This is a genomic window from Tateyamaria sp. (assembly GCF_039945315.1).
In the GTDB taxonomy this organism is placed as follows: Bacteria; Pseudomonadota; Alphaproteobacteria; order Rhodobacterales; family Rhodobacteraceae; genus Tateyamaria.
Genome location: NZ_JBDUXB010000028.1, coordinates 1 through 52619, shown reverse-complemented (window position 1 = coordinate 52619; position 52619 = coordinate 1). Strand labels below are relative to the sequence as shown.

Genomic DNA, 52619 nt, shown 5'->3' with positions numbered 1-52619 from the left:
CCTTCGAACCGCTCTTGGCTGTCCACAGGTTCGATCTGAGCAATGACATTTCTTACGTGGTCCTTGGCTGCCGCATAGTCGACCTGCGGGACCACATTGGCCACGCCATAGACATCGCTATGGCTTTGCCCATACGCCGCCTTGCCGCTCGCAATAAGCGCTTTGGAGGGCACACAGCCGTAGTTGAGGCAATCGCCACCCGTCTTGTGCCCTTCGAGCAGGACAACATCCGCGCCCATCTGGCTGGCACCAGCGGCAACCGACAGGCCGCCCGATCCGGCGCCGATCACGAGAACATCTGTCTTGATCTGTTTCATGGGCTTCAGATCCCTTGTTTGCCGCGTGTGGCCTTGAGCAGGATGGGTAGAGCAGCAAGAGCGCATAGCCCAAGTATGGGCAGCAAGATCGCCGGTTCAAAGATAATGCCCAGATCCGGCGTCTCACCGCGATCGAATACTTCGCCCAACCCCGCACCAACAGACGTGTAAACAACCGCACCCGGAATAATCCCCAGGAATGTTGAAATCACGTAGCGGCCGAGCGCCACCCCGACAAGCGCAGGCACCAGATTGGCAACAAAGAACGGGACCGCAGGCACCAGACGGATCAGGAACAGCATGGACCACTGATTGTCATCGATCCCAGCCTTGATCTTTTTTATTAACCCATCGCTGGTGTCCATCTTCTCGGCCAGCCGTTCTCCCAGCCCCCAACGGGCGGCAAGGAAAATCGCTATGGCCCCAAGCGTGGCCCCCGTCATGTTAAAGAGCGCACCGGGAAACGTTGCGAACAAAAAACCACCCGTCAGTGTCATGACCGCAGCACCGGGCAGCGAAAACCCGACGATCAGAGCGTAGGCCCCCATAAACACCAGCGCCGTCAGCACATAGTGCTTGTCACGCACGGCCAACAGCGCCTCGCGGTTGTCCGCCAGCGTTTGAAAGTTGAGGTAGTCTTTCAGCGTGAAGGCACCGATCGCAGCCACAAAAAGGATGATGATCAAGGGCAGTTTACGCATCAAACCACTGCTTCTGGGCTGGCTGGTGTCGGACACTGTATCTTCCTTTTTGTCGTCGCGCATCATTTAGCCCCGGCTGTTGGGGCTGTTGTGACTTGAAACTGGGCGTGCCACACCCCAGAAAACAGGTCCTTCACGCGGCGTTGAACGGAAGTGCAGGTTTCAGGCCCAAAGTGAAACAATTAGAGCGCCTTGCCGCCAGATTTGTTGCAAGAGCATGACATTTTTGGTCTGCAAGGGTTTGACTTGCCTGCGGGCGCCCTTTAGAGGACGGGCTTCGAATACTGCCTGACCCCGAATCCGCGGGACATAGGCCAATAGATCCGGAGCCAAAGCGATGAAACGCACCTTTCAACCTTCCAACCTCGTGCGCAAGCGGCGTCACGGTTTCCGTGCGCGCATGGCAACCAAAGCCGGCCGCAAAATCCTGAACGCCCGCCGCGCCCGCGGCCGGAAGTCGCTCAGCGCATAAACGCGCGCCACCACAGGTTTCCAAATGAACCCGCCCGAGGCCCCTTTGTCCAACGACGTCGTTGGACAGGGAACGCCCCCGGCGGTTCATTTGCGTTTTGAGATCCTCAAGGCGCGCGCTGACTTTTTGCGGGCCGCGCGGGCCAAGCGGGTGGTGACCCCCGGTTTCGTCTTGCAGTACCGGCCCCGCGATGAAGGTGACGTGATCCGCGTCGGTTTCACGTGTTCGAAAAAAGTGGGCAACGCAGTGGCCCGCAACCGGGCCAAACGGCGCCTGCGCGAAATCGCGCGCCTCGTTTTACCAGAACACGGCAGCGCCGACATGGATTACGTGTTGATTGGACGGGCCGAGGTGACAGCAAACCGCCCTTTCGATGTGATGCTGGATGATCTGCGTCAAGCGCTAAGCCGCGCAACGTGACCCCGCTGGCCTTCTTCCTCTCGCTGCCGGTGCGCGCCTATCGTCTGATGTTTTCGCCGTGGGTCGGATTCAATTGCCGCTACCAGCCCACCTGCAGCGCATACGCGATGGACGCTTTGAAAAAGCACGGCGGAATCAAAGGAACGTGGATGACCCTGCGCCGGATCGGCCGATGCCATCCATGGGGAGGGACAGGGTATGACCCAGTGCCTGACCGGGACGATCCGTAATTATTGTTTTTCGAATGTGATGATCACGTCACCGATGTCGATGCCCGCGCGCTTCATATAAGCGCGGTTCAGCAGACGATCTTCGCTTAGCAGCCACATCCAGTCATCAAAGGTCACGCGCAGGGTGCCGTCAGGCACGGGCAGGTCAATCTGGTATTGCCAGTTGAACGTGTCCCCACGCTCTTCACCGGTCGCCTCGCCAATCACACCGGGGGCAGTGCCGCTCCAGGTGTCTTCGCCCGTTTTAACCAAGGTCCAGACACGCTGTTCGGTGCTGGCATCTTCGTAGATAAAATCTTCAACCAGTGTCAGTGTCTGCCCATCCCACGTGCCGTTGATCTCTACGTCAAATCGGCGGCGCACGGTGCCAAACACATCCTGAAACTGACCGTAGGCAAGCACTTGTCCGTCAAAAAACTCTTCCAGGTTCAGCTTGCGCTCAGACAGTTGCGCATCCTCAAGCTGTGGTTTGCCAGTACACGCAGCCACAAGGCCGATGGCCAGCAAAAGAAAGATACGCAACATCATGAAATCCCTTCAACGTTGTGAAGGATACGCGCCTCTGCCCCTTTTGGTTCACCCGTCCCGTGATATAGAGCGGACATGCCCAGCAACAGGTGCCCCCATGTTAGATGACAGCGACGATATCCATCCTCTTTTCGCAGGCGCGCCCAGCACGACCGAATTCAAAAAGCTGCGCAAACGCATTGTGCGCAACACGCGTGAGGCGATTGAGCAATATGGGATGGTCGATGCAAACGCACCGCGCCAGAAATGGCTGGTCTGTTTGTCCGGGGGCAAAGACAGCTACACGTTGCTGGCCGTGCTTTATGAACTGCAATGGCGCGGGCTTTTGCCCGTCGATATTCTGGCCTGCAATCTGGATCAGGGGCAGCCGGGGTTTCCGGCAACTGTCCTACCCGAGTTTCTTGAGCGCATGGGCGTTCCGCATCGGATCGAGTATCAGGACACCTATTCCATCGTAATCGACAAAGTGCCCGAGGGGCGTACGTTTTGCGCACTCTGCTCGCGGCTGCGGCGCGGCAACCTTTACCGGGTTGCGCGCGAAGAAGGGTGTTCGGCCGTCGTACTGGGCCATCACCGCGATGACATTCTTGAGACGTTTTTTATGAACCTCTTTCACGGCGGACGTCTGGCCACGATGCCACCCAAACTGGTGAACGAAGAGGGTAATTTGTTCCTTTATCGCCCGCTCGCCCACGTGGCAGAGGCCGATTGCGACAAGTTTGCCCGTGCTATGAACTACCCGATTATTCCGTGTGATCTGTGCGGCAGTCAGGACGGTTTGCAGCGTCAACAGGTCAAACAGATCCTTGATGGATGGGAGGCCAACAGCCCGGGGCGCCGTCAGGTAATGTTCCGCGCATTGATGAATGCGCGCCCCTCGCATCTGCTTGATCCGAAGCTCTTTGATTTTCAGGGGCTTGCCCTGCAATCAGGACCAATTGATGAAAATTCGAAGGACATTCCGGACTTGGGTTAAACACCGGCTTACGAAGGCGGCGTAGCAAAGGTTGGCGTCAAAAGCTGACGCGTTGCACGCAAGAGGACTGAAAATGCGCCTTCGCCCACCCACTACCTTGGCTGAAATTCGCGATAGAGTCGTGTCGTCGTTGTCGGGCACGCAAATGCTGGCATTCCTCCCCGCACTTTGTCTGGCTGCCTATTGGATTGGTGGAGAGGTGATCCTTGTCGCGGTTGCGTTGCTCATCCCGACGGGCTGGATGATGTTGGGCGGTTTGGACAATTTGGTCAAAAATCGTGTCGCACGCATGCCTGTTTCCGGATTGGTGGAACCCAACACTTTTTGTGAACGGGTGCAGGCGGTGCGAGAAGATGTCACTGGCACCGAACGCCATAGTGCCCTTCTTGCAATTGAACTGGATGATTTTTCGACGTTGAAAGGGCGCTTTGAACCCGGCGCCGTTGATCGTGTGCTCAAGGCGGTCGGGCAACGCCTCAACACCGTTTCCCGTGATAACGATGTGATCAGCAAGATCGGAGACAGCCGGTTTGCGATCTGCCTTGCCCCGGTCACGCATCTGGATCTGGATCTGGATCTGGATCTGGAAAGCTGTATACAGATGAGCGGCCGCATTCAACAAGCCGTCGAAGAACCAATCGCCTTGGACGGGGCAACCGTTTATATCACCGCGAGTGTAGGATTTTGCCTGCAGGCCCGCGCGCCAGATACCAACAGCCAAGACTGGATCAACGCGGCCCTCGCCGCTCTGAACGAGGCTCAAAGGCGCGGCCCCACATCTGTGCGCGCCTATTCGGTGGAACTCCATTCGCGCCTGAAAAGCCGCTCAGACCTTCGCGGCGAAGTGGCTGCGGCACTGGAACAAGGCCAAATTCAACCCTGGTTCCAACCACAGATTTCTACAGATACAGGCCGGGTCACCGGATTCGAAGCGCTTGCGCGCTGGATACATCCAGTACGCGGTGCAATTTCTCCGGTCGAATTCCTGCCCGCGATTGAAGAAGCGGCTCTGCTCGAACGCTTGGCCGAGGTGATGATGTATCACACCTTCACCGCGCTCAAAGCATGGGATGCTGCTGGCGTGAATGTGCCCCAGGTCGGTGTGAATTTCAGCGGTTCGGAGCTTAACAATCCCCGTCTGGTCGAAAAAATCAGTTGGGAACTGGATCGCTTTGACCTCGCCCCTGAAAGGCTGGCAGTTGAAATCCTCGAAACCGTTGTGACGGATACACTGGATGACACAATCACATTGAACATCAACGCATTGCATGACCTCGGGTGTCAGATTGACCTAGATGACTTTGGCACCGGACATGCCTCACTCTCTGCAATCCGGCGCTTTGGCGTAGGTCGGATCAAGATTGACCAGTCCTTTGTGATGAAAGCGGATCGTGATCCCGAACAACAACGTATGATCAGCGCCGTTCTGACCATGGCCGAACTGCTGGGCATCGAAACCCTCGCAGAGGGGGTCGAAACTGTTGGCGAACATGCGCTGCTTGCACAATTGGGATGCGATTATGTGCAGGGCTTTGGCATCGCGCGGCCCATGCCGTTTGAAAAGACCCTGGACTGGATTCGATCCCATGTCGCAAAGGTGCAAGAACTGCCCGTCATACCACTACGTCGCTCAAATTGATTACCGTTGATTGGCCAGACCACGGTACAAAAGCGTCTCGGCGCCGCATTCTGCATCCTATTACCTTACAGCGCGCCCCATACAACGTTCGAATAGCACGGACGAACGCCTTTGTGTCTCGCCTCCGGAGGGAAAAACAGGCCGAATCCGCTTGACCTTTGTCCCTGCACTCTGTTGAACCCGACCAACGTTTCAGACAGCAGGTGGCAGTCCCCTATGGACGATCAGAACAAGAACCTCATTCTTGCAACAGCACTCAGTTTCCTTGTGATCTTGGTCTGGTTTGTCCTGTTCCCACCGCCGGAACCGGACATTCCTCTGGATGCCACAGCACCCGCCGCTTCAACCGCCGACAACGGCGACAACGCTGTACCAGCCGCGCCGCCGGTCTCGGGTGAGGCCACGACAGCACCGGCCACGCAAACCGCCGCCGCAGACTCAACCGCAGACGCACCAAGGGTTGCGATCGACACCGCCCGCCTCAGCGGTTCGATCTCACTTGCTGGCGGCCGGCTGGATGATTTGCGTCTCAAAGACTACCGCGAAACGCTAGAGCCAGACGCCGATATCGTCACCATGCTGTCCCCGGTTGGAACAGCAGGAGCATATTATGCGCTGCACGGTTGGGCACCGGGCAGTGGTCTGGAAGCGAACGCGGTCCCGGACCCGAACACCCTCTGGACCGTTGTTGAAGGCGACATACTGACCCCATCAACCCCTGTCGCACTGGAGTGGGACAACGGGATCGGCCAAGTGTTCCGCCGCGACATCAGTGTCGACGAAGACTACATGTTTAGCGTCACCCAATCTGTCACCAACTCGGCAGACACAGCTGTGCGTGCCGCGCCCTATGGCATGATCACACGGCACGGTATCCCAACGGACATCCGCAACTTCTTCATTCTGCACGAAGGCGCGGTGGCCATGGCCAACGGAGAATTGTCGGAAACCAACTGGGATGACATTCCGGACGCCGACGTTGATCCGAATTGGGGCCGCCCAGCCATCGTGACACCAGACGTTGCCGAAGGTTGGATCGGGTTCACCGACCACTTCTGGCAATCTATCCTGATCCCAACGGGTGTTCCAAGTTTTGAACAGGCACTGACATATGCGCCCCGTACCGATGTGTTCCGCGCAGTCACCCGCCTGCCCACGCAGGACATTGCACCGGGGGCCACCGTCAGCGTCACCACGCAACTGTTTGCCGGAGCCAAAGAATGGGATGCCATCCGCGATTACCAGCAGGCCGGGGTCGAAGGGTTCGTCGACAGCATCGACTGGGGCTGGTTCTTTTTCCTGACCAAACCCATCTTCTGGCTGTTGCATGAAATGAACCTGATCATTGGGAACATGGGTTGGTCCATCATCGGCCTGACCCTCGTGATCAAGGCAATCCTGTTCCCGCTGGCCTACAAATCCTACGTTTCCATGGCGAAGATGAAGGAATTACAGCCTCAGATGGAGGCGCTCAAAGAAAGCGCCGGCGACGACAAGCAAAAGCTGCAACAGGGCATGATGGAGCTTTATAAAAAGGAAAAGGTGAACCCGGCCGCGGGCTGCTTACCGATCCTGCTTCAAATCCCTATCTTCTTTTCGCTCTACAAGGTGATCTTTGTCACAATCGAATTGCGGCACGCGCCGTTCTTTGGCCCATTCCAAGACCTCAGCGCGCCTGATCCGACTTCGATCATCAATCTGTTTGGGCTGTTGCCCAACGCCTCGCCCGAACCAACGTCAATAATGGCGCTGATCTTCATCGGCATCTTGCCCATCCTTCTGGGCATCTCGATGTGGCTGCAACAGAAACTGAACCCGGCGCCCACAGACCCGACGCAACAGATGATCTTTGCGTGGATGCCATGGGTGTTCATGTTCATGCTCGGCGGCTTTGCCAGTGGCCTCGTGGTCTACTGGATCGCCAACAACACGATAACATTCACTCAGCAGTACCTGATCATGCGCAGCCAGGGATACAAACCTGACCTCATGGGCAATATCAAAGGCAGCTTCAAGAAGACCGCCAAGGCCGATGCTGCCAACTCGACCAAAGCACCGAGCAAAAAGGGCGGGAAGTAGCGATGCGCGTCGCCTCGCTCCACCGCTACCCGATCAAGAGCCATGGGCGTGAGCAGATAGATGCGGTGACCCTGACCGAAGGGCAGACCATGCCCTGGGATCGGGTATGGGCAGTGACCCATGAAGCGACGAAATTCGACGTGCAATCCCCAGCTTGGGTGTCTTGCCGCAATTTTATGATTGGCTCTCGCACACCCGGTCTGGCCGGTATCTGGGCCAGTTTGAACGAGAAAACACGCCAAATCTCTTTGCGCCACGCGGACCTTGACGACATCACATTTTGCCCGGATGACGCCAATGATGTCGCGCGGTTCTTGTCTTGGGTTGCCCCACTTTGCCCCCCCGAACGTGACGCGCCTTCCGGGGTCGTCAGTGCACCGGACCGGGGCATGACGGACAGCCCTTTGGCCGCTGTGTCGATCATGAATACGGCGAGCCATGCCGATGTAGCTTCCAAGTTGGACACCCCAGTCGAGTTGGAACGCTGGCGTGGAAACATCTTTCTGAATGACACGCCAGCCTGGGCGGAAATGGAATGGTTGGGTCGGGACATACGCGTCGGCGATGCAGTCTTGCGCGTGCGTGAACGGATCAAACGCTGCTCCGTGACCAACACCAACCCGGTTACGGGTTTACGTGACACCGATACGCTGGATGCTCTCAACACCCATTTCGGACATCAGGATTTCGGCGTTTATGCCGAAGTCGTCACGTCTGGCGACATCAGCATTGGCGCAAAGGCGGAACTCCTCTGATGCAACTCCCCTTCCCCATCGCCGAGACGCCTGATCCGCAAACCGAAGAACGCGGTCGCTTGCTGTTTGCAGGCGAGACCGAGTTTGTGAAGGGCGTGGTTGCCATGTCCGGCCTGCCCCCCGCTGATCGGCTTGAGGTCTGCTTTGCCGGCCGCTCGAACGTGGGCAAGTCTTCTTTGATCAACGCGCTGACCGGTCGCAAGGGACTGGCGCGGGCCTCAAACACACCCGGCCGGACACAAGAGATCAACTATTTCACCGCTCAGGACAGCCATTATCTGGTCGACCTGCCCGGCTATGGCTACGCCAATGCACCGCTGCCCATCGTCGAAAAATGGCAAAATCTGCTGAAACAGTACCTGTCGGGCCGCCAAACCCTGCGCCGCGCCTTTGTGTTAATCGACGCGCGCCACGGCGTGAAAAAAGTGGATGAGGAAATCCTGTCCCTACTCGACAGTGCCGCCGTCACATTCCAATGCGTGCTGACCAAGGCGGACAAGGTCAAGGCGGCCGACCGAGAACGCGTGCTGGACCAAACCCGAACCGCCCTGTCCAAACACCCCGCTGCGTTCCCAGAGATTGTGCTGACCTCGAGCGAAAAAGGTGACGGTATCCCCACTTTGCGCGCCATTATCGCCACGCTTGTGTGATGCGAACCGCAGCCAGGTGCGAAAAATCTTGGCCCACCCGCGACGCTCGGGCAAGACAGGGCGCAACCCGAAATCAGTGATCAACAGATGAAACCCCAAGACATGAACCGAGACTGGATCGCCACCGCCCGCACGCTCAGCCAAGCCTTGCCCTATTTGCAGCGCTATGCCGGCGCGACCGTCGTGATCAAGCTGGGCGGTCACGCCATGGGCAGCGACGAGGCCATGGAGAGCTTTGCCAGCGACGTTGTGCTTATGCGTCAGGTGGGTGTGAACCCTGTTGTCGTGCATGGTGGCGGGCCGATGATCAATGACATGCTCACCCGCCTCGACATCCAGTCCGAGTTTGTGAACGGGAAACGTGTCACCGACGACGCCACAATGAACGTGGTGGAAATGGTGCTGTCAGGCGTTGTGAACAAGCGCATCGTTCAAGCCATCAACCGCGCCGGTGGACGCGCCGTGGGTCTGTCGGGCAAGGACGCCAATCTGATGATCTGTGATCAGACGGACCCGCAACTGGGTTTGGTCGGCACCCCGGCACAAATGGATCCCTCGATCCTGAACAACCTGTTTGAAAAGGCGATGATCCCTGTCATCGCCCCGCTTGGCGCGGGTCGCAATGGCGAGACGTTCAATATCAATGGCGACACAGCGGCAGGCGCAATTGCCGGTGCGCTCAAGGCGGATCGGCTGTTGCTGCTCACAGACGTCTCAGGCGTCAAGAACGCAGACGGAGAAGTCGTCACCGACCTTACGGCCGATCAGATCCGTACGTTGACCCAAGAGGGCGTGATCGCGGGCGGCATGATCCCCAAGACCGAAACTGCTCTGGATGCAATCGCAAGCGGTGTACGCGCCGTCGTCATTCTGGACGGGCGTGCGCCAAACGCCTGTTTGCTCGAACTTTTCACCAATCACGGGGCCGGGTCCATCATCCGCCCGCGGTGACGCAAACGTGTCTATTGGCCACATTGCGCTGGTCAGCGCGCTCTATACATTCGCTACATGGAAAACGAAGCAACCATTCGTCTGGTGATCTTCCTCGGCCTGTTTGCCGCTCTGGCTGCTGCTGAAACGCTGGCGCCACGCCGCGAGCGCAGTCAGAAGCGAAGCAAGCGCTGGGTGACGAACTGGGGCATCACAATTGCCAACACAGTGCTGTTGCGGCTGATGGCCGTGGCGCTGCCGTTGCTGGCCGTGGGTGCTGCTGTCGACGCGCAGGTACAGGGCTGGGGTCTCTTTAACGCGCTCACCCTGCCCGGCTGGTTCGAAGTGATTGCCGCTATCCTGATCCTTGATTTCGTGATCTGGGGACAACACCTGATCACGCACAAGGTTCCGTTGCTTTGGCGCTTACACCGGGTCCATCACGCCGATGTAGACATGGATGTGACAACCGCAATCCGCTTCCACCCGATTGAAATTGCCTTGTCCATGATCCTCAAGATCGGCGTTGTATACCTGCTTGGGCCCGCCGCGTTGGCCGTGATCCTGTTTGAAATCATGCTGAACGGCACGGCCATGTTCAACCACGCTAATATCCGGTTGCCGCTTCGGCTTGATGCGATAGTGCGCCGCGTGCTGGTCACGCCAGATATGCACCGGGTCCACCATTCGATGCACCGGGATGAACATGACAGCAACTACGGCTTTGCCCTGTCGATCTGGGACCAGATGTTTGGCACCTACATCGCGCAACCCCGTGGCGGACATGACGACATGACGGTCGGGCTGGAATGGCAAGATGACCGCCCCGCCCGTCTGGGCTGGTCCCTCAGTTTGCCGTTTGCACGGAAATGACCCTCGATCAGATTGAACAGGCGGTCTCGCCACATGGCCTTATGGTGATGGGAAGCGATGGAACACGTGTTCTGATCGGAACTGATGCTGGGTGGTGGGACGTGTTTCGGGCCAGCCCTGAATATCATGACAACGCTAGGGATCCTGTAGATCGCTGGTCCAAACGCATCTTAGGCGCTCTGGCGATACAGATCGGGGCTGAGGCGCAGTTCCCCTCCGATGGCCCGCCCTATGCCCCTTTCATCGCATGGGCTTTGGCGACCGGGCGGTTCTGGCAAAGCCCGACAGGCATGATGGTCCACGACACCGCCGGGCTTATGATCTCCATCCGTGGCGCGTTAGAACTGCCCGGCCCAATATCTGCCGCACCGGCAGGGCAAAGCCCATGCGACACCTGCTCTGATCGCCCATGCGTCACAGCATGCCCGGTGGATGCGCTGAGTGCGACAGCGGCCTATGACGTGCCCGCCTGCAAGGCTTACCTTGAAACGCCCAACGGGAAGGACTGTATGACCAAGGGCTGCCATGTGCGGCGCATCTGCCCAGTCAGCCAACGCTTTGCCCGCCCGGACGAACAAAGCGCATTTCATATGAAAGCATTTCGCGGATGACCTTGACGCTGATCCTTATGCGCCACGCCAAATCGGCGTGGGATGACCCAATTCTCGCGGACCATGACCGCCCATTGAACGACCGAGGCAAGGCTTCGGCCCAAGCGATGGGAGACTGGTTACGCGCGCAAGGCCACCTGCCTGACACGGCTATCAGCTCCAGCAGCACCCGGACTGGTCAGACTTTTGCAGAATTGCGATTGGACATCCCTGTCAGTTTCACACGCACGCTTTATCACGCCGGGCCAGAGGTCATGATGGAAGTCCTGCGCGACGAGACAGCTCCAACTGTATTGATGCTCGGCCACAATCCCGGGATCGCAGACTTTGCCGACAGGCTGGTCGAACAGCCACCGCGCCACCCACGTTTTTCCGACTACCCGACATGTGCAACAGCGGTGATCACGTTCGATGCCAAAGGCTGGAACGACATCGGCTGGCGCGAAGGCCAGCCGATTAGTTTCGCGATCCCGCGAGAGGTTATGGAGTAAGGCGGATCAACGCCCGCCTTACGTGTCTCAGTGCCCGAGGATCTGGCTCAGGAACAATTGCGTTCGGGGGCTTTTGGGATTGTTAAAGAACTCTTCGGGTTCGTTCTGCTCAACAATCTGACCTTCATCCATAAAGATCACACGGTTGGCGACCTGACGGGCAAAACCCATCTCGTGAGTCACACACAGCATGGTCATGCCTTCTTCGGCCAGTTCGACCATTGTATCCAGCACTTCCTTGATCATCTCAGGGTCAAGAGCCGAGGTCGGTTCGTCAAAGAGCATGATCCGCGGACGCATGCAAAGCGAGCGGGCAATCGCCACACGCTGTTGCTGACCACCCGAAAGCTGACCGGGGTACTTGTCAGCCTGATCGGGGATTTTCACCTTCTCGAGAAAGTGCATCGCGATCTCTTCGGCTTCCTTCTTGGGTGTTTTGCGCACCCAGATCGGGGCCAGCGTGCAGTTTTCAAGAATTGACAGGTGCGGGAACAGGTTGAAGTGCTGAAAGCACATGCCAACCTCCGATCGGATCTTGTCAATATTCTTGAGGTCCGAAGACAACACAGTCCCGTCCACGGTGATCTTGCCTTGCTGGTGTTCCTCCAGCGCGTTGATGCAGCGGATCAGTGTGGATTTGCCGGACCCAGAGGGCCCCGCAATTACGATCCGTTCGCCACGATAGACCGTCAGGTCAATGTCGCGCAGCACATGGAAGGTGCCGTACCATTTGTTCATGGACTCGATGGAAACGGCGACTTCGTCGGACACGTTCATTTCAACAGCTTGTTCAGTCATGTCATCCACTCCTTAGCGGTGATCGGTCGCAAGTTGACGTTCCAGCCACTGCGAATATTGAGAAATGCCGTAACACACGACGAAGAAGAGAAGCGCTGCAAAGCCCAGAAGCTCCCAGTAGACCCCGTTCCACTCGGTAGAGGCAAGGATCGGACCCCGGATCATACCCAGCAGGTCAAACATCGAGATAACCGAGACCAGCGTTGTGTCCTTGAACAGACCCACAGCCACGTTGACGATACCCGGGATCGAGATCTTCAACGCTTGCGGCAGAATGATCAGCCGCATCGCTTGGGCATAGTCGAGCCCAAGGCTGTCCGCCGCCTCATATTGGCCGCGTGGAAGGGCCGCAAGGCCACCCCGGATCACCTCGGCGATGTAGGCCGCCGAGAACATCGTGATCATGATCACAACCCGCAAGAACAGGTCAGTCGTCGTACCGGGTGGGAAGAAGTAGGCAAGCATAACGCTTGCCACGAACAGCAAGGTGATCAGTGGCACACCACGGATGAATTCAATGAAGATCACGCAGATCCACTTGATCAACGGCATGTCTGACTGCCGACCCAGTGCCAGTGCGATACCCAAAGGCACCGACAGCGACACACAGGTCACGCCCAGCATCATGTTCAACATGAAGCCGCCCAAGTCACGGCTCGGCACGGCGGACAGCCATGCGCCTTCATTCGCATTATCCGGAATGATCCAACCGCCAATCGTCCAAACCACAAACGCCGCAGCAATCCCGCCAAAGAAACCAGCAGCAAAGCTCCCGGCTACAAGACGGCTATAAACCACATATCCTGCAACGACCCCGGCCAGCGCAAGGATCGGCGTCAAGATCGTGCCGCCCCAGATCAGGTAGTAGGCAACAAATGGGAACAGCGCTGTGATGATCAGCAATTTGCGCGGCAGTTTGTAAAACAGAACAGGGGCAACGGCCGCGAAAAAGACGAGGAACGCCAATGATGGACGCCAATACTGGTCAGCCGGGTACTTGAACCCAAAGATCAGCTGGTTCCACCGCTCTGTCAGAACCGAGAAACAGGCAGCGGAAACGCCGTCCAGCACTTCGCGGCATTCAGCAAGGCTGGACGTGGTCCAGACACCTGACAGGATCCAAGGCAATGTGCTCGAAAGGATCAGATAGATAAAATAGGCCGCAATGATGGTCAGCACCGAATAAAACGGGGTCGAGAACAAGTTGTCCTTGGCCCATTTTACTGGCCCCGTCGCCGAAGACGGCGGTGGCGATTGTGGTACTGTTTCGGTGCGCACGAAGGCGACGGAGTTGGCAGATGTGTCTGACATGGCTCAGCGCTCCTTCAGTTTAACAGAGTTGTTGTAGACGTTCATGATCGCCGAAATGCACAGCGAAATCGTCAGATAGAACAGCATCAGCAGAAGAACGCACTCGATGGCCCGACCCGTCTGGTTCAGCGTGATACCCCCGAGCGTCGCGGTGATGTCAGCATAACCGACAGCGATGGCCAGCGACGAGTTCTTGGTGATGTTAAGGTACTGCGAGATGAGCGGTGGGATGATGACGCGCAAGGCCTGCGGCAGCACCACAAGGTTCATGATCCGACCCGAACGCAGACCTAGCGCACCAGCGGCTTCGGTCTGACCTTTGGAAATCGCCTGAATACCAGCTCGTACGTTTTCGGCGATGAAAGCACCGGTATAGATCGAAAGGGCAAACCAGAGCGCGATCAATGGGCCGCCGATCTTGATACCACCGGAAAAGTTAAAGCCCTTGAGTTCTGGATATTCTAGTCCGATGGGGCGCCCCATGATGAAAAACATCAGCAGCGTGGGCACAAACAGGATGGCAAGGCTTGGCCAGCCCATAGGCAGCAGACGGCCCGTATCATAGAGCAGCTTAGTCGCATATCGACGGTAGGCAAACACACCGATGATCGACAGGATAAAGACGGCCACAACGATCAAAGATCCCGGTCCCCAGACCGGCGCCGGGATGTAGACACCGCGGTTAGTGAAAGCAAAGGCGTTCATCACCATGGACGCTGTTGCATCGTCACCCCTGAATGCACGTGGGGCAGGCATCACCGCAGTCATGATCGTGAAGATAATGATGATCCAGATCAGAACCGGAATGTTGCGGAAGATTTCCACGTAAAAGGACATCAACTTGGAAACGAGCCAGTTGTTTGACAAGCGCAGCACACCGGCGATCACGCCAAAAATGGTGGCTGTGATACAAGCCAGAAAGGCCACAAGCAGCGTGTTCAGGATGCCGACAAGGGCGGCGCGCGCATTGGTGGACTGGCTGGTGTATTCCACCAGCGCCTGGTTGATGTCGTATCCGGCGGGCGAGCCGAGGAATTGGTAAGAGATGTTCAGACCGGCAGCCGCCAGGTTGCTGAACAGGTTTGATCCAAGGAACGCAAATGATGCGATCAGCACAATCAGCGCGATGAACTGGAACGTGTAGGATCGGTATCGGGTATCGTTCAGCAACATCGACGGGCGGAATGCGCCCTGTGGTGGGTCGGTGATCGTGGACATACAGTTGTTCCCCGTAGATCCGGCCTTGATTAAGGTGCGTCTGAAGCGCGGGGCCGGGTTTTCAGATTTGGCTGTTGGCTTTGGACATCTCGCCGCTGTTTTCAGCGATCCCGTGCCCGGATGTGCAAGGGGCGCAGGAATTACCCTGCGCCCCTTGGCTATTCAATTTAGCGGAATGGAGGCGAATACAGCAGGCCGCCTTCTGTCCACTGAGCGTTCAGGCCGCGGGCCAGACCGATTGGTGTGCTTTCGCCGATTGTGGCTTCAAAGATCTCACCGTAGTTCCCGGAGACGGAAAGTGCTTTCATTGCCCAATCAGCGTCCAGACCCAGCATCTCGCCCAAGGTACCTTCGGTACCCAGCAGACGGTTGATTTCTGGGTTGTTGGTGCCGCTGGCCATCTCGCCGATGTTGGCGGATGTGACACCCAGCTCTTCCGCTGTGATCAGCGCGTTCAGAGTCCAGCGAACAACATCGCCCCACTCGTTGTCACCGTGACGGACCAGCGGGCCCAGCGGCTCTTTCGAGATGATTTCTGGCAGCAGAACGTGATCACCAGGTGCTTCGAATGTCGCGCGTGTCGCGGCCAGACCAGATGCGTCTGTAGTGAAGACGTCACATGCACCGGCAAGGTACTGCTGCTGTGCTTCGGCATTGGTTTCGATTGGCACTGGCTCGTAGCTGATGTTGTTGGCACGGAAGTAGTCCGCTAGGTTCAGCTCGGTTGTTGTACCCGTCTGGATGCACACAGTCGCGCCGTCCAGTTCAGTCGCCGAGGACACGCCCAGCTCTTTTGGAACCATGAAGCCTTGGCCGTCATAGTAGTTCACCCCGACGAATGTGAACTTGAGGTCCACGTCACGGCTGAACGTCCACGTTGTGTTACGCGCCAGCATGTCGATTTCGCCGGATGCGAGTGCGGTGAAGCGCGTCTTGCCCGTTGTTGGGACGAATTCAACGGCTGTTGGATCACCCAGAACCGCCGCTGCGACAGCGCGGCAGACCGCGACGTCAAAACCGTTCCATTCGCCGTTTGCGTCTGGTGCCGCAAAGCCAACCAGACCGGTCGTCACGCCACAGTTAAGTGTGCCGCGTGCTTTTACGTCGTCAAGCGTGCCAGCAGCCGCAACGCCGGCAGCAACGCCAGCGACGGAGAGCGCGCCAAGAAATACAGATTTTTTCATTCTTACCTCTTCCTGATACACCGCCATATTTTGGCGGTTTGACCGACGCACATTGAGTGTTCCTGCACGCCGGACGGACTCCCAGAGGGGTTCATCCCCACCTAGTGGGCAAGACCTTGGTCGGATTCCGGCTTAAACGTCAAGGGGAGTGACGCCAAAAGCGGCGCAATCTGATGAATTCTTGGGCGGCTATTTCGGCACATATCCACAGGGCCGCTAAATACCTTCAGGCAGCGTCAAAGAAGGATTTTGCATGAAAAAAAGAGGTTTTCTTGATTTCAGCAACGGTTTCCGCCTCTTCATCGGCGCCCCATTGTTCCTGTTGCCAGATTTCGTCGACCCGACTAGCTGCCCAAACGTTAAGCAAGGGGTTCAGGTCTTGGGCGGCTGCAAAACCAAGGATCAGCGACCCCGAAAGGCTTACAAGGTCATGAAACGCCGCTAATTGGAATTCGCTGAGTGCGTGTACTCGGTCTGACAGCCGTTTTAGGCTATCGGCATCTTGTGATTCGTGAATGACGCCTGTGCGCGGATGCAGACGTGCCCCGAGGTGCTGCGCCGCCCAAGCCAAGTATGGATCCCAAGATGCGCTTTGACGCTCAACAAGTTCTGCGGGCGCTTCTGCGCGATAGCACAGCAAATCAGCATCCCCATAAGCCGCCAACATGTCGGCCACCTCGGCCTTTTGAATGGCCACTTTGTCGATCGCGGCATTGGCCGAGCGGGTGAATGGCATCGATGTCGGGTCAACCACGCCTTCCTGAGCGTCCCATTCGGCCGCAATGGCATCGGCCATAGTCTGCGTGGGTAGGATCAAACCGGCTTTCGCTGGTGTCTTCACCGATCGCCCGTCCAGATGGATGGCCCAGCCATCGCTCCCTTCAACGGCAGCCACTTCTTTCCAGAACCGTTTCTGCTTCCACTCACTCATGCGGACGCCTCCAAAACTTCGTCAATCGCCGCGGGCAATTCAGCAAAACCATCGATAACTTGGCGTGCTGCGCCCAATTCGGTGCGCGGATGATACCCCCATGCAACGCCAATAGCGGCGACACCTGCGTTGGTCGCCATCTCCATGTCGAAGCGTGTGTCACCCACCATCACTGCATCACCGGCCTCGATCCCTGTCTCATTCAGTGCGGCGTGGATCATCGACGGGTGCGGTTTTGAGGGGTGAAAATCAGCGACCTGCCGGGTAACGAACATCCCCTCCAGCCCGTGGGCCGCTATCAAACTGTCGAGGCCGCGCTTGGATTTCCCGGTTGCGACCCCCAACAACACGTCATCGCGCCCGGCAAAGTGATCAAGGGCTGCGCGCGCGCCGGGATACAGAGGGGACGATGCCGCACCCTTGGTGGCCCGCAAGTGCGCGTAAGTGTCCTTATACGTTCGCACCATGCGTTCCGTATTCGCCTCCGGAGCCAATCGCGCCATGGCCACATCGAGCGAAAGCCCAACGATCCCAAGGATGTCTGCGCGTGCAGGCGTGACCAGCCCAACCTCAGCGAAAGCGGCTGTCATGCTGGCAACGATATCACCCTGACTGTCCACCAAAGTGCCATCGACATCAAATATCACCAGACGCATCAGATATCCTCGAACGGGTCTTCTGCAGCGAGGTCTTCAGTCCAACCAAACGTCTCCCATGTCGCGGCCATGTGGTCGGGCAGATGGGCCGTGATCGTGACAGGTTTGCGGGTATGGGGATGCTCGAACCGCATCATGCGGGCATGCAGATGGAGCTTTTTGCTGATCACGCCGCCGATTTGTGCCCCCCAGCCATCACCCATGTTGTCCTGACCCGAGCCACCGTATTTGCCGTCGCCCGCAATCGGATGACCAATCTCAGCCATATGCGCACGCAACTGATGGGTGCGGCCTGTGATGGGCTCCATCGCCACCCATGCGGCACGCGATGCAACACGGTAAAGGGTCGCGTAAAGGGTGCTTGCCCGTTTTGCACTGGGCGTGTTCTCGACCTCGCGCGGGTGTACGGCGATCATCTTTTCCCCTTCGCCGCCCTTGCCGCGCCCGGGCGCCTTGACCAACCCATACTTGATCTCGCCCAGATAGGGTGTCGGTACACCGGCCACCAAGGCCCAGTAAATCTTGCGCGTCTCGCGGTGGCGCATGGCTGCCGTCAACGCCTTGGCCGCCAACCGGGTGCGGGCCAGCAGCAATACGCCAGAGGTGTCTTTGTCCAGACGATGCACAAGGCGCGGCTTGTCCTCAAACCCAAAGCGCAGTGCTTCTGCCATCCCGTCCACATGGCGGGTCTGGCCCGAACCGCCTTGGGTCGGCAGACCGGCAGGTTTGTTGATCGCGATCACATGATCGTCGCGATAGAGCACGCAAGACTGGATCAACTTGGTGTCAGCCTCGGTTACGCCAGAGCGCACCACGGGCGGCGCTTTGCTGTCGGGAATAGGCGGGATGCGCACGGCCTGCCCTTCTTCGACACGGGTGTTGGATTTCACCCGGCCACCATCGACACGGCATTCACCCTTGCGGCACATCTTTTCGACCATGCCTTGGCTCAACTGCGGAAAGCGGCGCTTGAGGAAGCGATCAAGGCGTTGGTCGCCCTCGTCTTCTCCAACAGTAATTGTTTGTACACCGGTCATGACAACACCCCGCGCGCCGAGACAAGACCAAGGGCAAGCGCACCAACCGAAAGGCCTACAGAAAACAATATGTACAAGCTCGCCGAGGCAATCTGGCCTCGCTCGATCAGGTTCACCGTCTCAAGTGAAAATGCCGAAAACGTGGTGAAACCCCCAAGGATACCCGTCATCACGAAAGGCGACAGATGAGTCAGCCCTCGCTGCGCGGCGACCACGACAAAAACGCCCATCAGGAACGATCCGATCACGTTGACCATGATGATGGCGAGCGGGAACTCAGTGCGACCAAACGCGCGCAGCACCGCCACGCCAGTCAGCCAGCGTAAAGACGCACCAATCGCCCCACCAAGGGCCACAGAAGATAGGGTTGTAAACATGCGCGGTCTCTTTACCAGCAGCGCGCAAGAGTCAACTCTGCCGCTTGGTCCTGAGACGCGCAAAGTAATCCAGCCGCTTTTTCAGATCCCGTTCAAACCCACGCTCTACGGGTTGATAGAGGTCGGGGCGCTCCATCCCGTCAGGAAAGTAGTTCGCGCCGGAAAATCCGTCTTCGGCATCATGATCATAGGCATAGTTGTCGCCATATCTCTGATCCTTCATCAACGCCGTCGGCGCATTAAGGATGTGTTTTGGCGGCGGGTGCGATCCGGTTTGTTTGGCCGCCTTACGCGCGCCCTTGTAGGCCACATAGGCGGCATTGGATTTCGGGGCCAACGCCAGATAGACCAACGCCTGCGCCAACGCCAATTCTCCCTCGGGAGAACCAAGCCGCTCGTACGTTTCCCAAGACTGCAAACACACCGCCTGCGCCTGCGGATCAGCAAGGCCGATATCCTCGACCGCCATCCGGGTGATGCGGCGGGCCAGATAACGCGGGTCCTCGCCCCCTTCCAGCATCCGCGCAAACCAATATAGCGACGCATCAGGGTCTGATCCACGCACCGATTTATGCAGTGCTGAAATCAGGTTGTAGTGGGCGTCACCTGACTTGTCGTATTGCGCCGCACGGCGCATCAGACAGGTCGCCAGGGCATCTCTGTCTAGCGTCTCGTCGATTTTCCACGCGGCGACCTGTTCGATCAGGTTCAGCAGCGCACGCCCATCGCCATCCGCCATTTCAAGCAGTGCTGCACGCGCCTCGGCTTCGAGCGGGAGGGCCATACCCAACTCATGCTCCGCCCGTTGCGCCATCAATTCAAGGTCAGCAAGGTCAAGCCTTTCCAGCACCAAAACCTGTGCACGGGACAGAACAGCCGCGTTCAATTCAAAACTTGGGTTCTCTGTCGTGGCCCCAACCAGCAGGATTGTTCCATCCTCCATATGCGGCAGGAATCCATCCTGTTGCGCCTTGTTGAAGCGGTGGATTTCGTCAACGAACAACAAAGTGCCTTGCCCGTTCTGACGACGAATACGGGCAGCTTCGAACACTTTTTTGAGGTCCGGGACACCTGTGAATATAGCCGAGATTTGGACGAAATGCAGGTCTGTGTCATCGGCAAACAGCCGGGCGATGGTCGTTTTGCCCACGCCGGGCGGACCCCAAAAGATGAGCGACCCCAGCGCGCCCGCTTCCAGCATCACCGTCAGGGGTGCTTCGGGACCCAGCACCTGACGCTGCCCGATAACTTCGCTTAGCGTTTTTGGGCGCAACCGGTCAGCAAGGGGGCGGTGTCCGCTTTCCGCCACTTCACCGGTGTCAAACAGGTCCGCCATCTAAAAGCGCAACATGACGCGGCCGCCGCGTCGCAAAGCCTGTACACGTGTCCCGCGGCGCGCATTCTCTAAGGCCTCAGCTGCATCCTTGGGATACTTGATATCTCGTCGATCAATGGCTTGAAGGATATCGCCCACGCGCAGCCCAACACGCGCGCCAAGTGTCCCAAGACCAGTGACCACAACCCCTGACGCCTCCAGCGGCAGGCGCATTTCCGCGATCACAGCGGGGTTGATCTGCGCCACCGACAGTCCCGGCAAGGCAGCATCTTCAGGCAATGTGATCTCGCCGCGTGGCGGATCCTCCGGCGGGGGGATCATCTTGACCTTCACATCCGACAATTCTCGATCGCGAAGACGGGTCATGACAACCGTGTTTGCTCCGCTGGACAGCCCCATGTAAAAAAGCATCTCGCCGGGGCTGTGCACTTCCTGGCCGTCCACGGCGATTACAACATCGCCCACGTCAAATCCGGCCTCTGCCAGTGGGCTGGCCGGGTGGAGGCCCGCAAGTATGATCCCGCCAGGTCGATCCAATTCCAGCATCTGCGCCAGATCCGAATCCACAACTTGCCCGGTCACCCCAGCCCAGGGGCGTTGAAACCGGTCGTTGCCTTCTTCCGCCTGCCGGACAAAGGCCGCGATCAGGTCCGATGGAATGGCAAAGCCGATTCCGTTTGATCCTCCTGAACGGCTGAGAATACGGGTGTTCACGCCAATCAGCTGCCCGTCCATCCCGACAAGCGCACCACCTGAATTTCCGGGGTTGATCGGAGCATCTGTCTGTATGAAGTAGCCGAGACCGCTGCCGCCTGCCCCACCAGAACGGGCAAGGCCGGAGACGATCCCCGAGGACACTGTCTGGCCGACGCCAAACGGATTGCCGATGGCCAGCACCAATTCGCCAACTTCTACCGTTCGGCTGTCGCGCAGCGGCAGAAACGGCAGATCTTCGACTTCATCAATCTGCAGAATAGCGAGGTCACTGTCAGCATCCCCAAGCAACACACGAGCATTATATTCGCGCCGGTCATTGAGCACGATGCGGATGTCCGTAGCCTGCCCGACCACGTGATAGTTGGACACAACAATGCCATCCGAGGACAGTATCACGCCAGAACCAAGAGAGTTCTGCACGCGCGGACGCGGCGCTCCGAAGCCTTCGAAGAAACGTTCAAAGAAAGGGTCGTTCATGAAGGGCGTACGCTGGCGGGTCTGGGTAACGACTTTGGCATAGATGTTGACCACCGCCGGCGCGGTTTCACGCACAAGGGGCGCGAAACTCAGGGATATCTCGGCCTGGCTATTGGGCAACCGCGTCTGCGCATTGGCCACAAGGGGCAGGACACAGAACAGAAGGGTGATGAGGTGCTTCATGGTCTTTAGGATATGCAAATGACCAACTGGGAATGCAAGCCGGCATCCCGTGTGAAGCCGAAGGTCACAAAAGAAAAACCCCCGCCGAAGCAGGGGTTTGATCAGATTTCATCGAGGGCAGAAGATTACTCTTCTGCGGCGTCTTCGGCAGCAACGCGGGCCTTGTCGGACGCGCCTTTGGCGTCACGGTCGCGGTCAACAAATTCGATGATGGCCATGGGCGCCATGTCGCCATAGCGGAAACCCGCCTTGAGGACGCGCACATAGCCCCCCTGACGTTCGGCGTAGCGTGGGCCAAGAACGTCAAAGAGTTTGGCAACGTACTGCTCTTCTTTCAGCTTTGCACCGGCCTGACGGCGGGCGTGCAAGTCGCCACGTTTGGCAAGCGTGATCAGCTTTTCAACGATCGGGCGCAGTTCTTTGGCCTTGGGCAATGTTGTCTTGATTTGCTCATGTTCGATGAGCGAGCCTGCCATGTTCGAGAACAACGCTTTGCGGTGTTCATGGGTCCGGTTCAGGCGGCGGTAACCACGTGCGTGACGCATTTTCTAGTCTCCAATTTGGTGCCCTCTACGGGCTGTTTTACTTTGTCCGGCCTTCGATGCGTGTCTCAGGCTCTCCTTGGGGTCACCGTTTTCCGTAGGAAAGCGGGTAACCCGAAAATTGTCCGCCCAGAGGCGGGCAATGAAAGGGCATGTGCCCAGTTGTCAGGTGGGCGTAACCGCCCACCCATGTGGCTTTAGAAGTTGTCTTCGAACTTCTTGGCCAGATCTTCGATGTTGTCCGGTGGCCAGTCTTCGACGTCCATGCCGAGGTGCAGCCCCATGCCAGACAGCACTTCCTTGATCTCGTTCAAGGACTTGCGGCCAAAGTTTGGCGTGCGCAGCATCTCTGCTTCGGTCTTCTGGATCAGATCGCCAATATACACGATATTGTCGTTCTTCAGGCAGTTTGCCGAACGCACAGACAGCTCCAGTTCGTCCACTTTCTTCAGCAGAAGCGGGTTAAACTCGAGACCATCATCATCATCCGCACGAGAAGCCGACTCAGGCTCGTCAAAGTTGACGAAGATGCCCAGCTGGTCCTGAAGAATACGCGCGGCGAAAGCCACGGCATCGTCAGGCGTGATAGAGCCATCGGTTTCGACCTTCATGGTCAGCTTGTCATAGTCCAGCACCTGCCCCTCACGGGTGGGCTGCACATCATAGCTGACCTTTCTGACGGGCGAATAGATCGCATCGATCGGGATCAGGCCGATGGGTGCGTCTTCTGGCTTGTTCTTTTCAGCCGAGACATAGCCCTTGCCTGTGTTCACAGTCAGTTCCATGAACACATCGGCACCGTCGTCGAGGTGGCAGATGACCAGATCGCGGTTCAGCACTTCAATGCCTGCGCTTTCCGAGATGTCACCTGCAGTGACAACACCCGGACCTTTTGCCGAAATCGACAGGCGCTTGGGGCCTTCGACTTCCATGCGCAAGGAAACCTGCTTGAGGTTCAGGATAACGTCGGTGACGTCCTCGCGCACACCAGCGATAGACGAGAACTCGTGCAGCACGTTGTCGATCTGCACGGATGTGATCGCCGCACCTTGCAACGACGACATCAGCACGCGGCGAACCGCATTGCCAAGTGTCAGACCAAAGCCGCGCTCCAGCGGTTCGGCGACAACTGTCGCTTGACGCGCGGGTTCATTGCCCGGCTTCACTTCCAGTTGTTGTGGCTTGATTAGCTCAGCCCAGTTCTTGTGGATCATGCGTCCCTCCATTCTTGCCTGCTCTCCATGTCCTAAAAGATCAGGCGCCCGAGGTTTCAAAAAGCGGATTGGGGCCGCACGTTTTCACGCAGCCCCGATAGTAATACCTATGTCGCTTAGACGCGGCGGCGCTTGGGTGGGCGACAGCCATTGTGGGCCATCGGCGTCACGTCCTTGATCGACGTCACGTTGAACCCGGCAGCAGCCAAAGCGCGCAATGCAGATTCACGACCCGAACCGGGGCCCTGCACTTCGACTTCGATTGTCTTTACGCCATGTTCCTGCGCTTTGCGTGCCGCATCCTCTGCAGCCATCTGGGCAGCATAAGGTGTGGATTTCCGCGAGCCTTTGAAGCCCATGGTGCCGGCGCTCGACCATGCAATGGCGTTGCCTTGCACGTCCGAGATCAGGATTTTGGTGTTGTTGAACGAAGAGTTCACATGCGCCACACCTGCGGCGATGTTCTTGGAGACCTTGCGTTTGGTCTTGCGTGTATCGCGTGCCATCTATACGTCCCCTTATTTCTTCTTGCCGGCAATGGCCTTTGCGGGGCCTTTGCGGGTACGAGCGTTGGTGTGCGTGCGCTGACCGCGAACGGGCAGATTACGACGGTGACGAAGACCGCGGTAGCAGCCAAGGTCCATCAGACGCTTGATGTTCATTTGCGTATCACGACGCAGGTCACCTTCGACGGTGTAGTTCTCGTCGATGTACTCGCGCACTTTCAGGACTTCGGAGTCGCTCAGCTCGTTTACACGGCGGCTGGCGTCGATCCCGACGGCTTCGCAGATTTCTTTGGCGGAGGTGTTGCCGATGCCTGTGATGTAGGTCAGTGCAATCGGAACGCGCTTGGCTGTGGGGATGTTTACCCCTGCAATACGTGCCATGAAGGCTTTCCTTTTCGTTGCGAGCCCGTAGTTCCGGGCCCTTTTTTCACAACATAAGGCCCAAGGATTTTGCCCCCGGGCCTGCCGCTGATCAGGTGATCCGACGGGACGCTTTCCCGTCTTTGGTTCTCGTTAGAGATGGCGTGAGATAGGCGTTGTTTTGTGGGGCGTCAACCCCTGTGCCTATGCGTCGAGAACTTTGGCAATCGCTGCTTTCACATCTGCCATTTCGCCAAGGCCGTCGACACCGTTCAACTGACCCTTCGCATAGTAATAGCCGATCAGCGGAGATGTCTTTTTATAGTACTCCATCAGGCGAACTTTTAGGCTTTCGGCGTTGTCATCCGCGCGCACCGGCTGACCGGCGTCTGCGGCTTCGGCCGCGCGTCCGACGATGCGGTCAACCAAAACATCGTCATTCACTTCCAATTCGATCACGGCATCCAGCGTCTGACCTTGTTCTTCCAGCAGCGCGGACAAAGCGTCGGCTTGGGCCAATGTGCGGGGAAAGCCGTCAAAGACAAAGCCGTTGGCTTTGACTGTTTCTAGCTGTTCGCGGATCAGCCCGATGACGATTTCGTCTGTGACAAGGTCACCGCGCGCCATCACGTCAGCAACGATCTTGCCCATCTCAGAGCCAGAGTCCTTGGCCGCACGCAGCATATCGCCGGTGGAGAGTTGTACCATACCACGCTCTTCGGTGAGAAAGCGCGCTTGTGTTCCTTTGCCCGCACCTGGCGGGCCCAGCAGGATAATGTTCATCTTTGTCCCCCTCCCGTGCGGGCCTTAGCGGCGCACAGGGCTCCGTTTGCGGCGGCCCTTTGAGCCTTTTCCGCGCAGCTGTGATTTTTCGATCAGACCTTCGTACTGATGCGCAAGCAGATGGCTTTGCACCTGCTGGATGGTGTCCATCGTTACCGAAACAACAATCAGCACAGACGTGCCGCCAAAGTAAAACGGAATGGCGAACTGACCGCGCAGGATTTCTGGCAGCAGACAGACCAGTGCCAGATACCCCGAACCAAGAACCAAAACGCGATTAACCACATATTCAAGGTATTCGGCTGTCTTCTTGCCCGGACGGATACCGGGCACGAAACCGTTCTGGTTCTTGAGGTTGTCAGCCACGTCGTCTGGCTTGAAGCTCACATTGAAGGTGTAGAAGTAGGCAAAGAACACGATCATAAGGACGAAGAAAGCCAGATAGAGCGGCTGACCGGGGCCAAAGTTGGCCAGCAGCCAGGACATGATCGGGTTGGTCGAGTTGCCGGAGAATGTGCTGATAGTGATCGGCAGCAACAGCAGGGACGAGGCAAAGATCGCGGGGATCACACCTGCGGGGTTCACCTTGACCGGCAGGTTGGAAGACCCGCCATCGTAAACTTTCATCCCCACCTGACGGCGCGGGTACTGGATATGGATCTTGCGCAAGGCGCGTTCCATGAACACCACAAACATGATGGTGGCGACCACCATCACAAGTACGCCGATAATCACCGCAGGGCTGATCGCACCGGAGCGGCCGGATGCAAAGAACTGCGCAATGGCAGCAGGCACTTCGGCAATGATGCCGACGAAGATGATCAGAGAGATACCGTTACCGATGCCGCGTGCGGTGATCTGTTCACCCAACCACATCAGGAACATTGTGCCACCGACAAGGGTGATCAGGCACGAAATGCGGAAATAGAAGCCCGGATCGGTGACGAGGTCACCGGATTCCAGTGACACGGCAAGGCCATAGGCCTGCAAGGTGGCCAGCGCCACTGTGCCGTAACGGGTGTATTGGTTGATCTTCTTGCGGCCCTGCTCGCCCTCTTTCTTGAGTTGCTCAAGCTGAGGCACCATCGAAGTCAAAAGCTGCACGATGATCGAAGCAGAGATGTAGGGCATGATGCCGAGGGCAAAGATACCCATGCGACCCAACGCGCCACCGGTGAACATCGACACCATACCGCCGATGCCTTGTCCCGCCTGCTCCATAAACTCGCGTAGAGCAGCTCCATCGATGCCCGGAACCGGGATAAATGTACCAAGGCGGTAAACGATTAGCAGGCCAAGAGTGAACAGGATGCGGTTGCGCAGGTCAGTGGCCTTGCCCAGAGCGCTCCAGCTCGTGTTCGCGGCCATGTTCTCGACGGCAGATACCATGCGGGCGTTGTCCTTTGAACAAAACACCGCCCGTGCCGTTTTCCGGCGGGCGGCGCTATAGAAAACTTGAGGCCTATGTAAGCCGCTGCGACGCGGCTCACAAGGCGTGTTTCAGGCTTACTCGGCCGCCGCTGCAGCAACAGCGAGCTTGCCGCCCGCTTTTTCCACTGCGTCTACAGCGGATTTGGAGGCACCAGTCACCTGCAGATCAACCTTGCTTGTGATCTCGCCCTTGGCCAGAACGCGGATACCGTCCAGTTTGCGACGCACAGCGCCCGACGCGATCAATGCATCTTCTGTGATGGCGGATTTCGCATCCAGCTTGCCAGCATCTATGAATTTCTGGATCAGACCCAGATTGATGACAGCGAATGCCTTGCGGTTTGGCTTGTTAAAGCCGCGCTTGGGCAGGCGTTGGTACAAAGGCATTTGGCCGCCTTCGTAACCATTGATGGCCACACCCGAACGGGATTTTTGACCTTTGATACCACGGCCACCCATTTTACCGGTGCCGGAGCCAGGGCCACGGCCAACGCGTTTGCGTGGTTTGGTTGCGCCGGGATTGTCGCGCAGTTCATTCAGTTTCATATCGCTTCTCCTAAGCCGGAAGCACCCTCGAAGCGGAATGGGTGAACACGGCGTTTCTTGGTTTTGATTCTCAGCAGCGCATCGCGCCACCGGGGGCGTATAGACCGGCAAAGGAAGCAGCGCAACAGTTTGGGACGATGGGCATCACCCAGCCTTCCGCGCGCACCAAAAACGCTTGAACGCACCTGCACGATAGAAGTTTTAACCTTTGGACTTACAAATGAACTGGAAGCAGACGTGCGTCGCGGAGTGCTTCAATGACCTTTATGCGGACGAAGCCGCCGTTCGCCTTGGCTTGCGCCTGCGAGCGCTATGCGGGACCAAGCCGACAATCGAAATCGGTGCAATATGTCCCCATGGCATACCGATTCTGCTTCTGCTGTTAATCCGACCTTTTCGGTGCTCACCCTCCCGAGTTTGCGCAGGCAGCCTTTTATTCTTTGAAAATTTTGAAGTTTGCGTGCAACCTTCTCGCATTGGGGCGGGGTGATCGATGACTGTGATGAAGCGGCAGCTGACCACAATACTGGCGGCAGACATTGTCAACTTTTCCCGGTTGATTGGGGCGGATGAAGAGGGTGTTCTTAGTCGGAGGCGCCAGCATCAAGCGGAAGTCATTTTACCTCTTCTCAACGACCATGGTGGTCGGGTTGCAAATACGGCGGGAGATAGCTGGCTCATTGAATTCCCCAGCGCCGTAGAAGCGCTTCGGTTCGCCATCCAAGGCCAAACAAAAGTTGAAGCACTGAATGCGGAGCTGGAGGAGCAGGCCAGAATACGGTACCGTATCGGCATCAATGTGGGCGACGTCGTTGCAGAAGGCGACGACCTTCTCGGTGATGGCGTCAACATTGCCGCTAGGCTCGAGGCTCTCGCGCCTGCAGGTGGCGTTGTGATCAGCCGATCCGTACGGGATCAGGTCCGCGACAGGTTGGATTTGGACCTGCACGACCTCGGTGAGCTGGAGGTAAAAAACATCGCGCGTCCCGTTCGAGCGTTTCAGGTTATCCGGGACGGCGAAGAAAGGATGGCACCACCCGGTGCAAGACCACGTCTTCGCACTCCCGTGATGCTTGCGGCCGTATTGGCCGTCATACTTACCATCGGTTCATTGTATTGGATGCGGCAGCCAGATTTCGATCCTGTAGCCCCTGAAACAATGGCATTGACGCTGCCGGATCGCCCCTCAATCGCGGTCCTTCCCTTTACGACACTGGGCGATGATGCGTCTGCCGACTGGATCAGTGATGGGATTACCGAGAACATTATTTCTACGCTTTCGCTTGCTCCGGACATGCTCGTCATTGGGCGCGCGACGGCCTTTACGTATAAAGGCCGGCTGGTTGAACCAGCCGAAGTCGCGACAGACCTTGGCGTTCGCTATGTTCTGAGCGGCAGTGTTTTGAAATCAGGCGAAAAGGTGCGAGTTACAGCGGAATTGTCCGACGCAATCAAAGGCGAGCAGCTTTGGTCAATCAAGGAAGACAGCGACAACAAAAACATCCTTTACGTGCAGGACCGGATCGCGGAAAGCCTATTTCTCGAAATGCAGGTTTCCCTAACTGTCGGAGAATCGAACCGGACGATCACCGCATTGGCGGGTGATTTCCAGACCAGTGTTCGGGTAATTCAGGGGAGAGATGCTTTTCAACGGTTCGATCCGGCGGGCCACCGCGAGGCTGAGAGGATATGGACCGAGCTTCACGAAACAAACCCCCATAGTCCGATTGGGCCATACTTACTCGGGTGGCTTCCCTGGCAACGAGTCATCATTGGTCTAGCAGACGACCCTGCAGTGGAGTTCGATGAATCTCGCCGTTTGGTGGCAAAGGCTCTTTCAATGCAGGAATGGGGTGATCCTTACACACTGATCGCTTTAATTGAATCCGCGACCGGAAATTACGACGAGGCAAACACTGCTGCCACCCGAGCCATCAAACTGTCGCCGGGCGGGGCAGATGCAAACGCCATCGGAGGGGTGGCTTTGTTTCAGAGTGGGGATACCAAGCGGGGCATTGAACACATGCTGAAGGGTATGAGGCTAGAACCGGATTATCCCGAGTGGCTTCCCGGCGCGCTGTATCCGGCATTGTTGGAAGACGGGAAATACGATGACGTGATTTCCTTGACCAAGTCAGTACTGGGCAGAGATATGCGTGACGCTCGAGCCCATCCTCAGGCCTACGCGGGACTCGTTGCCGCTTACGCGCTGAAAGGCGATCTGGAGAATGCGCGGCAGATTGTCAGCAACCTGAAAACGGAAAATCCAAATCTGAATGTGGCGGACGTGACAAGGTTATTTTCACTGCAATCGCAGTCCCCACGCCCATTCCACGAGGTCTTGATTAATTCCTTGGAAACGGTAGGCGTTCCGCGCGCAGTCGATTGACACAACAATCTGCGTTAAGCAGAGCCCAGTCAGTTGGTCTTTATCTGTTTCAGCTTCAGGTTCTGAGCTTCCGTTCGCGACGTTCTGCCCAACCGCCGCTCAAAGCGGTCATTTCGCTGCACTCTGCCTGAACGACCGCTCTGCGGACGAAGCGGACCTTGGGCGCGCATAGTTTACAAAAGTATCTATCCGCCGTTAAAAAAAACCCCGGTCGCATTTGAGCGACCGGGGTAGAACTTATAAAATACTTTAGAGTCCACCACTCACGGAAACTCAGGAAGTACAAATAAGCTCTTTCAAGCCGCCAATATTGTCAATATGATAATTTTGGTGGCTTACCCCGACGTATCTTTTTCATATTGGTAGCTTAAAATTTGACCGACAAACCACACGGAAAGCTTTCCGCACTTTTTGAACTGCGTAGCATGCTGCGTGAAATGGAACACGAGGTCGGACTTCATACCCTCACACAAGTCGAAAAGGATGTGTTTCTTGCTGCTCACGCCTTATCTGGAGCGAGCAGGAAAGTTGTGTCGTCTGACGAAATTCGAAACCATGACCTTACCTCTGGGATCGCCCAGGCGTCTTACCATCGGGCGCTGCGTTCCCTGGTATCCATGGGACTGCTGAAAAAAGCGGACGGCTATAAGTCCAAGCGTTACCTGGTGCGCGATGATCTTGCCGGTGGTTAGTCTGCATTTCCGAAAATTGCGATGAGTACGCAAGTATCCTGACAGAGCGCAAACATCTCTTGCTTCAACACATCTGCACACCCGACGAGTGAACGCTTTTAATGAGTTTTTTAGTCATAATCGCCTGCTACGCCTTGTGCCACGGATTAACAGCCTGGGTTGTAACGCCTGTACAAAGCCATTTTTTGCCGCAAATCACAGTTTTTGCGAGTTTGGTTTATCTGCCCCACGGCGTTAGGGTACTTGCAACCTGGGCATTTGGCTGGAAAGCGATACCTGCGCTGTTGGTGGGCGAAAGCCTATCTGCTTGGATGTTCACCCCGACCAAAGATTTAGATTTCCTTGGGCCAGGTCTGATAGGAAGCCTCGTTGTGGGGGCGGCCTCCGCGTTTATTGCGTTTGAGATCGCGCGGCTTGTTGGGATCAATGTCTATTTGGGAGGCTTGAGAAGGCTAAAGTGGAAAGGACTGATTGCGGTGGGCGCTCTGTCATCCATTGTTAACTCTGTTGGACAGACGCTGGTCTTCTCTGGAATCATCGATCTGGAGAAGGTCATCGGGGTTTGGACGGTTTATGCAATTGGGGACCTGATCGGTCTGATAGTATGCATGGTCGTTTTGATGTTCGTTTTTCGATGGAGCCGGGTTTTCAGCGTCCCTAAATCTGACAGCGATCCAATATAAATTTCAGCTTGCTTCGTACCAGAGCACTTCCGCTCTGGGCTCGCAGCAGACTTGCGCTGCGCGATAGTTGAGCGTCCGCACTGGGCTCAAAGCGGCCATTCGCTGCAGGGTGCTCCAACGTCCGCTTTGCAACTCATCATCAGCTTTTGGTTTATGAGTCCACTCCCTTGAGTGTCTCCTGGAAATAGGTGAATTTAGAAATCGCCTAAAATTTACTCTAACCAGCCACTGAAGCGCCCAATTTTTAATCTTTTTACGTTTGCTGAAAATTGTAGCTCCAATATTCAACTTTGCCTCTTTTTATCGCAACCCAAGACCGGTTTGTGTCCGCCAGACTAAATTTTGGGAGGGATCTACGATGGTCGGAGCCGATACAGCTTGGATTATTGTCGCAACAGCACTGGTGTTGTTGATGACGTTGCCGGGGCTTGCGCTCTTTTACGGTGGGCTTGTGCGATCGCGCAATGTGTTGAGCGTTTTCATGCACTGCTATGCAATCGCATGCCTTATGAGCGTGCTGTGGCTGGTCGCGGGATATTCCATCGCCTTTGGCCCTGGCACTTCGGGGATTTGGGGCGGTCTGGACAAGATGTTCCTGAACGGCGTGGATGCAGAGTCGCTGTCCGGCACTTTGCCTGAAATCCTGTTCTTTGCCTTCCAAATGACGTTTGCGATCATCACTCCGGCACTGATCGTCGGGGCATATGTCGAGCGTGTTAGCTTTGGTTTTGTACTTCTGTTCTCCGGCCTCTGGATGCTGTTGTGTTATGCGCCGGTGGTTCACTGGGTTTGGGGCGGCGGCTTTCTGGCGGATGGGGGCATATTTGGCGAAACAGGCCTCAAGGATTTTGCGGGCGGTGTCGTCGTGCACGAAACAGCGGGCATTGCAGCGCTCATACTGGCCGTCATGCTGGGGCCACGCCGGGACGCAACAAAACCACCTCACAACCCCGGATATGTGATGATCGGCGCGGCCCTTTTGTGGGTTGGCTGGTTTGGGTTTAACGGTGGCTCGCAGCTGGCAGCAGATGGCGGTGCCGCCATGGCGTTGACCGTCACACATATCTCGGCGGCAACAGCCTCTCTGACATGGGCGCTCTGGGAGCGGATCCGTTATGGCAAAGCATCGCTGGTCGGCATCGTCACCGGCACAATCGCCGGGCTTGCGTCGATCACCCCTGCTTCGGGATTTGTCGGGCCAGTCGAAGCGCTGATGATAGGTGCCATCGCGGGCATCTTGTGCCAGGAAGCTGTCCGTTTGGTGCGCAATGTCCTGTCGATTGACGACACGCTTGATGTGTTTGCAGTCCACGGTGTTGGCGGCATCTTTGGCACACTGATGATCGCCATCTTTGGCGCGGGCAGTTTTGTCGCTCAGGCGGGCAGCCTTGTAATTGTCGGTGTATTCTCGGTCGTGGCAACCATCGTCATCGCTCTGATCTGCAAGGCGCTTGTGGGTCTGCGTGTCAGCGAAGATGTTGAGCGCGAAGGTCTTGATCTGGCCGTTCACGGCGAAACCGCTTACGACCACAACGGTTAAAGCTCTTGCGCTCCGATCTATGGATCGGGGCGCACTCTTAGCGTCATCGCATGGTGGATTGCCTCACTGTGTTGGTGCAAACGGCCGGAACACCGCAGGTTCCTGCTGAAAAACTCCTCAACCCACCACATTGGTGGAAGTACGTGGCTCAGGCTCTTTCAAGCCGGACTCACCACCGACAGCATGGCCCTTAATCAACTCAGACGCTCTCGCCTGAGCCATCAGAGATTAAGGATGCTACCCAAGAGTTGAGCTAAGGCCCTCAGTGTGGCTTCATCCAACAAACTCGCATCATCTCGTGAACAGACCTTCATGCATCAATGAGTAAGTTGTCCTGCGCCTTTGCCGCAGGGAATGAATGTAGGTGGTTGTACAGCAATAGGGTAGCTCATTTCGGCCGCCACGCATTGGCATAAAACACTGTTATGCTAAGAAAATAGGCAGTTTTAAAACTCACAAAGGTAAGGAATTCCAGACTCTCTGCCGCGTCCGAATTCTGCGTAAAAATGCAGTGTACAGTATCGGTATTTGGCGCAAATTTCGCCTCGCTCGTCATATTTTTCTATTTTTTGATACCCCGCATTTGCGAACTCTTGGAGAGACAAGTTGCTCGAAGCCATTTTTCAGGAAGATACATTCTGGCGAATCCTGAGCACTGAGACGGTGCTGCAATATACAACCTCTGGCAACATATTGCGAACACTTGGCCTCGCCTCTGCCATGCTCAGCATTTACGCTTTTGCCCCCTACATTCGCGACACAATCGCCTGACGCACGCAACCCCAGCGCGCATCCTGGCTGATCTGGTCGGTGCTGGGTTGCATCGCTTTGGTTTCGCAGATCGTCAAAGTCGCCACGTCCTCACTTTGGTTTTCGCTTTTCCAAGTCGGTGGCACGATTACTGTGTTTCTGATCACCTTCCAACGCGGCAGCGGTCCGCTTTTTCGCGAAGGCGACATGAAGGTGCTAGGCGCAGCGGCGGTTGGGCTGATCCTTTGGTCGCTGACCGACAATTCGGTTTACGCATTGGGCACGACGATTGGTATTTCGATGATCGGCGGCTGGGTCACAGTCAAAAAGGCCTATCTCTTCCCCGAAACCGAAACCATGTCCACATGGGGCTGGTCGCTCTTTGCCTCTGTTCTCGCTATGCTGTCCGTCGGAGCTTTGAACTGGGTACTTCTCGCCTATCCGCTGTACCTCTTTGTTCTCTACAGCGCCATCGCGACGGCCATCCTATTGGGGCGGGCTCGCAATGCCCGCGCCCGGGCCTTTCAGTTTAGTCTGGTGAAGGTGCATCAACCGGTAGATTGACCCACGCACTGCTGCCAAACGGGCGATTGATCGCCCGTTCGAGTATCTCAAGCCGGTCCTGCCCATAGAACACTTCTCCATCCAGCACATAAGTCGGCGAACCGAGTACAGATGCCTTCAAGGCGGACTCGGCATTGATCGCGTAGCGCGCAGTCACTTCAGGCGTTCGCGCCAGCGCCATCAGGGCTCGGGCATCATGGCCCAAGGCGTCGGCCAAGGCCGTCAGTGTCGCCTCATCCGATAAATCCGCATCATCCCGCCAGTGGGCTTGCAGCACCGCATGGGCCATCGCATCCACATCGGCCCCGCGATCCCCCAAAGCCATGATCATGCCGCTGGCCAGGGAATAGTCCGCATCGTGATAGGTGGGCCGGAACGGAACAACAGGGACACTGCGCCACTCTGCCCAACGCTCGATCTCCCGACCAAAGAAGTAGTCGACATGTGCCTGCGTCCGCGCACGGAAAGGCAGACTGCCTTGTGCCTCAACGACCGGGGACAGCGGGATAGGCCGATGGACCAGAGTCAGATCGTGGGTGGCACACATCTCCATCACGCGGGCCGAGCCGAGATAAGCAAAAGCGGAATGGGCGGAATAATAATATATGAGTTCGCGCATGGCGCTGAGCCTAGTACGTCCTCGCCACAATGAAAATCATCGCCGCCATTGAACAACAGGCAGAGTCGGTGTCACCATGGCGTTATGCATTCTTTCCGCAACCCTTTACCTATTGCCACCACCCTCTGTGCGCTTGCGCTACCTCTTACGCCTGCTGCGCTACACGGAGCGTCCGGTTGCGCAGAGGATGCGATGCTGGTCTTTGACGGGTCGGCGTCCATGGCCGAACTGGGGTTTGACACACAGCGCAAGACAAGGATCGCTGAGGCGCGCGAGGCACTGCGCGACGCAATGCCAGATATCACGTCAGTGCGCCGCGTCGGCCTTCTTACCTATGGTCCGGGTGCCAGTGTAGACAGTTGCAGCAATATCGATCTGCGTTTTGGCCCGCGCGACAACGCGGCAGAGGCCATCATTGCCGAAATCGACGCACTCGCGCCCAAAGGACTGACGGCTTTGGCGGCGTCAGTCCGTGCAGCAAGCGATACGCTGCGCGCCACGTCCGGTCCCGGCATCGTCGTGCTGGTCACTGACGGAAATGAAACCTGTGGCGGACGCCCCTGTGCGCTCGGATCCGCTCTGGCCGCCGAAAGGCAGGACCTGACGGTGCATGTGATCGGGTTCAAGGTCGTGGTCGACTTTTTCAGCTGGGACAATCCGGAGCAGCAGGACGTCGGAGCGGGCAATACAGTAGCCAAATGTCTCGCAGACCGAACCGGAGGCCTGTACGTTTCAACCGAGACCGTGGGCGAACTGGCGGATGCACTGCGGGTGACGCTGGGCTGTGCATTGATCGGGCAAACAAACCCGGAAATAGAAAACGCCCCGCGATTTCTCGCGAGGCGTCAATTGTAACCTGGTCAGGTGGGCAATCTGCCCTTCGCAGACTTAGCCTTTTTCTTCGATGATCTCGACCATGTGCGAGATTGAATTCACCATGCCGCGTACGGAAGGTGTATCTTCCAACTCGCGGGTTTTGTGCATCTTGTTCAGGCCCAGACCGATCAGTGTCGCACGCTGTTTTGCGGGGCGACGGATGGGGGAGCCAATCTGTTTTACGACGATTGTCTTAGTCATGGGTCTCAAGCCTCCTCAGTTGCCGCTTCGGCAGCGGGCGCTTCGTCACGCTTGGGCAGAATGTCGGAGACTTTCTTGCCACGACGTTGAGCCACACCACGGGGCGACTGCTCTTTCTTGAGGCCGTCCATGGTTGCGCGGATCATGTTGTAAGGGTTCTGCGAGCCGATGGACTTGGAAACAACGTCCTTGACACCCAGCATTTCGAACACGGCACGCATTGGACCACCGGCGATGATCCCGGTACCTTCTGGTGCTGTGCGCATCACGACTTTACCGGCGCCGTGGCGACCTTCCATATCGTGGTGCAGTGTGCGGCCTTCGCGCAGTTGAACGCGGATCATCTGGCGCTTGGCTTGCTCGGTGGCTTTGCGAATGGCCTCAGGGACCTCTTTCGCTTTACCTTTGCCGAAGCCTACGCGGCCTTTTTGATCGCCAACAACGACGAGGGCGGCGAAACCAAAGCGCTTACCACCTTTGACGGTTTTGGACACACGGTTGATCGCGACCAAGCGGTCGGAGAATTCTGGAGTTTCATCACGGTCGCGGCGTGGGCCGCGGCGGTTTTCACGTTCTGCCATGTGGCATTCCTTGTTTCAGGTGGCTTTCGCCAGTTGTTTCAATCCAGGTGGGCCCCAAGATAAGCGGAGTGCCCCCGGATCATCGGAGGGGCGATGCCGCCCCTCGCAGAGTTTAGATCTTCAGGCCGCCTTCGCGGGCGGCGTCGGCAACTGCCTTGACCTTCCCATGAAAGAGGAAACCGCCGCGGTCGAAGTATGCCTCGACCACGCCTGCTTTTTTCGCACGCTCGGCGATCGCCGCACCAACTTTGGTGGCGGCTTCGACGTTGTTCTTACCCACTACGCCCAGATCCTTTTCGAGGGTCGAGGCAGCGGCCAATGTCACGCCATTCACATCGTCGATCAACTGAACGCTGATGTTCTTGGACGAGCGGTGAACGCTCAGGCGCGGACGCCCTGCGTTGACGCGGCGAAGTTTGTTCCGGACGCGCATACGGCGCTTGAGGAACAGCTGTCGTTTTGTGTTTGCCATGTTCCTGGTCCTTTACTTCTTCTTGCCTTCCTTACGGAAGATGAATTCGCCTTTATAGCGGATGCCTTTGCCCTTGTAAGGCTCGGGCTTACGCCACTCGCGGATGTTAGCAGCCACTTGGCCGACCAACTGCTCGTCGATACCTTCGACGACAATTTCAGTCTGCTTGGGGGCTGTAACAGTCACACCCGCTGGTGGGGTGTAGTCGACGTCGTGCGACAGGCCGAGGTTCAGTTTCAGAGTGTTACCCTGCATGTTGGCACGATAACCAACACCCTGGATTTCCAGCTCTTTCTTGAAACCGTCTGTCACGCCGGTCACCAGGTTTGCGACCATAGTGCGGGACATGCCCCACTGTTGGCGCGCGCGCTTGGATTTACCACGGGGTGTGATTGTGACGGCGTTGTCTTCAACCGCGAGGGTCACATCGTCGGTCGCTTTGAACGAACGTGTGCCTTTGGGGCCTTTGACTTCGATCTGCTGACCAGAGATTGACGCTGTAACGCCACTGGGCAGATCGACCGGTTTTTTTCCAATACGAGACATCTGCTTCTCCTTAGAAGATCGTGCAGAGCACTTCGCCACCAACATTTTGGCTGCGAGCGTTTGCATCCGACATCACACCCTTGGAGGTGGAGACAATCGACACACCCAGGCCCTGACGGACGGATGGGATGTCATTGACGCCCATGTAAACGCGACGACCGGGTTTGGACACCCGCTTCAGTTCGCGAATAACAGGTTCGCCTTCGTAGTACTTGAGGCTGATCTCGATAGCCGGGTGGCCATCTTCACCTGTAGTTTCTTCGAAACCACGGATGTAACCTTCGTCCGCAAGCACTTCGAGAACGCGGACACGCAGTTTCGACGCTGGGGTCGAGACCACGGATTTGCCGCGCATCTGGCTGTTGCGGATGCGGGTGAGCATATCTGCGATAGGATCGGTCATACTATTCTCTCCCTTACCAGCTTGACTTGACCATGCCGGGGATCTGGCCGGCAGAGCCGAGTTCCCGCAGCGCGATCCGGCTGATTTTCAGCTTGCGGTAATACGCATGCGGACGGCCGGTCATTTGGCAACGATTGTGAAGACGTGTGGCGGAGCTGTTGCGTGGCAGTTTGGCCAGCTTCAGAGATGCGCGGAAACGATCTTCCATCGGTTTGGTTTCGTCGCTGATGATTGCTTTGAGCTCTGCACGCTTGGCGGCGTACTTCTTCACCAGCTTTTCGCGCTTCACTTCGCGCGCGATCATGGATTTTTTAGCCATATCTAGTCTCTCCTGCGCTTACGAGTTGAAGGGCATGTTGAAGTGCTTCAGCAAGGCTTTTGCTTCGGCATCGGTTTGGGCTGTGGTTGCGATCACAATGTCCATACCCCAGGTCTCATCGACTTTATCGAAATCGATCTCGGGGAAAACGATGTGCTCTTTAAGGCCCATGGCGTAGTTGCCACGACCATCAAAGGACTTGCCCGGCACGCCGCGGAAGTCACGAACACGAGGCATCGCAATTGTGATCAGACGATCGAGGAATTCGTACATCCGGTCGCCGCGCAGCGTCACTTTGGCACCCAACGGCATGTCTTCGCGAACGCGGAAACCAGCGATGGATTTCTTGGCCGTCGTGGTCAGGGCCTTCTGACCAGCGATTGCTGTCAGATCTTCCTGAGCCGATTTGGCTTTCTTGCTGTCACGGACGGCTTCGGCACCGCAGCCAATGTTCAGGACGATTTTGTCCAGACGCGGGATCTGCATGTCGTTCTTGTAGGCGAACTCTTCTTTCATCGCAGCCTTGATTGTGTCCTTGAACACGGCCTTGAGGCGGGGGGTGTAGTTTGCAGTGTCGAGCATCAGATCACGTCCCCTGTTGTTTTGGCAAAGCGCACTTTTTTGTCGCCGTCCATTTTGAAGCCGACGCGTGTTGCTTTGCCATTGGCATCCAGCAGCGCGACGTTAGACAGATCAACCGGCATCGCCTTTGGGATGCGGCCGCCTTGGCTTTCTTGCGTCTGGCGTGTGGCGCGGATGGCGATGTTGATGCCATCAACCACGGCTTTGTTGGATTTCGGGTCGATCGAGGAAATTGTGCCCTCTTTGCCCTTGTCCTTGCCGGCCAGCATGACGACCTTGTCGCCCTTTTTCAGTTTCGCAGCCATCAGAGCACCTCCGGAGCAAGCGAGATAATCTTCATGAAGTTCTTGGCGCGCAGTTCACGAACAACTGGGCCAAAGATACGTGTACCTACGGGCTCGTTTGCGTTATTCAGGATGACGGCGGCGTTACGGTCAAAACGGATGGCTGTGCCATCGTCACGACGAACTTCCTTGGCGGTGCGTACGACGACGGCCTTACGGACGTCCCCCTTCTTTACGCGGCCGCGTGGAATGGCTTCCTTGACCGACACGACAATGACGTCGCCGACGGATGCGTACTTACGCTTGGAACCACCCAGTACCTTGATGCACTGAACACGGCGCGCGCCGCTATTGTCAGCAACATCCAGGTTGGTTTGCATCTGGATCATTTGGTTTCTCCCGACCTTTGGGGGGCGATGCGTGCCTGATCCCCAGGGTTTCGATTAATGTGGCAAATGCCGGAAACTTACGCTTCCAGCACCTCCCAGCGTTTTGTCTTCGATTTTGGCGCGCATTCGATGATGCGTACGGAATCGCCAACCTTGAAGGCATTCTTTTCATCGTGCGCCCGGTACTTCTTGGACTTACGAATGGTTTTCTTCAGAACCGGGTGCGTGAAACGACGTTCCACGGAAACGGTGACTGTCTGGGCGTTGGCATCGGATGTCACGGTGCCGGTCAAAATACGCTTGGGCATCTAAGGGCTCCTTATTCCGCTGCTGCTTGGGCTTTTTCGTTCAAGATCGTCTTGACGCGCGCGGCATCACGACGGACCGTGCGCAGACGCGCCGGATTCTCGATCGCACCTGTGGCCTGCTGGAAACGCAGGTTGAAGGCTTCTTTTTTCAGGTTTGCGAGGTCATCGCGAAGCTGGTCGGGGGTCTTATCCCGAAGTTCTTGGGCGTTCATGCGCCGTATCCTTTCAACATCACCGGCAGGCCGCAAAAAAGCGTAACCCGATTCCCGGTGGAGTGGGTGAAGTGCGCCGTATAGGGGGGGCGCTCGCTTATAGCAAGCCAAAACCTTGCATATTCAGCAAACAACCGCATAGCGCTTGCGCGCTAGCCCACCAGCACCTTAACACTTGGAGATTGAACTGCACAAACACAGGGCCGTGGCATGGAATTTACAGTCGAAAACCTGACAGCCCCGCCTGACAAGGCAGAGTTGACTCCGATGCTTACCGAGTTCTTCGAGTTTATGGTATCTAACCTTGTTAGCCTGGGAGGTCCGACCCCTGATATTTCCCTCGTGATCGACGCCTTCTGGAAAGAGGCACATCACTACCTCCCGCCGACCGGGCAAAGCCTGCTGGCCCGCGACAGTGAGGGTCATCTCATCGGAATGGGGAGTTTGCGCGACATCGGTGAGGGTAAGGGTGAGCTAAAGCGACTCTATGTTCGCCCACAGGCCCGCGGAACCGGGCTTGGCAGAATTCTCGTACAGCGCCGAATAGACACCGCAAGGGACATGGGTCTAACAACCCTGCTGGCCGATACATTCAAGGCAAACGTGGAAATGCTGGGCCTCTACGAAAGCTTGGGTTTCGAGCGCATCGAAGGGTTCAAGGAAAGCGCGACCCTCGAAATGTACCCAGAATTTGCACCATTCATGGCCTTTGTGCGCCTGAGGCTGTGACGGACGGCAACGTGCACTTCTGTCACTGCCAGCGGCCTTGTAGGCTCAGGAACACTTCTATCCGCTATTTGTCCTATCTACGCTTCGCGATCGGCCCATAGCCTGAAGTCAACCTATTTGAGTGGGAACAAAACTGCTGCTTGCAAGTGCAGATAGCATCGCGGCGCGACCCGCTTGTTTCGATCATACTTGATCGATGAAACCGCTGATGACTAACATGAAGTGTGATGCATCGACGCTGCGGAGATTGCCAATGCACTACACTGCCATTTTACTTGGCCTTGCGACCATTGCTGGTTCAGCCGCAGCAGATGTCTGGACGTTCGAAACACCGTCGGAAAACATCCAGTGCTCGGTCGGCGAAGGCCCCACCTCCTCTGACATCCGATGTACGATCATTGAACGCAGCGGCACACCCGCAGCGCCGCGCCCGGAGTGGTGTGTGGCAGACTGGGGTCACACGTTTCTGATGAATGACCGTGGCTTTGTCTCAATGGAATGCGCGCCTCTGAACCGCAACAAGGACGGATTTGACCGCGCCGAGTATGGAGTCACGGGCGAGCTTGGGGGCTTCGTTTGCACTTCGGCGACAACTGGGCTGACTTGCCGTAACCTCGACGGTCATGGGTTTTTTCTTTCCCGCGCGGTCCAGCAAGTGTTCTGAGCCTATCGCCACGCGCGGACAGGTGCGCTACATACCCGCGCATGTCTCGTATCACATCTCTTTTCACAACCCGCCTGTATCACGCCCCCCTCTCCGCGTTCGATCCCAAAGTCGAGCCGGGTGAACTGGAGCAAAACTGCTATGCCATCGCCGAAGATGATGAGGCGGGTCATGATTGGTGCGAGGAACAGGGTTATCCTGGCTACACGTCCTATGCCTCGCTCAACGATCTGCCCTGGCGGTTCCCGATCTTCAAAGATGTGGTCGCCGCACTGGACCAACACGTTGCTGCCTTTGCCAAGGACCTCGCCTTTGATCTTGGGGACAAGACACTAGTGCTGGACAGCATCTGGATCAACATCCTGCCCGAAGGTGGCATTCACACGGGGCACATCCACCCGCACTCGGTGATTTCCGGAACAACATATGTGGCGATGCCCGAAGGCACGTCCGCCCTCAAATTGGAAGACCCACGTCTGCCTATGATGATGGCGTCACCAGGACGGACCGAAGACGCGCCTGAAGATCTGAAGACGTTTCACTATGTCAAACCCAATGCGGGCGATGTGTTGTTGTGGGAAAGCTGGCTGCGTCACGAAGTGCCAATGAACATGGCCGAAGATGAACGGGTTTCAGTATCGTTCAACTATCGTTGGGAATAGGGATGCGCGCAGCCAATGGCGCACCCGGCCCGTAAGGTCAGGCGATCGACAGGAACAGCTGCCAGCAGAACGCGATCTTTGCGTCGAGGCCAAGATAGCGCGTCAGCAACAAGACAGCGAACACAACGGCCGCGGTCATAGATGCAACGGTTATTGCCAGGTTGAGATCGAGCAAGCTGGGCTTGCGAAATGCCAGCCGCAATTTCCGTTCTTGCTCATATCGATCAAATGTACACAACATCGTCTGGTCCCTATGTCTTCGTTACATCGGTGTGTCAGCCTAGAATGTCCGCATTAAGCAAGAATTGGGGCAATTTTGAGCAACCCTTGGCAGTATCCCGGCCCTTGGCCTATGGGCTGCACGAAATTTGGGGCGGTGAACACGGGCCATATCACAGGGCCCGTTCAAACAACGGGTGGGAGAAACTGGATGAACGATCTGTCGACTACACCGCTGGATGAGCTTGATGTCGAGACAGGCACGCGCCCCAGCGCCCCTGCGCTTGCACATGTCAGTGCGGCCCAACGGGAAAAGGGGCGCCACCTTGCTGCGATCCACGCGCATTACCTACAGGACATGGCCCGACTCAGCGCCGTGATTGACCGGATCGAGGCTGGCGACAGCCCGCCCGCGCACCTCGAACAGATCGTGCTGGCATCGGACATGGCCCAGAACTTTGCCGCGTTTGGTAACTTGTGTGGACAGGGTTGTCAGATGCTGACGATGCACCACAACATTGAAGAGCATCACATGTTCCCCGAAATTGAGGGCAGAGCCGCCCCCTTCGCCGCCCTAATCGCGCGGCTGCGGGAAGAGCATAAAGTCGTGCATGAATTACTGAACCGGCTGGCCGGTTGTGCTGAGCGGCTCACACGATCCCCGGATGCAGAGGGCTTTGCCGAAACCCGCGATGTGTTTCGCGCCCTGCTGCGCGCGATTCAAAGCCATTTCCACTACGAAGAAACCGAACTGGAATCCGCGATCGGGGTGTACGTCGATAGGATTTAAGCGATCAGGACTTGTCCGTTCGCGCGGCCTTGTTGGCCTCTTCCGCTTCTTTACGGGCTGCCTTTTCTTCGCGGGTCAGCGTGTTGCCCCACTGGTTGTTGGACAAGCCAAGGCCCTCTGGCATCGGCTTGGTCTTGCCCTTCTTCACCTCGCCTCCCTTGTCGAGAAACGCTTTGATCAGGTCTTCATCCGTGGTGGGCTTGGGGACTTGTTTCATAGGCTGGCCTCGCTGGCAGTGGTGACTATGATGTCCAGCTTAGCGATCTTGATGCCAATAGCCACCGCCAAGCCGCGACGTCGAAAGGCCGCGGTATGTCGATCCATCCGATCCGCAACAGTACTTTATGGCGGCCAAGAGCATCTTCAATCCGAGTTGAGCGCTGGTGGTTCAAGTATCGACATCCCGGTGATGGCCTATCGAGAACGCGACGGCCTTGAGGCCTTTCTTGGCTCCGGTTCTGCCCCACCTCTTCATGAGAGTGGGGCTTATTCGCCGACTCGATCCGTTGGGAACCAAAGTCGCATCAGGAATTCATATGAAAGTTCACCACTGGCAACAGATAGCCCCTCAAAAGTAAAACCCCCGAAGCTTTCGCGCCGAGGGCTTTAATTCTCAGTTTCGAGCGAGGTGACCCTCGCCCTAAATCACCAGTCCTCGCGAACCACGACCCGTGTTTTGATCGGCAGTTTCATCGCCGCCAGACGCAGCGCTTCACGCGCGATGTCGTCGTTCACGCCGTCGATCTCAAACATCACTCGGCCGGGTTTGACTTTGGCCGCCCAACGGTCGACCGAGCCTTTACCTTTACCCATCCGCACTTCGATCGGTTTGGCCGAAATCGGCACATCCGGGAAGATACGGATCCAGACGCGGCCCTGACGTTTCATGTGACGCGTCATGGCACGACGTGCGGCTTCGATCTGACGGGCGGTGATCCGCTCGGGTTCGATCGCTTTGAGGCCGTAAGTCCCAAAGTTCAGGTCAGACCCGCCCTTTGCCAGACCCTTGATCGAGCCCTTAAACTGCTTACGGAATTTCGTACGCTTTGGTTGAAGCATGCTTATGCCCTCCTATCAGCGACGACCGCCGGCACCGCGAGGTGCTGGGCCGTCTTGGAGTTCTTGTGCTTTACGGTCACGCGCCTGCGGATCGTGCTCCATGATTTCACCTTTAAAGATCCAGGTCTTGATCCCGATGATACCATAGGCCGTTGTCGCTTCGACGTGGGCGTAATCGATGTCGGCACGCAAAGTATGAAGAGGCACACGGCCCTCACGATACCATTCGGTGCGCGCGATCTCGGCGCCACCAAGGCGGCCCGCGACGTTGACGCGGATGCCGAGGGCACCCATACGCATTGCGTTTTGCACGGCACGTTTCATGGCGCGACGGAAAGACACCCGGCGTTCCAGCTGTTGGGCGATGCTTTCACCAACCAGTGCAGCGTCCAGCTCTGGCTTGCGCACTTCAACGATGTTGAGGTGCAACTCAGAGTCGGTCAGGTTCGCCAGCTTCTTGCGCAGACCTTCGATGTCCGCACCTTTCTTGCCGATGATGACACCGGGGCGGGCTGTGTGGATCGTGACGCGGCACTTTTTGTGCGGACGTTCGATGATCACACGGGCAACACCGGCCTGCTTGCACTCATCCTTGATGAAATCGCGGATTTTCAGGTCTTCCAGCAGAAGGTTCCCGTAGTCCTTTGTGTCGGCATACCAGCGGCTGTCCCATGTACGGTTCACCTGCAGGCGCATGCCAATCGGATTGACTTTGTTACCCATTAGGCTTGCTCCTCAACTTGACGTACCTTGATCGTGATTTCCGCGAACGGCTTCATGATCTTGCCGAAACGACCGCGCGCACGAGGGCGCCCACGTTTCATGGTCAGGTTTTTACCAACCCAAGCTTCGGCAACGATCAGCTCGTCAACGTCCAGGTTGTGGTTGTTTTCAGCGTTGGCAATGGCCGACTGCAGGCACTTCTTGACGTCCTGAGCGATACGCTTTTTCGAGAAGGTCAGGTCCGTCAGGGCCTTGTCCACCTTCTTGCCACGGATCATCTGGGCAACGAGGTTCAGCTTTTGCGGAGAGGTGCGCAACATGCGCGTCTTCGCCATCGCCTCATTGTCCGCCACGCGGCGCGGGTTCTTATCCTTGCTCATTTGCGTTTCGCCTTCTTATCAGCGGCGTGACCGTAATAGGTACGCGTGGGCGAATATTCACCGAACTTCTGGCCGATCATCTCTTCGGACACGTTCACGGGAATATGCTTGTGGCCGTTGTAAACGCCAAACGTCAGACCCACGAATTGGGGCAGGATCGTCGAGCGGCGCGACCAGATTTTGATAACTTCATTGCGACCCGACTCACGGGCAGCTTCGGCCTTTTTCAACACATAAGAGTCGACAAAGGGGCCTTTCCAAACAGAACGAGACATCTATCAGCGTCCTTTCTTCTTGGCGTGACGCGAGCGGACGATCAGCTTTTGCGACGCTTTGTTCTTGTTGCGGGTACGGGCACCCTTGGTCGGTTTGCCCCATGGGGACACAGGGTGACGACCACCCGATGTGCGCCCTTCACCACCACCGTGAGGGTGGTCGATTGGGTTCATGACGACACCACGTACAGAAGGACGGATGCCCTTGTGACGCATGCGGCCCGCTTTACCGTAGTTCTGGTTGGAGTTGTCGGGGTTGGACACGGCACCGACGGTGGCCATGCATTCCTGACGTACCAGACGCAGTTCACCCGAGCTGAGACGGATCTGAGCGTAGCCACCATCGCGGCCCACGAACTGGGCGTATGTGCCAGCGGCACGCGCGATCTGACCACCCTTGCCGGGCTTCAGTTCGATGTTGTGGATGATTGTCCCGATGGGCATGCCGCTGAAGGGCATCGCGTTACCGGGCTTGATGTCGGCCTTGGCGGCAGAGATCACTTTGTCCCCGATGGCCAGACGCTGAGGCGCGAGGATATAGGCCTGTTCGCCGTCCTCGTAGCGCACCAGAGCGATAAACGCTGTCCGGTTAGGGTCATATTCGATGCGTTCGACGGTTGCCGCCACATCCATTTTTGTCCGCTTGAAATCGACGATCCGATAAAGACGCTTTGCGCCCCCGCCTGTGCGGCGCATCGTGATCCGTCCGGTGTTGTTCCGTCCGCCAGACTTGGTCAAACCCTGTGTAAGGGATTTGACCGGGCGGCCTTTCCAAAGCTCCGAACGGTCGATCAGTACCAGCCCACGCTGGCCCGGCGTCGTCGGCTTATACGACTTGAGTGCCATGATTGCTGTCTTCCGTTTTGCTATATCGCGAGGGTTGCCCCTCGCCTGTGGTTATAGGCCCCCGTAGGTGCCCGAGATGGAGTGCTCAAACGAGCAAAGACAAAGCCCCGGACGAATCCGGGGCGCTGCCGATGGGTGCGTGTATAAAGGCAATGGGTTGGGGTCAAGCGTTTAGAGCGCAAAAACCCTCGTCTGGGCTGTGGGCCTATGAACCAAAAGCTGATGCATATCGGTAAAGCAGGCCCTGGAGCGTTCCCTAGCAAATGACTGCTGCTCCGTGGAATTGGACCGGTTCTAGCGTCGCATGTCCTTCCAACGCCGCAGAAGCCAGTACCACTGGTCAGGTTTTTCTAGGATACGGGCGGATAGATTATCGTTAAAGGCATGCGTCATGGTGCTCGGGTCACTGGGCTCGACAGGGTTTTCGAACTCCACATCTATGTCACTGCTGTTTTCGCGCCTTGTGCCAAAGACAGGCATAAAAGGAACGTCATATTTCAAAGCAAGGCGCGCAGCCGCGAGTGAGGTAAGGGCGTCGAAGCCCAGAAATGGCAGCATCTCGCCGTCTACGGTTTTTTCATCCAAGAGTATCGCAACAAAACCGCCTGACCGTAGGTGACGGATCATTGCTTTGGTGCCATTTGGTCCGGTGCTCAGGGCTGGCTTGCCCCCCTGCTCAATCCCACGTGCCAGTAGGCGCTGGTAATGCCGATTGCTCTGAGGTCGATAAACGCCTGCGGTTTCCATTCCCCGGTATTTGAGAACCGCTCGCACCGCTTCCCATTGACCAAAATGTCCCGAGACAAGGATCGCTCCTTTTCCCTCGGCACGCGCCTTTTGCAGCACCGCAAGGCCCGGGCCAGATATGTGGAACCTGTCCTGTCGTTCCTGAAACTCGGTGTTATGGAAAACCTCAAACAGGGTACGCCCCATATTCTGCCCCATCTTGCGACTGAGGCTTAAGCGTTCGGCAAGGACCATATCCGGGTAGATGCGCCGGATCTCACGGTCAAACCGTCGGCGCGCAATTGGTATCCAGCTCATGGCCCAGCCAAAAACATTGCCTAGGCTGCGCGCCCTGTCGTCAAAGCCGCGCCATTTTGAATAGGTCAAAACGGTCCACAAAGGGATATAACGAAGGTGTTGCCAGATATACTTGGCGGGACGTGCAAGCATCTGTCCTGTATGGGGGTGTTTGCGAGTAAGTCCACTTGTATTTAAGTCAATTCAAACAATCTGAGTTGATGGTTTTTCCTTATGTACTCAGCATGACTTTTTTGCGGGGCATTCGCCCGTCTTTGCGTCAGGTATCTGCTCAATGATCTCGGGTTGTTAATCGGAATGTAAACTCACAAAGCTGCTGGTTGCCAAAGGTCTGTGAGTGGCAAATTTGTCCGCAGAGCGGTCATTTGCTTACAATATGGAGAATGTTCGCTTCTGGTCGTTTCATAGGTCCCGAGCTTGAGAGCGGTGGACAGCCCATCCCCAAACTGGCTTTGGCGTAAGAGCGAGATTCAAACACCGGATCAGTTCAGCTTTTTGTCTTTCCAATACTTCGTTCCGTTCGCATTGGCATTCACCCGCCAACCCTTCTTGCTCAGAACGAAAAATGAGCGGCCTTCGGTAAACTGTACTTCAGCTTTATCACGCTCCTCACCCTGCATGGCACCAGCGCCAGCAGAGGCGTCATATCCAAGCTCGACAAATCTCTCAAAATCGGCGGGTGTTTCGAACATGACAACAAACTGGGATTCAAAGCCGCCAATGCCGAATGCAGCTCCCACGCCGCCTGTTCCCATCTGCATGTACGTCCGCGCCCCATCAGGGGCCACCGCAACGCCGCGACCAAACCCGCCAGACAATGGAAAAATTGTAACCTGACGCGTGTCAAATGCAGCATAGCCAGCGACGACTTCAAACGCGCGCGCGGCTTCTGCATTCTCAGCAAGGAGGCGTGCCATGACGTCTGCTTCCATCCTGTCGAGCTTGGCGCGGGTGGCTTCCGGCGTCTCTTCATTGCGGACGAGGTCACCCGTGGATTCAACAGCGTCGCCCACGGCCTCGACACCTTTTTTGGCGACGTTGCCCACCTTGTTGGCGCCAGACTTGATGCTATCTACGAGGCTCTCAGCATACACTGGCGCGGCCAGTAAAGACATTAGCGCCAACACGACTGCCGTTTTCATTTTCTTTGCCCCTTCAAAAGCAAGTGTCCAAATGCACACGTCAAATGGAACCGCGAATATCTCTCAAAGGATACAAGCATTCTGAAGTGTAAGTCGCAAGGCGAAGCGCTTTGGCGAAAAGATATGCTGAAGCTGATTTGGCAACGGATCACACGTTTATCCGCTGGAACAAGGTCGCCAGGTTCGCACGAAGGCATGTGTCAAAAGGCTGCGGCTGACGCGACAAAAGTCGGGCCAGCCACTTTGTGTGACGACAGATACACTCCCAGCGAACGCCAGATAGTACGCTGAAGCCAAGGTCCCCGACCATCACGATGTTTAGGCGATTAGCCAGCGCGCGCCGGTTGTGCTGGACCCTTTGCTTGCCAGCCCACCCAACTGCTTCTTTGGCTCGACACGATTGAGCGAGCCTGTGCGTCTCTTAAGATGTCTTACGCCGACGCGCTACGAAAAGACCGCCGAAAGCTGTCAGCAACATCAAACCGGCGGCAGGCACCGGCACAGCTGAAACGGTTACAAGGTTCTGGCTCCGGGTCGGCGTCCTTGTGCTTTCCAGAAAAGTCAGCTTGTATTTCTGCCCGCCGGTATATGCGAAGGCGTCGCTCAGAAAACCGTTGGCAGCATCCTGAACACCATCATCGGATGCTGTTTGGTAGAAGTCTCCCGCATTGATTGCGACACTCCAGTCATCATCATAAACCGCATTCCAAAGAGCGACCTGAAAACCGGCAGAATTCGTCTTGGTGGACAAGGCAGCATCATACCCAGAGTCGAATAGTCGTTGAATCCGGTCGATACCAGTGAGCCCACCCGCACCTACAACAGAGAGATTTTCGCTGTTGCTGAACGGTGTATTGGTCGCGGTGTAGCCGTAGTCCACGTTGTTTTGGACCGAGGCTAGCAGATCGAGGCAAAACACAATGAAGCTTTCCAAGCTCGTTGTGTCTTTCATCCGATACGCACCTGCGTTTACGCTGTTCGCGACTTCAGTCACATTGGCTTTTTTGAACCCTGCAACCGAACCGTCATAGGTCAATGTCATTGCCGAAGCGCTGCCTGAAGCAACCATAGCGACGAATGCACCCGTGGCGGCAATACGCGCTGTTTTGCTGAAAAATAGTTTGATCATTTTTACCTTTCCTGCACGCAGGTCAAACGCTGCGCACGAACCGTTTACTCATGCTTCACAACTTCAAAGCATTCCTCGAGTTAGCGGCTATACCGATATGCAGACAAGCCCCATTTCAGCCGCAATTGCCATAATTCGCCTTATTTTCAGCGCGATAAAGTTGAATTTCCCCATTTGCGGGAAATTGGGGTAACCCGTTCTGGCTTGACGCACGAAAAACCCCGACTTCCCGATCAGGGACCAGCGGCCAAGTCCTTCGCGCCAACTTCTTCTAAAATCAGATACGCCTTGATGATGCACTCGTACTGGCCAAAGAAGCCCAAGAACTTCTCTTCCAAAAAACGATCCAGATCAATTCGTCGTCTCCCCTCTCATGCTAGACTACGTCCAAGCCCCTCCACCGGGCACACTCGACAGGAGTAATCGACATGCCAAAGAACCCTAAAGCCAAGACACCCACCGAAACACCGGCCCTCGCCGCTATGTTGATGACCTTCAACCCTCCCGCAGCGACTATTTGGACTGAGGTGATGAATTCAAATGCGCGCTTCTTCATGGATCGGATGAAGCAGGATCTGGACGCCCAGGCGACCTTACTGACCTGCCGCGAGCCAAGTCAGCTGTTGCAAATCCAGTCCGATTTTTGTCGTGACGCCATGACGCAATACGCGGAACAGACCTCACGGATGCTCAAGTTGATGACAGAAGCGACGGAGCAAACCATGCAAACCGCGAAAACCGGGTTTTCTCGCGCCTATGATGATGTCCCGCTCTAGACCTGCATAAAGGAAAAACCCCGGCCGCTTTCGCAGCCGGGATTCAAAACCTTAAACGCTAAACTGGAGCCTTACAGCCCAGTTGTCACGTCGATCGTGTTGCCTTCTTCAAGCGTCACGTACGCCTTCTTGACGTCCTTGCGCTTGCCCAACTGACCACGGAAGCGCTTGACTTTGCCCTTCGTGATAGTCGTGTTCACAGCCTTCACCTTCACACCAAACAGCGCCTCAACGGCCTCTTTGATGGCGGGTTTGTTGCTATCGATGGCCACTTCAAAAACGATGGCACCATTCTCGGATGCCATGGTCGCTTTTTCGGTGATGATCGGCTTGCGGATCACGTCGTAATGTTCTGCCTTGGCACTCATTTCAGTCGAGCCTCCAGTGCTTCGATACCCGCCTTCGTGATCACCAGAGTGTCACGCTTCAGGATATCGTATACGTTTGCGCCCATCGTCGGCAGGATGTCCAAGCCTTCGATGTTACGGGACGCGGCGAGGAAGTCCTGATCGACAGACGCCCCATCGATGACCAACGCGCGTTTCCAGCCAAGGTTTTTCACCTGTTTGGCCAGAGCAGCAGTTTTGCCAGACGTTGTCGCGTCCTCGATCACCACCAACTCACCAGCTGCCATTTTGGCAGACAGCGCGTGGCGCAGGCCGAGCTTGCGGAACTTCTTGGGCAGGTCGTGGCCGTGCGAACGAACAACCGGGCCTTTGTAGATACCACCACCGCGGAAGATCGGAGCCGAACGTGCGCCGTGGCGTGCGCCGCCGGTGCCTTTCTGACGATAGATCTTCTTGGTCGAGTATTTCACTTCGGACCGTGTCTTGACCTTGTGTGTACCGGCTTGGGCGTTGTTACGCTGCCAGCGCACGACGCGGTGCAGGATGTCGGTGCGTGGCTCGAGGCCGAACAGAGCCTCGTCCAAGTCTACCGAACCGGCTTTGCCGCCGTCGAGTTTGATGACATCGAGTTTCATGCGTCACCTTCTTTCTTTTCAGCGGCTTCAGCTTCAGCAACTGCATCAGGTTTAGATGCATCAGCTTCGGCAGCGTCCAGTGCGGCTTGCTCTTCAGCGGCTGCTGCGGCTGCGGCTGCCTCTGCTTCGGCGGCAGCGGCTGCTGCGGCTTCTTCAGCGGCTTTGGCGGCTTCGTCAGCTGCAGATTTCAGAGCGGCGGGCAGGATCGCGTTTTCAGGGAACGGCTTTTTGACCGCGTCCTTGACGGTGACCCAGCCACCTTTGGATCCGGGCACAGCACCCTTGATCATGATCAGACCACGGTCGCTGTCTGTGCGCACAACTTGCAGGTTTTGCGTTGTGACACGGGCAGCACCCATGTGACCGGCCATTTTCTTGCCTTTGAAGACTTTGCCGGGGTCCTGACACTGACCTGTCGAACCGTGCGAACGGTGCGAAATCGAAACACCGTGCGACGCGCGCAGACCACCAAAGTTGTGGCGTTTCATGGCACCGGCAAAGCCTTTACCAATCGACGTGCCTGTGACGTCCACGAACTGACCTTCGAAGTAGTGATCAGCAATGATCTCTTCGCCGACGTTGATCATGTTCGATTCAGACACGCGGAACTCGACCAGCTTGCGCTTGGGCTCAACCTTTTGAGCAGCGAAGTGGCCACGCATGGCTTTGCTCACGCGCTTCACCTTGGGGCTACCTGCGCCCAAAGTGACCGCTGTGTAGCCGTCTTTGTCCGATGTACGTTGGCCGACAACCTGTAGACCGTCCAGTTGAAGAACAGTAACAGGAACCTGCTTGCCGTCTTCCATGAACAGCCGGGTCATGCCGACTTTCTTTGCGAGAATTCCAGAGCGCATAATCAATACCCTCCTTTACGATTGCAGCTTGATCTCGACGTCCACACCAGCGGCGAGGTCGAGCTTCATCAGCGCGTCTACGGTCTGGGGGGTCGGATCAACGATGTCGAGCAGACGCTTGTGCGTACGGATCTCGAACTGGTCACGGGATTTTTTGTCAACGTGGGGGCCACGCAGAACGGTGAATTTTTCGATCTTGTTCGGTAGCGGAATAGGACCGCGCACGGACGCACCGGTGCGTTTGGCGGTGTTGACGATTTCCTGTGTGGACGCGTCCAGCACACGATAGTCAAACGCCTTCAGCCGAATGCGAATGTTTTGGCTTTGGATTGCCATGTCTCAAGTTCCCTTATTCGGGTCTTTAGAGCGGAGAGGAGGAGCATCGCGCATCGATACCCCTCATCGCGTCTGATTTTTTTGGCGGGTGCCCTGATCGGGCACCCAGAACATCAAAAGCGTTGGCTCAAAATCACTCAGTGATTTTGGACACCACGCCGGCGCCGACTGTGCGGCCACCTTCTCGGATCGCAAAGCGCAGGCCCTGCTCCATGGCGATCGGTGCGATCAGCTCAACGCCGAAGGACACGTTGTCGCCGGGCATAACCATCTCGGTGCCTTCAGCCAGCTGAACCGTGCCGGTCACGTCCGTTGTACGG

The 52619-nt window shown here is 56.7% G+C and carries 70 protein-coding genes and 1 pseudogene (1 of these 71 running past the window's edge); 24 read left to right on the top strand and 47 right to left on the bottom strand.

The genetic code is table 11. From position 1 onward, the window contains the following. Together ABJD00_RS08775 and ABJD00_RS08770 are read right to left on the bottom strand one after the other, a co-directional pair. A protein-coding gene (locus ABJD00_RS08775; protein WP_413833914.1) for a dihydrolipoyl dehydrogenase family protein crosses the window boundary here: on the bottom strand, positions 1-317 show its 5' end (the start). The gene continues 1102 nt to the left of window position 1, outside the view; the window shows 317 of its 1419 coding nt (coding positions 1-317); its start codon is at positions 315-317; its stop codon lies off the left edge, out of view. A 5-nt stretch (positions 318-322) separates the two neighbouring features. After that, positions 323-1081, bottom strand: a complete 759-nt coding sequence (locus tag ABJD00_RS08770; RefSeq protein WP_413849387.1) for a TVP38/TMEM64 family protein — start codon at positions 1079-1081, stop codon at positions 323-325. Between the two features lie 274 nt (positions 1082-1355). Here ABJD00_RS08770 and rpmH point away from each other — a divergent pair, with 274 nt between their 5' ends. Genes rpmH through yidD form a run of 3 tightly spaced genes read left to right on the top strand, consistent with a single transcriptional unit; the run spans position 1356 to position 2140 of the window. Further along, on the top strand, positions 1356-1490 hold the full coding sequence (gene rpmH / locus ABJD00_RS08765; protein WP_012177012.1) for a 50S ribosomal protein L34: 135 nt from the start codon (positions 1356-1358) through the stop codon (positions 1488-1490). Positions 1491-1514: 24 nt separating this feature from the next. Next, positions 1515-1910, top strand: a complete 396-nt coding sequence (gene rnpA, locus ABJD00_RS08760) for a ribonuclease P protein component (protein ID WP_413833907.1) — start codon at positions 1515-1517, stop codon at positions 1908-1910. Next, positions 1907-2140 carry a membrane protein insertion efficiency factor YidD gene (yidD, locus tag ABJD00_RS08755; RefSeq protein WP_413833905.1) on the top strand — a complete coding sequence of 78 codons (234 nt, stop codon included), beginning with the start codon at positions 1907-1909 and terminating at the stop codon, positions 2138-2140. Before rnpA ends, yidD begins: the two co-directional genes overlap by 4 nt. On the opposite strand, the gene ABJD00_RS08750 is transcribed toward yidD, so the two are convergent. Beyond that, complete coding sequence (locus ABJD00_RS08750) at positions 2141-2665, bottom strand: DUF3833 domain-containing protein (protein WP_413833922.1); 525 nt, start codon at positions 2663-2665, stop codon at positions 2141-2143. 100 nt (positions 2666-2765) lie between these two features. On the opposite strand from ABJD00_RS08750, the gene ttcA reads away from it, so the two are divergent. The 9 genes from ttcA to ABJD00_RS08705 all read left to right on the top strand — a co-directional run bounded on the left by ttcA (position 2766) and on the right by ABJD00_RS08705 (position 11672). After that, complete coding sequence (gene ttcA / locus ABJD00_RS08745; protein ID WP_413833902.1) at positions 2766-3644, top strand: tRNA 2-thiocytidine(32) synthetase TtcA; 879 nt, start codon at positions 2766-2768, stop codon at positions 3642-3644. A 73-nt stretch (positions 3645-3717) separates the two neighbouring features. Beyond that, positions 3718-5283, top strand: a complete 1566-nt coding sequence (locus ABJD00_RS08740) for a putative bifunctional diguanylate cyclase/phosphodiesterase (RefSeq protein WP_413833900.1) — start codon at positions 3718-3720, stop codon at positions 5281-5283. Positions 5284-5499: 216 nt separating this feature from the next. Continuing rightward, the gene (yidC, locus tag ABJD00_RS08735) at positions 5500-7362 is read left to right on the top strand and encodes a membrane protein insertase YidC (protein WP_413833897.1); all 1863 of its coding nucleotides are present in this window, start codon (positions 5500-5502) and stop codon (positions 7360-7362) included. A 2-nt stretch (positions 7363-7364) separates the two neighbouring features. Further along, a complete protein-coding gene (locus tag ABJD00_RS08730) occupies positions 7365-8117 on the top strand; it encodes an MOSC domain-containing protein (RefSeq protein ID WP_413833894.1) in 753 nt (250 codons plus the stop codon). Continuing rightward, positions 8117-8767 (top strand): ribosome biogenesis GTP-binding protein YihA/YsxC, encoded by a 651-nt coding sequence (gene yihA / locus ABJD00_RS08725; RefSeq protein WP_413833892.1) that lies wholly within the window; start codon positions 8117-8119, stop codon positions 8765-8767. Before ABJD00_RS08730 ends, yihA begins: the two co-directional genes overlap by 1 nt. A gap of 87 nt (positions 8768-8854) precedes the next feature. Beyond that, positions 8855-9718: an acetylglutamate kinase gene (argB, locus tag ABJD00_RS08720; protein WP_413833890.1), complete on the top strand. Its 864-nt coding sequence runs from the start codon at positions 8855-8857 to the stop codon at positions 9716-9718. A gap of 57 nt (positions 9719-9775) precedes the next feature. Then, positions 9776-10570 (top strand): sterol desaturase family protein, encoded by a 795-nt coding sequence (locus tag ABJD00_RS08715; RefSeq protein ID WP_413833888.1) that lies wholly within the window; start codon positions 9776-9778, stop codon positions 10568-10570. Beyond that, positions 10567-11181: a ferredoxin gene (locus ABJD00_RS08710; RefSeq protein WP_413833886.1), complete on the top strand. Its 615-nt coding sequence runs from the start codon at positions 10567-10569 to the stop codon at positions 11179-11181. The genes ABJD00_RS08715 and ABJD00_RS08710 overlap by 4 nt, the downstream gene beginning before the upstream one ends. After that, positions 11178-11672 carry a SixA phosphatase family protein gene (locus ABJD00_RS08705; RefSeq protein WP_413833883.1) on the top strand — a complete coding sequence of 165 codons (495 nt, stop codon included), beginning with the start codon at positions 11178-11180 and terminating at the stop codon, positions 11670-11672. Before ABJD00_RS08710 ends, ABJD00_RS08705 begins: the two co-directional genes overlap by 4 nt. A 27-nt stretch (positions 11673-11699) precedes the next feature. On the opposite strand, the gene ABJD00_RS08700 is transcribed toward ABJD00_RS08705, so the two are convergent. From ABJD00_RS08700 to rplO, 17 genes are all read right to left on the bottom strand, one after another. Next, a complete protein-coding gene (locus ABJD00_RS08700) occupies positions 11700-12470 on the bottom strand; it encodes an amino acid ABC transporter ATP-binding protein (protein ID WP_413833880.1) in 771 nt (256 codons plus the stop codon). Between the two features lie 12 nt (positions 12471-12482). Then, positions 12483-13781: an amino acid ABC transporter permease gene (locus ABJD00_RS08695; RefSeq protein WP_413833878.1), complete on the bottom strand. Its 1299-nt coding sequence runs from the start codon at positions 13779-13781 to the stop codon at positions 12483-12485. A 3-nt stretch (positions 13782-13784) separates the two neighbouring features. Further along, the gene (locus ABJD00_RS08690; protein ID WP_413833875.1) at positions 13785-14999 is read right to left on the bottom strand and encodes an amino acid ABC transporter permease; all 1215 of its coding nucleotides are present in this window, start codon (positions 14997-14999) and stop codon (positions 13785-13787) included. 167 nt (positions 15000-15166) lie between these two features. Then, positions 15167-16183 (bottom strand): amino acid ABC transporter substrate-binding protein, encoded by a 1017-nt coding sequence (locus tag ABJD00_RS08685; protein WP_108838868.1) that lies wholly within the window; start codon positions 16181-16183, stop codon positions 15167-15169. 226 nt (positions 16184-16409) lie between these two features. Further along, positions 16410-17114 (bottom strand): ATP12 family chaperone protein, encoded by a 705-nt coding sequence (locus ABJD00_RS08680; RefSeq protein ID WP_413833873.1) that lies wholly within the window; start codon positions 17112-17114, stop codon positions 16410-16412. Then, positions 17111-17770 (bottom strand): HAD-IA family hydrolase, encoded by a 660-nt coding sequence (locus ABJD00_RS08675; protein ID WP_413833870.1) that lies wholly within the window; start codon positions 17768-17770, stop codon positions 17111-17113. Before ABJD00_RS08675 ends, ABJD00_RS08680 begins: the two co-directional genes overlap by 4 nt. Continuing rightward, complete coding sequence (locus tag ABJD00_RS08670) at positions 17770-18807, bottom strand: RluA family pseudouridine synthase (RefSeq protein WP_413833867.1); 1038 nt, start codon at positions 18805-18807, stop codon at positions 17770-17772. The genes ABJD00_RS08675 and ABJD00_RS08670 overlap by 1 nt, the downstream gene beginning before the upstream one ends. Next, entirely contained in the window at positions 18804-19184 is a 381-nt protein-coding gene (gene crcB, locus ABJD00_RS08665) for a fluoride efflux transporter CrcB (RefSeq protein ID WP_413833864.1), read from the bottom strand. The genes ABJD00_RS08670 and crcB overlap by 4 nt, the downstream gene beginning before the upstream one ends. 31 nt (positions 19185-19215) lie before the next feature. Further along, on the bottom strand, positions 19216-20520 hold the full coding sequence (locus tag ABJD00_RS08660) for a replication-associated recombination protein A (RefSeq protein WP_413833861.1): 1305 nt from the start codon (positions 20518-20520) through the stop codon (positions 19216-19218). Continuing rightward, positions 20521-21897: a trypsin-like peptidase domain-containing protein gene (locus ABJD00_RS08655; protein ID WP_413833859.1), complete on the bottom strand. Its 1377-nt coding sequence runs from the start codon at positions 21895-21897 to the stop codon at positions 20521-20523. 125 nt (positions 21898-22022) lie between these two features. After that, positions 22023-22442, bottom strand: coding sequence for a 50S ribosomal protein L17 (gene rplQ / locus ABJD00_RS08650; RefSeq protein WP_108838830.1), 420 nt, complete (start codon positions 22440-22442; stop codon positions 22023-22025). Between the two features lie 194 nt (positions 22443-22636). Continuing rightward, entirely contained in the window at positions 22637-23653 is a 1017-nt protein-coding gene (locus tag ABJD00_RS08645; protein ID WP_413833857.1) for a DNA-directed RNA polymerase subunit alpha, read from the bottom strand. Between the two features lie 116 nt (positions 23654-23769). Next, on the bottom strand, positions 23770-24159 hold the full coding sequence (gene rpsK, locus ABJD00_RS08640) for a 30S ribosomal protein S11 (RefSeq protein WP_413833855.1): 390 nt from the start codon (positions 24157-24159) through the stop codon (positions 23770-23772). A 12-nt stretch (positions 24160-24171) separates the two neighbouring features. Continuing rightward, complete coding sequence (gene rpsM / locus ABJD00_RS08635; RefSeq protein ID WP_413833853.1) at positions 24172-24540, bottom strand: 30S ribosomal protein S13; 369 nt, start codon at positions 24538-24540, stop codon at positions 24172-24174. Between the two features lie 183 nt (positions 24541-24723). Then, complete coding sequence (locus ABJD00_RS08630) at positions 24724-25302, bottom strand: adenylate kinase (protein WP_413833851.1); 579 nt, start codon at positions 25300-25302, stop codon at positions 24724-24726. A gap of 24 nt (positions 25303-25326) precedes the next feature. Then, positions 25327-26691, bottom strand: coding sequence for a preprotein translocase subunit SecY (gene secY, locus ABJD00_RS08625; protein ID WP_413833849.1), 1365 nt, complete (start codon positions 26689-26691; stop codon positions 25327-25329). Positions 26692-26808: 117 nt separating this feature from the next. Further along, positions 26809-27279, bottom strand: a complete 471-nt coding sequence (rplO, locus tag ABJD00_RS08620) for a 50S ribosomal protein L15 (RefSeq protein WP_108838835.1) — start codon at positions 27277-27279, stop codon at positions 26809-26811. Positions 27280-27772: 493 nt separating this feature from the next. Here rplO and ABJD00_RS08615 point away from each other — a divergent pair, with 493 nt between their 5' ends. The 6 genes from ABJD00_RS08615 to ABJD00_RS08590 all read left to right on the top strand — a co-directional run bounded on the left by ABJD00_RS08615 (position 27773) and on the right by ABJD00_RS08590 (position 33897). Further along, a complete protein-coding gene (locus tag ABJD00_RS08615; RefSeq protein ID WP_413833847.1) occupies positions 27773-29668 on the top strand; it encodes an adenylate/guanylate cyclase domain-containing protein in 1896 nt (631 codons plus the stop codon). A 374-nt stretch (positions 29669-30042) separates the two neighbouring features. Beyond that, complete coding sequence (locus tag ABJD00_RS08610; RefSeq protein ID WP_413833845.1) at positions 30043-30360, top strand: hypothetical protein; 318 nt, start codon at positions 30043-30045, stop codon at positions 30358-30360. A 101-nt stretch (positions 30361-30461) separates the two neighbouring features. Then, the gene (locus ABJD00_RS08605) at positions 30462-31043 is read left to right on the top strand and encodes a hypothetical protein (RefSeq protein WP_413833842.1); all 582 of its coding nucleotides are present in this window, start codon (positions 30462-30464) and stop codon (positions 31041-31043) included. Positions 31044-31401: 358 nt separating this feature from the next. Then, the gene (locus ABJD00_RS08600) at positions 31402-32583 is read left to right on the top strand and encodes an ammonium transporter (protein ID WP_413833840.1); all 1182 of its coding nucleotides are present in this window, start codon (positions 31402-31404) and stop codon (positions 32581-32583) included. Between the two features lie 606 nt (positions 32584-33189). Beyond that, a complete protein-coding gene (locus ABJD00_RS08595) occupies positions 33190-33354 on the top strand; it encodes a hypothetical protein (RefSeq protein WP_413833837.1) in 165 nt (54 codons plus the stop codon). 39 nt (positions 33355-33393) lie between these two features. Beyond that, positions 33394-33897: a hypothetical protein gene (locus tag ABJD00_RS08590; RefSeq protein WP_413833834.1), complete on the top strand. Its 504-nt coding sequence runs from the start codon at positions 33394-33396 to the stop codon at positions 33895-33897. Here ABJD00_RS08590 and ABJD00_RS08585 read toward each other — a convergent pair. Then, complete coding sequence (locus ABJD00_RS08585) at positions 33863-34516, bottom strand: 2-hydroxychromene-2-carboxylate isomerase (RefSeq protein WP_413833831.1); 654 nt, start codon at positions 34514-34516, stop codon at positions 33863-33865. The genes ABJD00_RS08590 and ABJD00_RS08585 overlap by 35 nt on opposite strands. 192 nt (positions 34517-34708) lie before the next feature. Between ABJD00_RS08585 and ABJD00_RS08580 the strand changes: the two genes are divergently transcribed. Beyond that, positions 34709-35371 (top strand): vWA domain-containing protein, encoded by a 663-nt coding sequence (locus ABJD00_RS08580; RefSeq protein WP_413833829.1) that lies wholly within the window; start codon positions 34709-34711, stop codon positions 35369-35371. A 33-nt stretch (positions 35372-35404) separates the two neighbouring features. Here ABJD00_RS08580 and rpmD read toward each other — a convergent pair whose 3' ends face one another. The 11 genes from rpmD to rpmC form a co-directional block, all read right to left on the bottom strand. Continuing rightward, positions 35405-35593, bottom strand: coding sequence for a 50S ribosomal protein L30 (rpmD, locus tag ABJD00_RS08575; RefSeq protein WP_413833826.1), 189 nt, complete (start codon positions 35591-35593; stop codon positions 35405-35407). A 5-nt stretch (positions 35594-35598) separates the two neighbouring features. Beyond that, on the bottom strand, positions 35599-36174 hold the full coding sequence (rpsE, locus tag ABJD00_RS08570) for a 30S ribosomal protein S5 (protein WP_413833823.1): 576 nt from the start codon (positions 36172-36174) through the stop codon (positions 35599-35601). A gap of 112 nt (positions 36175-36286) precedes the next feature. Next, positions 36287-36646, bottom strand: coding sequence for a 50S ribosomal protein L18 (gene rplR, locus ABJD00_RS08565; protein ID WP_413833820.1), 360 nt, complete (start codon positions 36644-36646; stop codon positions 36287-36289). Between the two features lie 12 nt (positions 36647-36658). After that, positions 36659-37192 (bottom strand): 50S ribosomal protein L6, encoded by a 534-nt coding sequence (rplF, locus tag ABJD00_RS08560; protein ID WP_413833818.1) that lies wholly within the window; start codon positions 37190-37192, stop codon positions 36659-36661. Between the two features lie 10 nt (positions 37193-37202). Continuing rightward, the gene (gene rpsH, locus ABJD00_RS08555) at positions 37203-37595 is read right to left on the bottom strand and encodes a 30S ribosomal protein S8 (RefSeq protein WP_413833815.1); all 393 of its coding nucleotides are present in this window, start codon (positions 37593-37595) and stop codon (positions 37203-37205) included. 13 nt (positions 37596-37608) lie between these two features. Further along, positions 37609-37914, bottom strand: coding sequence for a 30S ribosomal protein S14 (gene rpsN, locus ABJD00_RS08550; protein ID WP_413833812.1), 306 nt, complete (start codon positions 37912-37914; stop codon positions 37609-37611). Positions 37915-37932: 18 nt separating this feature from the next. Continuing rightward, positions 37933-38496, bottom strand: a complete 564-nt coding sequence (rplE, locus tag ABJD00_RS08545) for a 50S ribosomal protein L5 (RefSeq protein ID WP_413833809.1) — start codon at positions 38494-38496, stop codon at positions 37933-37935. Continuing rightward, entirely contained in the window at positions 38496-38801 is a 306-nt protein-coding gene (rplX, locus tag ABJD00_RS08540) for a 50S ribosomal protein L24 (RefSeq protein WP_108838845.1), read from the bottom strand. Before rplX ends, rplE begins: the two co-directional genes overlap by 1 nt. Then, positions 38801-39169: a 50S ribosomal protein L14 gene (rplN, locus tag ABJD00_RS08535; protein WP_108838846.1), complete on the bottom strand. Its 369-nt coding sequence runs from the start codon at positions 39167-39169 to the stop codon at positions 38801-38803. The genes rplX and rplN overlap by 1 nt, the downstream gene beginning before the upstream one ends. A 77-nt stretch (positions 39170-39246) precedes the next feature. Continuing rightward, entirely contained in the window at positions 39247-39477 is a 231-nt protein-coding gene (gene rpsQ / locus ABJD00_RS08530) for a 30S ribosomal protein S17 (protein ID WP_024088546.1), read from the bottom strand. Between the two features lie 11 nt (positions 39478-39488). Continuing rightward, positions 39489-39689 carry a 50S ribosomal protein L29 gene (rpmC, locus tag ABJD00_RS08525; protein WP_413833804.1) on the bottom strand — a complete coding sequence of 67 codons (201 nt, stop codon included), beginning with the start codon at positions 39687-39689 and terminating at the stop codon, positions 39489-39491. A 210-nt stretch (positions 39690-39899) separates the two neighbouring features. Here rpmC and ABJD00_RS08520 point away from each other — a divergent pair, with 210 nt between their 5' ends. From ABJD00_RS08520 to ABJD00_RS08510, 3 genes are all read left to right on the top strand, one after another. Next, complete coding sequence (locus tag ABJD00_RS08520) at positions 39900-40418, top strand: GNAT family N-acetyltransferase (RefSeq protein WP_413833802.1); 519 nt, start codon at positions 39900-39902, stop codon at positions 40416-40418. 253 nt (positions 40419-40671) lie between these two features. Then, complete coding sequence (locus ABJD00_RS08515; RefSeq protein WP_413833800.1) at positions 40672-41082, top strand: DUF6636 domain-containing protein; 411 nt, start codon at positions 40672-40674, stop codon at positions 41080-41082. A gap of 41 nt (positions 41083-41123) precedes the next feature. After that, the gene (locus ABJD00_RS08510) at positions 41124-41744 is read left to right on the top strand and encodes a TIGR02466 family protein (protein ID WP_413833798.1); all 621 of its coding nucleotides are present in this window, start codon (positions 41124-41126) and stop codon (positions 41742-41744) included. Positions 41745-41781: 37 nt separating this feature from the next. On the opposite strand, the gene ABJD00_RS08505 is transcribed toward ABJD00_RS08510, so the two are convergent. Continuing rightward, positions 41782-41946 (bottom strand): hypothetical protein, encoded by a 165-nt coding sequence (locus ABJD00_RS08505; protein WP_413853622.1) that lies wholly within the window; start codon positions 41944-41946, stop codon positions 41782-41784. A 228-nt stretch (positions 41947-42174) separates the two neighbouring features. Between ABJD00_RS08505 and ABJD00_RS08500 the strand changes: the two genes are divergently transcribed. Beyond that, the gene (locus ABJD00_RS08500; RefSeq protein ID WP_413833796.1) at positions 42175-42753 is read left to right on the top strand and encodes a hemerythrin domain-containing protein; all 579 of its coding nucleotides are present in this window, start codon (positions 42175-42177) and stop codon (positions 42751-42753) included. Positions 42754-42757: 4 nt separating this feature from the next. Here the strand turns inward: ABJD00_RS08500 and ABJD00_RS08495 are convergent, their stop codons facing one another. The 9 genes from ABJD00_RS08495 to ABJD00_RS08455 all read right to left on the bottom strand — a co-directional run bounded on the left by ABJD00_RS08495 (position 42758) and on the right by ABJD00_RS08455 (position 49351). Continuing rightward, positions 42758-42970, bottom strand: coding sequence for a hypothetical protein (locus tag ABJD00_RS08495; protein ID WP_413833793.1), 213 nt, complete (start codon positions 42968-42970; stop codon positions 42758-42760). 428 nt (positions 42971-43398) lie between these two features. Next, positions 43399-43812, bottom strand: a complete 414-nt coding sequence (gene rplP, locus ABJD00_RS08490) for a 50S ribosomal protein L16 (RefSeq protein WP_108838854.1) — start codon at positions 43810-43812, stop codon at positions 43399-43401. Between the two features lie 15 nt (positions 43813-43827). Beyond that, positions 43828-44535 carry a 30S ribosomal protein S3 gene (gene rpsC, locus ABJD00_RS08485; RefSeq protein ID WP_108838855.1) on the bottom strand — a complete coding sequence of 236 codons (708 nt, stop codon included), beginning with the start codon at positions 44533-44535 and terminating at the stop codon, positions 43828-43830. Then, positions 44535-44915 carry a 50S ribosomal protein L22 gene (rplV, locus tag ABJD00_RS08480; RefSeq protein ID WP_299210808.1) on the bottom strand — a complete coding sequence of 127 codons (381 nt, stop codon included), beginning with the start codon at positions 44913-44915 and terminating at the stop codon, positions 44535-44537. The genes rpsC and rplV overlap by 1 nt, the downstream gene beginning before the upstream one ends. Next, positions 44912-45190: a 30S ribosomal protein S19 gene (rpsS, locus tag ABJD00_RS08475; RefSeq protein WP_108838857.1), complete on the bottom strand. Its 279-nt coding sequence runs from the start codon at positions 45188-45190 to the stop codon at positions 44912-44914. Before rpsS ends, rplV begins: the two co-directional genes overlap by 4 nt. A gap of 3 nt (positions 45191-45193) precedes the next feature. Beyond that, positions 45194-46036, bottom strand: a complete 843-nt coding sequence (gene rplB / locus ABJD00_RS08470) for a 50S ribosomal protein L2 (RefSeq protein WP_108838858.1) — start codon at positions 46034-46036, stop codon at positions 45194-45196. Between the two features lie 294 nt (positions 46037-46330). Next, positions 46331-47212 (bottom strand): lysophospholipid acyltransferase family protein, encoded by an 882-nt coding sequence (locus tag ABJD00_RS08465; protein ID WP_413849377.1) that lies wholly within the window; start codon positions 47210-47212, stop codon positions 46331-46333. Positions 47213-47562: 350 nt separating this feature from the next. Beyond that, on the bottom strand, positions 47563-48222 hold the full coding sequence (locus ABJD00_RS08460; protein ID WP_413849375.1) for a hypothetical protein: 660 nt from the start codon (positions 48220-48222) through the stop codon (positions 47563-47565). A gap of 421 nt (positions 48223-48643) precedes the next feature. After that, the gene (locus tag ABJD00_RS08455; RefSeq protein WP_413849373.1) at positions 48644-49351 is read right to left on the bottom strand and encodes a VPLPA-CTERM sorting domain-containing protein; all 708 of its coding nucleotides are present in this window, start codon (positions 49349-49351) and stop codon (positions 48644-48646) included. A 428-nt stretch (positions 49352-49779) separates the two neighbouring features. On the opposite strand from ABJD00_RS08455, the gene ABJD00_RS08450 reads away from it, so the two are divergent. After that, on the top strand, positions 49780-50127 hold the full coding sequence (locus ABJD00_RS08450; protein WP_413849371.1) for a phasin family protein: 348 nt from the start codon (positions 49780-49782) through the stop codon (positions 50125-50127). Between the two features lie 71 nt (positions 50128-50198). On the opposite strand, the gene ABJD00_RS08445 is transcribed toward ABJD00_RS08450, so the two are convergent. From ABJD00_RS08445 to tuf, 5 genes and pseudogenes are all read right to left on the bottom strand, one after another. Next, positions 50199-50495 carry a 50S ribosomal protein L23 gene (locus ABJD00_RS08445; protein WP_108838862.1) on the bottom strand — a complete coding sequence of 99 codons (297 nt, stop codon included), beginning with the start codon at positions 50493-50495 and terminating at the stop codon, positions 50199-50201. Further along, positions 50492-51109 (bottom strand): 50S ribosomal protein L4, encoded by a 618-nt coding sequence (gene rplD / locus ABJD00_RS08440; RefSeq protein WP_413849369.1) that lies wholly within the window; start codon positions 51107-51109, stop codon positions 50492-50494. Before rplD ends, ABJD00_RS08445 begins: the two co-directional genes overlap by 4 nt. Next, complete coding sequence (rplC, locus tag ABJD00_RS08435; RefSeq protein ID WP_413844905.1) at positions 51106-51966, bottom strand: 50S ribosomal protein L3; 861 nt, start codon at positions 51964-51966, stop codon at positions 51106-51108. The genes rplD and rplC overlap by 4 nt, the downstream gene beginning before the upstream one ends. Before the next feature lie 12 nt (positions 51967-51978). Then, entirely contained in the window at positions 51979-52293 is a 315-nt protein-coding gene (rpsJ, locus tag ABJD00_RS08430; protein ID WP_108838874.1) for a 30S ribosomal protein S10, read from the bottom strand. Between the two features lie 139 nt (positions 52294-52432). Next, positions 52433-52619 (bottom strand): annotated as a pseudogene (gene tuf / locus ABJD00_RS08425) (elongation factor Tu); the annotation flags it as partial.

What these genes read in the sequence shown, in the direction of transcription:
- ABJD00_RS08655 (WP_413833859.1), bottom strand. Translation starts at nt 21,897, where the DNA reads ATGAAGCACCTCATCACCCTTCTGTTCTGTGTCCTGCCCCTTGTGGCC.
- ABJD00_RS08705 (WP_413833883.1), top strand. Translation starts at nt 11,178, where the DNA reads ATGACCTTGACGCTGATCCTTATGCGCCACGCCAAATCGGCGTGGGAT.
- rplE (WP_413833809.1), bottom strand. Translation starts at nt 38,496, where the DNA reads ATGCTCGACACTGCAAACTACACCCCCCGCCTCAAGGCCGTGTTCAAG.
- ABJD00_RS08715 (WP_413833888.1), top strand. Translation starts at nt 9,776, where the DNA reads ATGGAAAACGAAGCAACCATTCGTCTGGTGATCTTCCTCGGCCTGTTT.
- ABJD00_RS08695 (WP_413833878.1), bottom strand. Translation starts at nt 13,781, where the DNA reads ATGTCAGACACATCTGCCAACTCCGTCGCCTTCGTGCGCACCGAAACA.
- rpsK (WP_413833855.1), bottom strand. Translation starts at nt 24,159, where the DNA reads ATGGCACGCGATACACGCAAGACCAAACGCAAGGTCTCCAAGAACATC.
- rplB (WP_108838858.1), bottom strand. Translation starts at nt 46,036, where the DNA reads ATGGCACTCAAGTCGTATAAGCCGACGACGCCGGGCCAGCGTGGGCTG.
- rpsE (WP_413833823.1), bottom strand. Translation starts at nt 36,174, where the DNA reads ATGGCAGAACGTGAAAACCGCCGCGGCCCACGCCGCGACCGTGATGAA.
- secY (WP_413833849.1), bottom strand. Translation starts at nt 26,691, where the DNA reads ATGGTATCTGCCGTCGAGAACATGGCCGCGAACACGAGCTGGAGCGCT.
- ABJD00_RS08670 (WP_413833867.1), bottom strand. Translation starts at nt 18,807, where the DNA reads ATGACCGGTGTACAAACAATTACTGTTGGAGAAGACGAGGGCGACCAA.
- yidC (WP_413833897.1), top strand. Translation starts at nt 5,500, where the DNA reads ATGGACGATCAGAACAAGAACCTCATTCTTGCAACAGCACTCAGTTTC.
- ABJD00_RS08710 (WP_413833886.1), top strand. Translation starts at nt 10,567, where the DNA reads ATGACCCTCGATCAGATTGAACAGGCGGTCTCGCCACATGGCCTTATG.
- ABJD00_RS08660 (WP_413833861.1), bottom strand. Translation starts at nt 20,520, where the DNA reads ATGGCGGACCTGTTTGACACCGGTGAAGTGGCGGAAAGCGGACACCGC.
- ABJD00_RS08690 (WP_413833875.1), bottom strand. Translation starts at nt 14,999, where the DNA reads ATGTCCACGATCACCGACCCACCACAGGGCGCATTCCGCCCGTCGATG.
- ABJD00_RS08750 (WP_413833922.1), bottom strand. Translation starts at nt 2,665, where the DNA reads ATGTTGCGTATCTTTCTTTTGCTGGCCATCGGCCTTGTGGCTGCGTGT.
- rplO (WP_108838835.1), bottom strand. Translation starts at nt 27,279, where the DNA reads ATGAAACTGAATGAACTGCGCGACAATCCCGGCGCAACCAAACCACGC.
- ABJD00_RS08770 (WP_413849387.1), bottom strand. Translation starts at nt 1,081, where the DNA reads ATGCGCGACGACAAAAAGGAAGATACAGTGTCCGACACCAGCCAGCCC.
- rplP (WP_108838854.1), bottom strand. Translation starts at nt 43,812, where the DNA reads ATGCTTCAACCAAAGCGTACGAAATTCCGTAAGCAGTTTAAGGGCTCG.
- ABJD00_RS08460 (WP_413849375.1), bottom strand. Translation starts at nt 48,222, where the DNA reads ATGAAAACGGCAGTCGTGTTGGCGCTAATGTCTTTACTGGCCGCGCCA.
- ttcA (WP_413833902.1), top strand. Translation starts at nt 2,766, where the DNA reads ATGTTAGATGACAGCGACGATATCCATCCTCTTTTCGCAGGCGCGCCC.
- ABJD00_RS08600 (WP_413833840.1), top strand. Translation starts at nt 31,402, where the DNA reads ATGGTCGGAGCCGATACAGCTTGGATTATTGTCGCAACAGCACTGGTG.
- rplN (WP_108838846.1), bottom strand. Translation starts at nt 39,169, where the DNA reads ATGATCCAGATGCAAACCAACCTGGATGTTGCTGACAATAGCGGCGCG.
- ABJD00_RS08495 (WP_413833793.1), bottom strand. Translation starts at nt 42,970, where the DNA reads ATGAAACAAGTCCCCAAGCCCACCACGGATGAAGACCTGATCAAAGCG.
- ABJD00_RS08465 (WP_413849377.1), bottom strand. Translation starts at nt 47,212, where the DNA reads ATGCTTGCACGTCCCGCCAAGTATATCTGGCAACACCTTCGTTATATC.
- ABJD00_RS08630 (WP_413833851.1), bottom strand. Translation starts at nt 25,302, where the DNA reads ATGAACATTATCCTGCTGGGCCCGCCAGGTGCGGGCAAAGGAACACAA.
- ABJD00_RS08455 (WP_413849373.1), bottom strand. Translation starts at nt 49,351, where the DNA reads ATGATCAAACTATTTTTCAGCAAAACAGCGCGTATTGCCGCCACGGGT.
- rpsM (WP_413833853.1), bottom strand. Translation starts at nt 24,540, where the DNA reads ATGGCACGTATTGCAGGGGTAAACATCCCCACAGCCAAGCGCGTTCCG.
- ABJD00_RS08700 (WP_413833880.1), bottom strand. Translation starts at nt 12,470, where the DNA reads ATGACTGAACAAGCTGTTGAAATGAACGTGTCCGACGAAGTCGCCGTT.
- rpsN (WP_413833812.1), bottom strand. Translation starts at nt 37,914, where the DNA reads ATGGCTAAAAAATCCATGATCGCGCGCGAAGTGAAGCGCGAAAAGCTG.
- rpsS (WP_108838857.1), bottom strand. Translation starts at nt 45,190, where the DNA reads ATGTCTCGTTCTGTTTGGAAAGGCCCCTTTGTCGACTCTTATGTGTTG.
- rpmH (WP_012177012.1), top strand. Translation starts at nt 1,356, where the DNA reads ATGAAACGCACCTTTCAACCTTCCAACCTCGTGCGCAAGCGGCGTCAC.
- rpmC (WP_413833804.1), bottom strand. Translation starts at nt 39,689, where the DNA reads ATGAACGCCCAAGAACTTCGGGATAAGACCCCCGACCAGCTTCGCGAT.
- rpsC (WP_108838855.1), bottom strand. Translation starts at nt 44,535, where the DNA reads ATGGGTAACAAAGTCAATCCGATTGGCATGCGCCTGCAGGTGAACCGT.
- ABJD00_RS08510 (WP_413833798.1), top strand. Translation starts at nt 41,124, where the DNA reads ATGTCTCGTATCACATCTCTTTTCACAACCCGCCTGTATCACGCCCCC.
- ABJD00_RS08675 (WP_413833870.1), bottom strand. Translation starts at nt 17,770, where the DNA reads ATGCGTCTGGTGATATTTGATGTCGATGGCACTTTGGTGGACAGTCAG.
- rplX (WP_108838845.1), bottom strand. Translation starts at nt 38,801, where the DNA reads ATGGCTGCGAAACTGAAAAAGGGCGACAAGGTCGTCATGCTGGCCGGC.
- rplF (WP_413833818.1), bottom strand. Translation starts at nt 37,192, where the DNA reads ATGTCTCGTATTGGAAAAAAACCGGTCGATCTGCCCAGTGGCGTTACA.
- ABJD00_RS08740 (WP_413833900.1), top strand. Translation starts at nt 3,718, where the DNA reads ATGCGCCTTCGCCCACCCACTACCTTGGCTGAAATTCGCGATAGAGTC.
- rnpA (WP_413833907.1), top strand. Translation starts at nt 1,515, where the DNA reads ATGAACCCGCCCGAGGCCCCTTTGTCCAACGACGTCGTTGGACAGGGA.
- ABJD00_RS08585 (WP_413833831.1), bottom strand. Translation starts at nt 34,516, where the DNA reads ATGCGCGAACTCATATATTATTATTCCGCCCATTCCGCTTTTGCTTAT.
- ABJD00_RS08500 (WP_413833796.1), top strand. Translation starts at nt 42,175, where the DNA reads ATGAACGATCTGTCGACTACACCGCTGGATGAGCTTGATGTCGAGACA.
- ABJD00_RS08450 (WP_413849371.1), top strand. Translation starts at nt 49,780, where the DNA reads ATGCCAAAGAACCCTAAAGCCAAGACACCCACCGAAACACCGGCCCTC.
- rplR (WP_413833820.1), bottom strand. Translation starts at nt 36,646, where the DNA reads ATGGCAAACACAAAACGACAGCTGTTCCTCAAGCGCCGTATGCGCGTC.
- ABJD00_RS08520 (WP_413833802.1), top strand. Translation starts at nt 39,900, where the DNA reads ATGGAATTTACAGTCGAAAACCTGACAGCCCCGCCTGACAAGGCAGAG.
- ABJD00_RS08645 (WP_413833857.1), bottom strand. Translation starts at nt 23,653, where the DNA reads ATGATCCACAAGAACTGGGCTGAGCTAATCAAGCCACAACAACTGGAA.
- rpsQ (WP_024088546.1), bottom strand. Translation starts at nt 39,477, where the DNA reads ATGCCCAAGCGTATTTTGACCGGCACCGTGACATCCGATGCCAACGCC.
- rplD (WP_413849369.1), bottom strand. Translation starts at nt 51,109, where the DNA reads ATGAAACTCGATGTCATCAAACTCGACGGCGGCAAAGCCGGTTCGGTA.
- rplQ (WP_108838830.1), bottom strand. Translation starts at nt 22,442, where the DNA reads ATGCGTCACGCACGTGGTTACCGCCGCCTGAACCGGACCCATGAACAC.
- rplV (WP_299210808.1), bottom strand. Translation starts at nt 44,915, where the DNA reads ATGAGCAAGGATAAGAACCCGCGCCGCGTGGCGGACAATGAGGCGATG.
- yihA (WP_413833892.1), top strand. Translation starts at nt 8,117, where the DNA reads ATGCAACTCCCCTTCCCCATCGCCGAGACGCCTGATCCGCAAACCGAA.
- ABJD00_RS08680 (WP_413833873.1), bottom strand. Translation starts at nt 17,114, where the DNA reads ATGAGTGAGTGGAAGCAGAAACGGTTCTGGAAAGAAGTGGCTGCCGTT.
- ABJD00_RS08515 (WP_413833800.1), top strand. Translation starts at nt 40,672, where the DNA reads ATGCACTACACTGCCATTTTACTTGGCCTTGCGACCATTGCTGGTTCA.
- crcB (WP_413833864.1), bottom strand. Translation starts at nt 19,184, where the DNA reads ATGTTTACAACCCTATCTTCTGTGGCCCTTGGTGGGGCGATTGGTGCG.
- ABJD00_RS08580 (WP_413833829.1), top strand. Translation starts at nt 34,709, where the DNA reads ATGCTGGTCTTTGACGGGTCGGCGTCCATGGCCGAACTGGGGTTTGAC.
- argB (WP_413833890.1), top strand. Translation starts at nt 8,855, where the DNA reads ATGAAACCCCAAGACATGAACCGAGACTGGATCGCCACCGCCCGCACG.
- ABJD00_RS08615 (WP_413833847.1), top strand. Translation starts at nt 27,773, where the DNA reads ATGACTGTGATGAAGCGGCAGCTGACCACAATACTGGCGGCAGACATT.
- ABJD00_RS08730 (WP_413833894.1), top strand. Translation starts at nt 7,365, where the DNA reads ATGCGCGTCGCCTCGCTCCACCGCTACCCGATCAAGAGCCATGGGCGT.
- ABJD00_RS08605 (WP_413833842.1), top strand. Translation starts at nt 30,462, where the DNA reads ATGAGTTTTTTAGTCATAATCGCCTGCTACGCCTTGTGCCACGGATTA.
- ABJD00_RS08445 (WP_108838862.1), bottom strand. Translation starts at nt 50,495, where the DNA reads ATGAGTGCCAAGGCAGAACATTACGACGTGATCCGCAAGCCGATCATC.
- rpmD (WP_413833826.1), bottom strand. Translation starts at nt 35,593, where the DNA reads ATGACTAAGACAATCGTCGTAAAACAGATTGGCTCCCCCATCCGTCGC.
- ABJD00_RS08685 (WP_108838868.1), bottom strand. Translation starts at nt 16,183, where the DNA reads ATGAAAAAATCTGTATTTCTTGGCGCGCTCTCCGTCGCTGGCGTTGCT.
- rpsH (WP_413833815.1), bottom strand. Translation starts at nt 37,595, where the DNA reads ATGACCGATCCTATCGCAGATATGCTCACCCGCATCCGCAACAGCCAG.